Source organism: Streptomyces sp. 142MFCol3.1 (assembly GCF_000424945.1).
GTDB lineage: Bacteria > Actinomycetota > Actinomycetes > Streptomycetales > Streptomycetaceae > Streptomyces > Streptomyces siamensis.
In genome coordinates this window covers 1-56,593 of the sequence record NZ_AUKV01000042.1, presented here as the reverse complement: position 1 = coordinate 56,593, position 56,593 = coordinate 1, and the positions used below count along the sequence as shown (strand labels likewise).

Sequence of the window (56,593 nt, the reverse complement as noted above, 5' to 3'; positions counted from 1 at the left end):
AACGTCATTTGGCTCGTCCTGAGCGGCTTCTGGCTGTTCCTCGGCTACCTCGCCGCGGGGGTGATCCTGTGCATCACCATCATCGGCATCCCGTTCGGCATAGCGGCCTTCCGCATCGGCATCTACGCGCTGTGGCCGTTCGGCTATACGACGGTGGAGCGCCGCGACGCGGGTGCCCCCTCCTGCATCGGCAACGTCCTGTGGCTGGTCCTGGCGGGCTGGTGGCTCGCCCTGGCCCACATCGTCACGGGTGTGCTGCTGTGCATCACGATCATCGGCATCCCGTTCGGCATCGCCAACTTCAAGCTCATCCCGGTCTCGCTGCTCCCCCTGGGACGCGAAATCGTGCGCACGGACCAGCCGTTCGCGTCGCGCTAGCTGTACTCAGCCACCACGTTGGTGACGCGCAGCCGTCGGTAGTTGATCAAGACCCGTCTGAGGGTTTTCCACAGGCTGCCCGATTGTCAGTGGCGCGCTGCATCATGAACCCATGACCGACATCGAGCAATTGCTGGCACGGGTCTCCTCCGAGGCCCGCAACACGCGGCCGTGGGGCTGGCCTTCACTCCCCGCTCCCGTGGACCGGGCCGCGGTCGCCCGCGCCGAGGCCACCCTGGGCTTCCCGCTGCCGCCTCTGCTCGCCGCGCTCTATCTGCGGATAGGAGACGGCGGATTCGGTCCTTCCTACGGCCTGTTGCCCCTGCTCGACGGCCCTCCGTCGGGCGAACCGGCAGTCGTCCCGCAGTACCTCGCCAACCGCAAGAGCGCCCGCAAGGACCCCGACTGGCCCTGGCCGGAGGGCATCCTGCCGATATCCCACTGGGGCTGCGGCATGTACGCGTGCGTGGACTGCCACGACCCCAGGGGCCCGGTCCTGCTCTTCGAGCCGAATGGCGACACGGCCGAAGCGGCCTGGTTCGTCGACGCACCCGACCTCACGACCTGGCTGCGCATCTGGCTCGACGGCACGGGCTGGTACGAGGAGGCCAACGACGGCGCGGACCTGGACCTTTGGCCCGACTTCCGTATACGCACCACGACGGCCCAGGCCTCCTAGCCCGCGCCACCGAGGCACAAAGCCGCGGGACCAGCCCCCGGCGCTGTCGTCCGATCGCGGGTCGCCGTCAGGACACCGGGACGCCGCCCGCTGCCAAGCCGACCGCATGCCGCCGTCACGACGACCGCGACGTCACCCACCACCGCACGCCGTACGCCACCGCGCCCGCCCCCACCACAGCCGCGCCCACCACCACCGACACCGCGGGCAGGGCGAACGCGAGCGTCGCACACCCGATCGCACCCACCGCCGGCACGACCCGCTGCAAGGGGGCCGAACTCAGCGTCCACGCGGACGCATTGGCCACCGCGTAGTAAACCAGCACACCGAAGGAGGAGAACCCGATCGCGCCCCGCACGTCCACCGTCGCGGCCAGCGCGGCCACCACCGCGCCCACGGCCAGTTCCGCCCGGTGCGGCACCTGGAAGCGTGGATGTACGGCGGCCAGAGCACTCGGCAGATGACGGTCGCGGGCCATCGCCAGCGTCGTCCGCGACACCCCCAGGATCAGGGCGAGCAGCGACCCCATCGCCGCCACGGCGGCCCCCACCCGCACCACCGGCACGAACCCGGGCGCACCGGCCGCGCGGACCGCGTCGGCGAGCGGTGCCGAAGCACGGCCGAGCCCGGCCGGCCCCAGCACGGAAAGGACGGCCACCGCCACCATCACGTACACCACCAGCGCGATCCCCAGCGCCAGGGGAATCGCCCGCGGGATGGTGCGCGCCGGATCCCGCACCTCCTCGCCGAGGGTCGCGATCCGCGCGTACCCGGCGAACGCGAAGAACAGTAGCCCGGCCGCCTGGAGTACCCCGCCCGCTCCTGTCGAGACACCGACGTCCAGCCGCCCGGTGTCCGAGGCGTTTGAGCCCAGACAGACGACCACCACACAAGCGAGGACCGCCAGCACCACCGCCACGATCACCCGCGTCAGCCAGGCCGACTTCTGAACGCCGCCGTAGTTCACCGCGGTCAGCGCCACCACGGCCGCGACCGCCACCGCGTGCGCCTGCTCCGGCCAGGCGTACGCCCCCACGGTGAGCGCCATTGCCGCACAGGAGGCCGTCTTGCCGACGACGAACGACCAGCCCGCCAGATACCCCCAGAAGTCACCGAGCCGCTCGCGCCCGTAGACGTACGTGCCGCCCGAGGCGGGGTACAGGGCGGCGAGGCGTGCCGAGGACATCGCGTTGCAGTAGGCCACCACGGCGGCGACCGCGAGTCCGAGCAGGAGCCCGGTCCCGGCCGCACGCGCCGCGGGGCCCAGTGCGGCGAAGATCCCGGCGCCGACCATGGAGCCCAGCCCGATGACCACGGCGTCGCCGACGCCCAGAGTGCGCCGAAGTTCGGTATCGGACTGAGTCATGCGCCGCACCTTACTGATCAGCGCAACCGACCGGAGCCGCGTTGACGTCTTGTTCATCGAGGCGCCATCGAAGAACGGCGCCGGACGACAGCACCGACACACGCGCGGCCCGCGCCGGACACGAACAGTGACGGCACACCCCGGTCCGCCCGGAATCACAGGTCCGGGACAGCGTGGACACAGCGCGGAAGGGCAGGTTCAGGACATGGGCATCATCGGATGGATCATTCTGGGGCTGCTGGCCGGCGCCATCGCCAAGTTCCTGCTGCCGGGTCGCGACCCGGGCGGCTTCGTCGGGACGACCGTCATCGGCATCGCCGGCGCGTTCATCGGCGGCTGGATCTCGGCCCGCTGGCTCGACCACCCCATCACCAAGCACTTCTACGACGGAGCGACCTGGGCGGCGGCGATCGGCGGCTCGCTGGTCCTGCTGGTCCTCTACCGCATCCTGTTCGGCGACTCGCGACGCTGACGACGCGCGCCGCTGAGTACCCAACCCGAGACCGCGGCCAGCAGGCGAGAAGGGTGGGCACCCCTGGTGCCCACCCTTCCTCGTAGCCGTAGCCGTAGCCGTAGCCGCAACGGACCGGCCGGTGGGACCGGTTGACGCAAGCGACCGCTGCCGGTCGGCGACTGCTACCGGTAGTTCACGAACTGCAGCGCGAAGTCGAAGTCCTTGCCCTTGAGGAGGGCCTGAACGGCCTGCAGGTCGTCACGGCTCTTCGAGCTGACACGCAGCTCGTCGCCCTGAACCTGAGCCTTCACGCCCTTGGGGCCCTCGTCGCGAATGATCTTCGCCACCTTCTTGGCGTTCTCCTGGGAGATGCCCTCCTCGATGGAGGCGAAGATCTTGTACTCCTTGCCGGAGAGCTGCGGCTCACCGGCGTCCAGCGCCTTCAGCGAGATGCCCCGCTTGATCAGCTTGGTCTCGAACACATCGAGGATGGCCTTCACCCGCTCCTCGGAGTTCGCCTCCATCAGGATCTTCTCGCCGGACCACGAGATGGAGGCGCCGACGTTCTTGAAGTCGTAGCGCTGCGAGATCTCCTTGGCGGCCTGGTTGAGGGCGTTGTCGACCTCCTGCCGCTCGACCTTCGAGACGATGTCGAAACTGGAGTCGGCCATGTCCTGTGGCTCCTTGTATCGGGGTGCGTAGGGGCGGCCGTCGAGCCCGGCGTCGGTCCCCGGCCGCATCCGCATAAGCCTAGCCACCCCCCTCCCTCCGAGCGTCGATCAATTGGGTGGCGAAGCATCCCCGGGCATCAGGTATCGTTTACGTCGTTGCCAGGGAGCACCGCCGAAAAGCGGAGCTCACAGCATCAAACCCGGCGGTGTGCCCGAGCGGCCAAAGGGAGCAGACTGTAAATCTGCCGGCTCAGCCTTCCCAGGTTCGAATCCTGGCGCCGCCACACGGGAACAAGGGGCCCGTGACCTGCGAATTTCGCAGGTCACGGGCCCCTTGTCGTGTCTCCCCGATGACCCGCTGGCCGTCTCGCACTGTCTCGCGTTCGAACGGATGTCCAGGGGTGCCTGGACGGGGCGTGGACGGGATTCGTGGCACGTCACCCGTCCTGGCCCGGCCGGGCGGAGATCGTAGCGTCGGCGGCCTCGTCTCCGTCCTTCAGGAACGTGGCGTACACCCGCAAGAGGACCGCCACACTGTGGCCGGCGCGCTCTGCGACCAGCTGAGTCTGCCGCCGCACCTCTCCTCAGCCGTCGCCGACAGCCGGCGAGACGCGTGAGAGCCCGGGTGCATACGACGCCGTCCCGGGCTCTTGTGGTGGGCCGGTCACCGGCCTTACCAGTGGTTCGCCGAATGGCTGAGCCTGCTGCGACTGCCCGGCACCGGGCAGTCGCAGCAGGCCGTCGAGCAAATGCCGGATGGCGCGCTCTGGAATTCCAGCTGCCTCACACGTGGTGCAGTTCGTGCCGATGGCAGTTTGGGTCGCGGTGGCGCGATCTGGCGAAGCGGCGGAGTGAGGGCTCTCGGATGCCTCACCCCGCCGATGGAGCGCTGCGGTCTGTGGGTGGGGCTCAGTGCAGCGGGGTTCCGGGTACGGGGTCGAATCCGGGAGCGCACAGCGTCGCGATGTTCGCCGCGGTGATGGGGTTGCCCTCTTGGGTGACGCACGCGGCGCGGTGGACGTAGCCGTTGTCGTCGAGGAGCGTGATGAAGAGGTGGCCGGGGTCCTCCTCGGTGACGGCCAGGGAGGTTTCGGTGACGCAGCGCGGGGCGCCGGGGACGACGGAGAGGTCGACCCAGCCGCCAGGGTTGCGGCTGTCGTTGAGGAACGCGTGTCCGGCACGGTTGGTCGCCGCGCGGAACTCCGTCTCGAACAGGTCACTGCCCGAGTAGTCGACGACGGCGGAGCTGACATCCCGCTCGGTCCGGCAGCCGCCTGCGCCGTTGACGGGGGGGTGCGAGGCGGCAAACGGCGCGGTGTGGGGGGCCGCGGTCGCCGTAGGCCCTGCGAGCACTCCGGCCAGCAGGGCGCCGGTTACTGCCGCAAGAGCCTTCGCCGTGCGAGCGATCTTCGTCATTCCTGTGGTCCTCTCAGACAATCGTGGATGGCTGACGCGGCGCCGCATCCGATGGAGGGGCTTGGGTGTGATGGCCACATGATCACGGCGCTGCGATCCGAGCCGGAGTCTCACAGCGTCGTGTGCGGGAAGGAATGAGGCTGTCCGCCCGGTCACCCGGACGGGGCGCGCAGTAGGCCCAACGGTTCACAAACCGCACCCGGCGCCGGCCCACCGGGCGTAGCTGGCCACCCTGCGGGAAACCTCCTTGGAACTGCGAAGAAGCAGTTCGGAGGGGGTTTCTTCGGATACGTGGGCGGCCGGCTCCCGTCTTACGCCGTGGCGTGTTCGAACACCCCCTCCCGACGGGCGGACGGGTGCCGAGGACGCGATACCCGGCCCCTCGCCACCGCTCACCCGGAGCCCCTCGACGCCACGTGGCCTCCGTCACCGGGGAGGGGCGAGGAGCCCCGCTCCGCCGACGGCCACGGCGACCGTGCGGCGGCCCCGCCGGACGTCGTGACGCGGGTGGCGGAGCCGCCCACGCCGTCAGGAGGCTCTGTTGGTCCACCTGGCCGCACATGGCCGCGCGGATCACGGATCCGCGCCGTCGTGCGTGTTTCCATCACAGCCAGGAGGCATATGACATGGCTGACGATCGACGGCAGGACACCCACTCCCGGCCCACCACGTCGCGGCGTCGTGTGTTGGCCGTGGCGGCCCTCGCACCCGTGCTGGCCGGGGCCCCGAGCGAAGCCCACGCCCTCTCCACCCGAAACGGGCGGGCAATGGCCGAGCCGGTGCTGACAAAACTGGCCGACTGGGCGGACGTGGGCAAGGCCCTCGGCCGGCCCGGCGACATGAAGCGGTTCCTGTACCACACGGGCATGCCGCGCAAGGACCTCACGGTCTTCTCCCGCGGAGTCCGGATCAACCCCACCCTCGCTCTGGGCACGCACGTGTCCTTCGTGCGGTACACCGACCACAGCACGCTCCTCATGGGCGACGCCGTGGTCACCGAGTGCGAACTGCAGCACTTCATCGACGTACTGCAGGACCACGGGATCATGCAGACCGCCATCCACAAGCACCTGCTCGCTCACGAGCCGGACGTCTGGTGGGTCCATCTGCACGCCCATGGCGACGATCCGGTCGCCGTCGCCCGCGGCCTGCGCGCCGCGTTCGCCTGCACCGGCACCCCGCCCGCCGAACCCACCGTCACCTCGCCGCCCATCGACCTGGACACCGCCGCGATCGACGCCGCGCTGGGAGTCAAGGGCTACGCGGACGAGGAGATCTACAAGAGCGTCTTCGCCCGCCGCGAGACCATCGCCGACGGCCACCTGATCCTTCCCCCGGGACTGGGCGCCACCACGTCCGTCAACTTCCAAGCACTGGGCGGCGGGCGGGCGGCGATCAGCGGTGACCTGGTGATGACCGCCGAGGAGGTCCAACCCGCACTCGTCGCCCTGCGGCGCAACGGCGTCGAACTCGTCGAGGTGCACCACCACAACCTGACCGACGAACCACGCCTGTTCTTCGTCCACTACTGGGCCGTCGGTGACGCCGTGAAGCTCGCCGTCGGCCTTCGTCACGCAGTGGACACCACCAACGTCGTACCTATGCCCGGAGGAGCCGGCTGATGACCGGTGACAAAGAGACGCCCACCTGCCCGTTCGACTTCAGCGAAGCACTCGACTTCGACCCGGTGCTCGCGAATCTGATGCACCGTGACACCCCGGCCCGCATCCGGCTGCCCTACGGCGAGGCCGACGCCTGGCTGGTCACCGGCTTCGACGCCGTCAAGCGCGTGACCACCGACCAGCGTCTGAGCCGGGCCGCCATCATCGGCCACGACTACCCCCGGCTCACGGCGGAGCCCATCGTCTCGCCCGAGTCGATCAACGTGATGGATCCGCCGCACAGCAGCCGCGTACGCCAGCTGGCGTCGCAGGCCTTCACCCAGCAGCGGGTCGACGGCATGCGGCACCGGATCGTCCGGCTCGCCGACCTCCTGCTCGACGAGATGGAGGAGAAGGGTCCGCCGACGGACCTGGCCAAGCACCTCTCCACCACGCTTCCCCAGCACACCGTCCTCGACCTCCTCGGCGTCAAACGGGAGGACTGGCCCCGGATGCAGGAGAACGTGCTCCGGCTGCTGGTCGTAGACGCGCACAACAAGGACGCGGCCGCGAAGGCCAAGGCCGATCTGACGGCCTACTTCGCCGAACTCGTCGAGCAGCGCCGCCATTCACCCGGCGACGACCTCATCAGCCTGATGGCCGAGGCGCGGGACGGCGAGGACCACCTCGACGACAACGAACTGGCGGTCATGGCGCTGACCCTGGCGCTCAGCGGCCAGGACACCGCGACCTGCGAGATCAGCAACATCGTGTACCTGCTCCTGACCCACCCCGAGCTGGAGGACCACATCAGGCGCCGGCCCGAGACGCTCACCGACGTCCTGCACGAGATGCTCCGCTACATCCCGTTCCGCAAGGGGGTCGGCATCCCCCGGGTGGCTCTGGAGGACGTGGAGCTGGACGGCGCACAGATCCGGGCGGGAGACTTCGTCCACGTCTCGTACCTGGCGGCCAACCGCGACCCGAAGCGCTACCCGAAGCCGGACGTCATCGACGTCGACCGCCCGAACCGTCCGCACATGACGTTCGGTTGGGGCGGGCACCGCTGCATCGCCGTCCCGCTGGCCATGGCTGAGCTCGAGGTGGCCGTCGGGCGCCTCCTGCAGCGCTTCCCCGGGCTGAAGCTCGCCGTTCCGCCGGACGAAGTGCGGTGGGACCGGCAGACGATCCGGCGCTTCCCGTTGGAGCTGCCGGTCACCTGGTAGGACCACCTGCCGACGCCGTCGGCCCTTCGCTCGGGCCCCCGCCGGACCGCGAGAACGCGGTCCGGCGGGGGTGCTTCGTACACCCGTGGAGCGCGGGCCGTGCCTGCGCGCCGTCCGGCCGGGGCAGACTGGACCCATGTCGTCGCTTCGCAGGAACTGCCCCGAGTGCCGCCGGGAGATCGCCGTCGTCGCGGGCCGGTTCGCGCGGCACGATCCGCCGGGTCCGCGGGGGAGCGGAGCGCTGGTCTCGTGCCCCGGCTCACGCCGGCAGGCCCAGACGGGCACGGCCCAGCCGACACTGGACGGGTACACGGTCCCCGACTTCCCTGGACAGCTCCCGCTGTTCTGACGTACGCCCGGACCGAGCCGGCCGAGCATCCGGGGCCCACCCGACGATCACCGCGGCCCACCCGACCAGCACCCGGAGTATGTCCGGCGAGAACCCCGAGCACGCCCGGGGAGCGCCCCGGGCCCGCCCGTCGAGCACCCGGAGTACGCATGGCGAGCACCCGGAGTGCGTCTGACGAGTACCTGGGGCACCCGGGACGAACACCGGGAGGGTGCCGCCCCCCGCGCACAGAAAAAACCAGGCCTAGGAGCAGGGCGTCCCGCGGCCGCGATACGCCGCTGTCTAGTTCCCCGCCACCGACTTGACCGCCACCGAGACCGGCGTCGAGCCGCTGATCAGTTCCAGGGTCAGCCCGGCCGTCGCCGAGGTGTCCACCAGCTCTGCGAGCACCGCGGCGACGTCGTCGCGCGGGATCATGCCGCGGCCGGTGTGCGCCTCCAGACGTACGAGACCGGTGCCGGCGTCGTCGATCAGGCCCCCGGGCCGCAGGATCGTCCAGTCCAGGCCCGGACGACTGCGCACGTACGCGTCGGCCTCGCCCTTGGCGCGCAGATAGGCGTCGAACACGTCGTCCCCCTCGTGCGCGGGATCCGCGCCCATCGACGACACGACCACATGACGGCGCACGCCCGCGCGCTCCGCCGCGTCCGCGAACAGGATCGCGGCCCCCTTGTCCACGGTCTCCTTGCGGGCGGCCCCGCTGCCCGGACCCGCGCCCGCCGCGAAGACGGCGGCGTCGGCGCCCTGCAGGTGCGCGGCCACCTCCTCCACCGAAGCCGACTCCAGATCGCACAGCACCGGCTCGGCGCCGGCTTCCCGCAGGTCGTCGCCCTGCTCGGGGCGCCGGATGATACCCGCGACCTCGTCGCCGCGCGCGGAGAGCAGCCGCTCCAGCCGCAGCGCGATCTGACCATGACCTCCAGCGATGACAATGCGCATGTTTCCGACCGTACGCCCGGACGGACGCGTTCGCCGCACAACTTTGTGGGCGGCTCATGTGTCACATGTGTGATCACTGAGAACGAGGATTCGAGGGGACGTCGCGCGGACGCGCGCGGCGTCACAGAGGAGAGCATCATCACTGCCATACGCAAGACCGTCACCGCGGCCGGCTGCGCCGCCGCCCTCCTCGCCACTGCGGCCGCCTGCGGCACGGTCAAGAACCTCACCGCCGGACAGAAGGTCGACCACGCCGTCGAGCAGCTCGGCGAAAAGAAGTCCCTCGCCTTCCAGTTGGACCTCGACGCCACTCCCGACGCGATCACCTCGCTGGCGAACTCGTCCGGCGACGCCGACGACGCCATGCCGCCGGAGTTCGGGAAGCTCGTCAGCGGCCTGCGCGTGGATGTAGCCGTCAAGTCCCGTAAGCCGCTCCAGGATTCGGGCGAGAAGGACCTGATCGGCACGAGTCTCAAGATCTCGGGGGCCGACGGCGTCCTCGCCGAGTACCGGGTCGTCGGCGACTTCACGTACTACCGCTCCGACATGAAGGCCATCGGCAAGGCCATGGGTGTCCCCATGCCGACGGCCGACCAGATCCCGGACTCCGAGAAGGAGTTCAAGAAGGTCCTGGAGGGCGACTGGGTGAAGGTCGACACCCGCGAGCTGGCAGAGGCCCAGAAGTCGCACAAGCGCGGCGCGAAGGGACCGGCCGGCGACGTCGACGCCAAGACCCAGCGGAAGATCCTCAAGGCCGTCCGCGGTGTCATCGCCCGTGACGTCACCTTCAGCACCAAGAGCGGCAGCGACGGAACCGAACACGTCGTGGCCAAGGCCAACTTCCGTGAGCTGATCCGCGAGGTCTTCGACAAGCTCCGCCCGCTGGAGGGCGACCTTCCGCCCGGTACGGAACTCCCCACGGACAAGGAGTTCAAGGACGCCCCGAACAAGAAGGTCGCGGTCGACTTCACGCTGAAGAACGGCGACCTGACCCAGGTCAAGATCGACCTCGGCGTCCTCGCCGACGCCCCGAAGCCCGCGAAGTTGCCGCTGGTCCTGAAGTTCTCCGAGGCGGACGACGTCAACGCACCGGCGGGGGCCACGGAGATCCCCGTGGACAAGGTCCCCGGCGGCAGCCCGCTCGGCGGCGGACTGTTCGGCGGCGGACTCTAGAGGGCGGCGAACCCTGGAGCTTCAGGACTCCCGCCCCGGGGCGGCTCCGGGCACCGGGGCCGGGAGCGGGCCGGGGCGTCGGCCCCGGCCTTCGAGGGCGCGCGTGGAGGCAGCACGAGAACACTCCACGCGCGCGGGTCCGAGGGAGCGCCCTGCTCCGGGCGGACGGCTCCCAGGCGTGCCCCGCTTCGGGCGACTGGCTCCCACTCGGGTCCTGCTCGGGCAGGGCCGCCACGTGGCGCGCCCTGCTCCGAGGCGAGCCCCGCTCCGTACAGGCGGCTCCGAGGCTTGTCCCGCTCCGAGGCGAGCCCCGCTCCGTACAGGCCGCTACGTGGCGCGCCCTGCTCCGAGGCGAGCCCCGCTCCGTACAGGCGGCTCCGAGGCTTGTCCCGCTCCACGGGAGCGGCTCCCGGGCACGCACGCCGCACGGTGGGCCGGCGCGGCGCAAGGAGCGCGGCCCGGCGTGCCTCACGACGATTCCGCCCGCCCCTGCCGCGGCAGGTCCATTCCGGCCACGGTCGCCGAGTTGCAGTACTCCCGCACCGCGCTGGTCCGCGCCACGACCCGCCCGCGGTGCACCACGATCCGGCTGTACGCCAACGACAGCGCGCCCGCGAGCCCTTCGCCCCGTACCGCGAGCAACTCGGCCGGGAAACCCGCCTCCACGCGCACCTCGGGCAGTCCCAGCGCGGCCCGCGCAGCGCCCGCCACGGCGTCGTAGGCCTCCTCCGGGCGCAGCCCCCATCGCGAGGCCAGCAGGTACGCGGCCTCCAACGGGTCCCCCCGCCCGACAGGGTTCGACAGGTCGCGCAGGGCACCGCTGCCCGCCGCCACGCGTACGCCCGCCGCGCGCAGCACCCGTACCGGCGCGACTCCCCGGGCGTCCACCGACGCGCAGCCGCCCTGCGGCAGGCACACCACCGTGATCCCCGCCGTGGCGAGCCGGTCGGCCGCGCGTGAGGCCGCCTCGGTGGGCAGCCGCCCGAGACCGGAGCACGGGCCGAGCGTCACGCCGGCCCGCAGCCCGCCCGCCATCGCCGTGAGCCGGGCGAGTCGGGCCGGGTCGGCGCCGTCCGTGTGCAGGTCGACCGGGCAGCCGAGCTCCTCGGCCATTTCCAGGACCGCCTCCACGTACCCCGTCGGATCGGGATCGGTGTCCGGGCAGCCGCCCACCACGGTGGCGCCCATCTTCACGGCGTCCCGCAGCATCGCCAGACCGTCCGCCCCGGCGACCCCGGTCAGCACCCGCGGCATCGCCACCGCCGTCAGCTCGGCGAGCCCGCGCAGCGACCGCCGGGCCTGGAGCACCGCCGCCAGCGCGTCCAGCCCCTGTACGTCGCCGACACGTACGTGAGAGCGCAGCGCCGTGGCGCCGTGCCCGAGTTGCAGCAGCGCCGCCTCGGTGGCGCGGCGCTGGACCTCCGGGGAGTTGTACTCGAGGGGCCCCTCGCCGTCGGCCGTCAGCGCGGTGTCGACGTGGGCGTGCGGCTCGGCGGGGGCGGGCAGGAGCAGGTAGCCGTCGAGGTCCACCTTCGAGGCGAGGGTGCCGGCGACCCCTGCCGCCAGGCTTCCCGCGGTGCCGACCGCCTCGATGCGCCCGCCGCCCAGCCGCACGTCCACGGTCCGGCCGTCGGTGAGCCGCGCCCCGCACAGCAGCAGGGTGGCCGTGTCGGCCTGGCCCGACGAGGAGTGGGGCGGCTGCGGCTGGCTGTCGGGCATCGCGCTCCTGGGGCTCGGGTGCGGGACGGGCGCCCGCGAGGAGCGGGACTCAAGATCACTCAGCGTGAGTCGAGCCTAGGGTGGCAACCCGCCCGCGTCGGGGAGGAGCGCAATAGTCGTACCGGTGTGGCCTGCCGGTTCAGGAGCGCGCGGCCCCGTGGCGATCCCTGGTGATCAGAGATGCGTGAGTGGCTGCGGAAGGCCCGTGGGAACGCTCGCGGAAGCGGACGGGAACAGGCTGGGGCGGGTGCCGCGAAACGGATTTGGGCGATCGGCGGCCTACCGTGTAATGTCTTCATCGCTCGCCCCAATAGCTCAGTCGGCAGAGCGTCTCCATGGTAAGGAGAAGGTCTACGGTTCGATTCCGTATTGGGGCTCTGGTGTGAGAGGTTCCCGTCGCAAGACGGGGTCCGATCGCATCGCAGCGGTGTAGCTCAGTCGGTAGAGCAAGCGGCTCATAATCGCTGTGTCACCGGTTCAAGTCCGGTCACCGCTACTGACAGTAGCCGATTGTGGGGTCGGTCCTTCGATCGGCTACTCTTCTATGCGTTAATCGTCCCATCCGTTCGTCAAGGAGCACTCCTGTGGCTGCCACCGACGTCCGCCCGAAGATCACGCTGGCCTGCGTGGAGTGCAAGGAGCGGAACTACATCACCAAGAAGAACCGGCGTAACAACCCGGACCGACTGGAGATGAAGAAGCACTGCCCGCGTTGCAACGCGCACACCGCGCACCGCGAAACGCGATAAATCAGGCTCGTACACGAGGCCGTCCCCTTCGCGGGGGGCGGCCTCGCGTCGTTGTGGACCCGCGGCGCCCCAGGGCGCGGCGGGTCCGGACGAGTGCCGCGTCGCCGCAGCGCGCCGCGTCGTTATAGAGCGAAGACAGCCCGCCCGGCTATGACGGGAGCGACGACCCGTCCCGGCCAGGGCGGGAAGGCAATCCGTTCCGGTCCGGACGGGACGACATTCCGCCGGCCGGGACGCCGAGGCCGGCGAAGACAACCAGGAGGTGCCGAGCCCATGGCGCTCGACCAGTCCTTCGTGGGGCGGTCCTACCCGCCCACCGACCCCTACGAGGTCGGCCGGGAGAAGATCCGCGAGTTCGCGGAGGCCGTCGGGGACCTCAACCCCGCGTACACGGACCCGGAGGCCGCCAAGGCGCTCGGGCACGCCGACGTGATCGCCCCGCCGACCTTCGTGTTCGCGATCACATTCAAGGCCGCCGGCCAGGTCGTCCAGGACCCGCAACTGGGTCTCGACTACAGCCGAGTGGTGCACGGCGACCAGAAGTTCGCCTACACCCGCCCGGTGCGCGCGGGCGACCGGCTCACGGTCACCTCGACGATCGAGTCGATCAAGTCCCTCGCGGGCAACGACATCCTGGACATCCGTGGCGAGGTCCACGACGAGTCGGGCGAGCACGTCGTGACGGCCGTCACCAAGCTGGTCTCGCGCGCGGCGGAGGAGGGCTGACATGACGGCGAAGATCACCTACGCGGACGTCGAGGTCGGCACCGAACTGCCGGCCCAGACCTTCCCTGTCACCCGGGCCACCCTGGTCCAGTACGCGGGCGCCTCCGGGGACTTCAACCCCATCCACTGGAACGAGAAGTTCGCGGTCGAGGTCGGCCTCCCCGACGTCATCGCGCACGGCATGTTCACCATGGCCGAGGCGATCCGCGTCGTCACCGACTGGGCAGGCGACCCGGGCGCGGTCGTCGAGTACGGCGTCCGCTTCACCAAGCCCGTCGTCGTCCCGAACGACGACAAGGGCGCCACGATCGAGGTCAGCGCCAAGATCGGCGCCAAGCTCGACGACAACACCGTCCGCGTCGACCTCACCGCGACCAGCGCGGGCCAGAAGGTCCTGGGCATGTCACGAGCGGTCGTACGGCTGGCCTGAGGGGCCGGAGCGGGCCGCGAGGGCACGACGGAAGGGCCGTGAAGGCACGACGGAAGTGTCGCGAGCGTGTAGCGAAGTAAGGGGCGTTCTCCACCGTGGGGCGCCCCTTACATGCGTGAGGACCCCTACCGGCCCCAACGCGCCGCGAGGGCAGGGCGTTCCGTCGCCACGCTCCGGGCAGGGTCCCCGTCGCCCGGCTCCGAATCCCGACACCCACCTCCTTGACGCAGTTAGTGATTGAGTACTAACTTACTCGCATGGTCAGGATGAGCGCAGAGGAGAGGCGCGAGAGCGTCATCCGCGCGGCGATGAGCGAGTTCGCCCGTGGCGGCTATTACGGCACGTCCACCGAGGCGATCGCCAAGCGCGTCGGCGTCTCGCAGCCGTATCTCTTCCGCCTCTTCCCGGGCAAGAAGGCGATCTTCCTCGCGGCGGCCGAGTACTGCATGGAGCTCACTCGGCGCACCTTCGAGGAGGCCTCCGAGGGGCTGCAGGGCGAAGACGCCCTGCATGCCATGGCGAACGCGTACGTCAGGGTCATCGCCGAGCAACCCGAGCGGCTGCTCATGCAGATGCAGATGTACGTCGCCGTGGCCGCGGCCGAAGAGGCCGGTGACCGTGAACTCGGCGAGGCGGTGCGGGCCGGCTGGATGCGGCTCTGGGACGTGGTCCACGTACCGCTGGGTGCGGACGTGGACGAGACCGCGACCTTCATGGCGTACGGAATGCTCGTCAACTGCCTGGTGTCCATGGGCTTCCCGCCCGAGCACCGGGTCTGGGAAGGGCTCTATCCGTCGGCGAGGATCACGGGCCGGCTGGAGAAGTAGGCGCGACGGGTCCGGCGGGCCCTACGGGCCATTCCGGCCTGACGGGTTCGACGGGCTGAGGCCTGGGATGGGCAGGCTGAAGCCCGAGACGGATGGGCTGAGGCCTGGGATAGGCAGGCTGAGGCCTGAGGCAGACGCAGGGACCGCAGGTCCGGAGTCGGGGGATTCGAGCCCTCTCCATGCCCGCGAAAGTTAGTCAGCAATAACTAACCATTGATTGCCATCACGCTCTGGGGGAGCGATGTCACAGGGAACCGCACAGTCCGCACCGGCGGGGCGCACGGAACCGGCCGCACGTCGCGGGGGAGCAGTCTGGGCCCTCGTCATCACCAGCGTCGCCGGATTCATGGCGGCCCTCGACAACCTCGTCGTCACCACCGCCCTGCCCTCGATCCGCAAGGACCTCGGGGGAGCGCTCGACGACCTGGAATGGACCGTGAGCGCCTACACGCTCACCTTCGCCGTCCTGCTGATGTTCGGCGCGGCACTCGGTGACCGCTTCGGACGCCGACGGCTCTTCCTCGTCGGGTTGAGCGTCTTCACCGGCGCCTCCGCCGCCGCGGCCATGGCGCCCGGCATCGACTCCCTGATCGCCGCCCGGGCGGTCCAGGGCGTGGGCGCGGCGATCATGATGCCGCTGACTCTGACCCTGCTGACCGCGGCGGTTGCGCCCGCCAGGCGCGGGATGGCGTACGGGATCTGGGGTGCCGTCAACGGACTCGCGGTCGCCTCCGGTCCGCTCATCGGCGGCAGCCTCACCGAACACGTGTCCTGGCACTGGATCTTCTGGCTGAACGTGCCGCTCGGCCTGGCCCTGCTGCCGCTCGCCCGGCTGCGCCTCTCCGAGTCGCACGGCACCGGCGCGCGGCTCGACGTTCCCGGCACCCTGCTCGCCAGCGGCGGCCTCTTCGGGATCGTCTACAGCCTGGTCCGCGGACCCGCCGACGGCTGGACCAGCCCGCTCGTGCTGACGGGCCTGTTCGCGGGCACCGCGCTGCTCGCCGGATTCGTCCTGCACGGCAGCCGCGCCGAGAACCCGATGCTGCCGATGCGGCTCTTCCGCTCCCGCGCCTTCGCCGGGATCAACGCCGCGAGCCTGCTGATGTTCCTCGGGATGTTCGGCTCGATCTTCCTGCTCAGCCAGTACATGCAGGGCGTCCTGGGCTACTCGCCGACCGAGGCGGGACTGCGCATGCTCCCCTGGACCGGCATGCCGATGCTCGTCGCGCCGATCGCCGGGTACCTCTCCGACCGCATCGGCGGGCGCCCGGTGGTCGCCACCGGCCTCTTCCTCCAGGCCGCGGGCCTCGCGTACTACGCCATTGTGATCGCCGCCGACGCCTCGTACCTCTCCCAGCTGCCCGCGCTGATCGTCAGCGGCATCGGGATGTCCCTGTACTTCGCGCCCGCCTCCAACCTGGTCATGTCCAGCGTCGGCGCCACCGAGCAGGGCATCGCCTCCGGAGCCAACAACGCGCTGCGCGAAGTGGGCGGTGCGCTCGGCATCGCGGTGATGTCCTCGATCTTCTCCGCGCAGGGCGGCTACGAGTCCGCGCAGAGCTTCGTCGACGGACTGCGGCCCGCCCTCGTGGTCGGTTCCTCGGTCGTCGCCCTGGCGGGCATCGCGGCCCTGGTCATCCCGACCGCACGCCGCGACGCAACGACGCCCGTCGCGTCTTTCGCGCCGGCCCCCGCCCTCGAGACCGCCACCCACTGAAGCCCGGAAGGAGTCCGGACATGCCCACTCTTCCCTGGACCGTGCCGAACACGCCACCGCAGGACACCGAGGTGCACGTGATGGCATCCCGGTTCGAGACCCGCACCCTTTGGGGAGCGCTCCGGTTCTTCGCGCGGACGCCGGGCGTGTGGCGGCAGGTCGGCAAGGCTCCCGGTGCGTACGGCGCCTCACTGAAGGCGGCGCCCCTGCGGCGCACCTTCTGGACCGTGTCCGCCTGGGAGTCACCCGCCGCCCTCAAGGAGTTCGCCCGCTCCGGCCCGCACGCCCCGGCCGCGGGAGGCCTGCGGCGCCAGATGAAGGACGCGAGGTTCCTCACCTGGAAGACGTCCGCCGACGAGCTGCCCCTCGACTGGGCACAGGTGCTGCAACGCTTCGACTGACCGCATGTGACACGGCTGTGGCCCCGCCCGACGGCGGGGCCACAGCCGTGTCCGCGCCGCCGCGGAGGGCGTACGCCGTCGCGCCCGCCGCCACCGGTGGCCGGACGCCCTCGGCCCTTCTCGTAGTCTTGGGCGCGTGCAGGAACTCCACGACGCCCCGCTCGCCCCGCTGACCACCTTCCGGCTCGGGGGCCCGGCCGCCCGGCTGATCACCGCCACGACCGACGCCGAGGTCGTCGCCGCCGTGCGCGAGGCCGACGACACCGGTACGCCGCTGCTGCTCATCGGCGGCGGATCGAACCTGGTCATCGGCGACAAGGGCTTCGACGGCACGGCCCTGCGCATCGCGACGACCGGCTTCGCGCTCGACGGTACGCGGCTGGAGCTGGCGGCCGGCGAGGTGTGGACCGACGCGGTCGCCCGCACCGTCGAGGCCGGACTCGCCGGCATCGAGTGCCTGGCCGGCATCCCCGGCTCCGCGGGCGCCACCCCGATCCAGAACGTGGGCGCGTACGGTCAGGAAGTGTCGTCCACGATCACCGAAGTGGTCGCCTACGACCGCACGGCGCGCGAGACGGTCACACTGACGAACGCGGAGTGCGCCTTCTCGTACCGGCACAGCCGCTTCAAGGCCGACCCCGACCGTTACGTCGTGCTCCGCGTCCGCTTCCGGCTGGAGGACGCGGAGGGGCTGTCGGCGCCGATCAGGTACGCGGAGACGGCCCGCGAGCTCGGCGTGGAACCCGGCGACCGGGTGCCGCTGACGGCCGCCCGCGAGACGGTGCTGAGGCTGCGCTCCGGCAAGGGCATGGTCCTGGACCCCGAGGACCACGACACCTGGTCCGCCGGGTCGTTCTTCACGAACCCGATCCTCAGCGACGAGGAGTTCGCCGCGTTCCACGCGCGCGTGAAGGACCGGCTCGGCGCCGGGACCGTGCCGCCCGCGTACCCGGCGGGCGACGGCCACACCAAGACCTCCGCGGCCTGGCTGATCGACAAGTCCGGCTTCACCAAGGGCTACGGCAGCGGGCCCGCCCGGATCTCCACCAAGCACACGCTCGCCCTCACCAACCGGGGCGAGGCCACCACCGAGGACCTCCTCGCGCTGGCCCGCGAGGTCGTCGCCGGCGTCCACGAGGCCTTCGGGATCACCTTGGTCAACGAGCCCGTCACGGTCGGCGTACGCCTCTAGGGAACCCAGGCGCCGTCCGCCCGGCCCCGGAGGCCCTCACCCCGGCACCGGCCCGCACGGCGCGCGCGGGCGCAGGCGCGGCACAGCCTCACGCCCTGCACGCTGCCGCCCGCGCCCGCCCCGGACGGCCGCGTGCTGCCCCTCAGGACGTCAGCCAGTCGTCGACCCCCGCCAGCAGCTTCGCCCGCACGTCCTCCGGGGCCGCCGAACCGCGGATGGACTGGCGCGCCAGCTCGGCCAGCTCCGCGTCCGTGAAGGAGTGGTGGCGGCGGGCGAAGTCGTACTGGGCGGCCAGGCGGGAACCGAAGAGCAGCGGATCGTCGGCGCCGAGCGCCATCGGGACACCCGCCTCGAACAAAGTGCGCAGGGGGACGTCCTCGGGCTTCTCGTAGACGCCCAGGGCGACGTTCGAGGCCGGACACACCTCACAGGTGACCTGGCGGTCCGCGAGGCGCTTCAGCAGCCGCGGGTCCTCCGCGGCCCGCACCCCGTGGCCGATCCGGGAGGCGTGCAGGTCGTCCAGGCAGTCACGCACCGAAGCCGGGCCGGTCAGCTCCCCGCCGTGCGGGGCGGACAGCAGCCCGCCGTCGCGCGCGATGGCGAAGGCCCGGTCGAAGTCCCGCGCCATGCCGCGCCGTTCGTCGTTGGAGAGCCCGAAACCGACGATGCCCCGGTCCGCGTACCGCACCGCGAGACGGGCCAGCGTACGGGCGTCCAGCGGGTGCTTTATCCGGTTCGCCGCCACCAGGACCCGCATCCCGAGACCGGTGTCCCGCACCGCCGAGTCCACCGCGTCCAGGATCACCTCCAGCGCCGGGATGAGCCCGCCCAGACGCGGGGCGTACGACGTCGGGTCGACCTGGATCTCCAGCCAGCCCGAGCCGTCCCGCAGGTCCTCCTCGGCGGCCTCACGGACCAGCCGCTGGATGTCCTCGGGCTTCCTGAGGCACGAGCGGGCCGCGTCGTACAGGCGCTGGAAGCGGAACCAGCCGCGCTCGTCGGTCGCCCGCAGTCTCGGCGGCTCCCCGCTGGTCAGCGCGTCGGTCAGCGCCTCCGGCAGCCGGACACCGTATTTGTCGGCCAGCTCCAGCAGGGTGGTCGACCGCATCGAACCGGTGAAGTGCAGGTGCAGATGGGCTTTCGGCAGCTCAGAGACATCACGTACACGCTCCATCCCAGGATCCTGCCGCACCTCCCCGCCCTCCCGGTAGCCGTTTCCTCTTTAGTGGCCTTGATCGCACGGACGAACGGGCCGGCTCCCCGCTGCCGCCACGGCACCCGACCGGGCGGGCTGGGCCCCACCGCGGGCCGGCCGGGGCGCCCGAAGCGGACGGGCCGCTCCCCCGAAGGGAAACGGCCCGCACACGCGCGTGCAGCGCGACATCGAGAACGACGCCCCCGAGGGCGTACGAGAACGTCAGTCCCGCGCCTCGGCCAGCAGCTTCTGGATCCGTGAGACGCCCTCGACGAGGTCCTCGTCACCGAGGGCGTACGACAGACGCAGGTAGCCCGGCGTGCCGAAGGCCTCGCCCGGGACGACCGCGACCTCGGCCTCCTCCAGGATCAGCGCGGCCAGCTCGACGGTGTCCTGCGGGCGCTTACCGCGGATCTCCTTGCCGAGCAGGCCCTTGACCGACGGGTACGCGTAGAAGGCGCCTTCGGGCTCCGGGCAGAGCACACCGTCGATCTCGTTCAGCATGCGCACGATGGTCTTGCGGCGGCGGTCGAAGGCCTCGCGCATCTCGGCGACGGCCTCCAGGCCGCCCGAGACGGCGGCGAGCGCGGCGACCTGCGCCACGTTGGAGACGTTGGACGTGGCGTGCGACTGGAGGTTCGTCGCGGCCTTGACGACGTCCTTCGGGCCGATGACCCAGCCCACGCGCCAGCCGGTCATCGCGTACGTCTTGGCGACGCCGTTGACCACGATGCACTTGTCGCGCAGCTCGGGCACGACCACCGGCAGGGAGTGGAACTCGGCGTCCCCGTAGACCAGGTGCTCGTAGATCTCGTCGGTCAGGACCCACAGGCCCTTCTCGGCGGCCCAGCGGCCGATCTCCTCGATCTGCTCACGGGTGTAGACCGCGCCGGTCGGGTTCGAGGGGGAGACGAACAGCAGCACCTTCGTGTTCTCGGTGCGGGCCTCCTCCAGCTGCTCGACCGAGACGCGGTAGCCGGTGGTCTCGTCGGCGACGGCCTCCACCGGCACACCGCCGGCGAGACGGATCGACTCCGGGTACGTCGTCCAGTACGGCGCCGGGACGATGACCTCGTCGCCCGGGTCGAGGATCGCGGCGAAGGCCTCGTAGATGGCCTGCTTGCCGCCGTTGGTGACCAGGACCTGGGCGGCCTCCACCTCGTAGCCGGAGTCGCGCAGGGTCTTCGCCGCGATGGCGGACTTCAGCTCGGGCAGACCGCCGGCCGGCGTGTAGCGGTGGTACTTCGGGTTCTTGCACGCCTCGATGGCGGCCTCGACGATGTAGCCCGGGGTCGGGAAGTCGGGCTCACCGGCGCCGAAGCCGATCACCGGACGCCCGGCGGCCTTGAGGGCCTTGGCCTTGGCGTCCACGGCGAGGGTGGCGGACTCGGAGATCGCGCCGACTCGGGCGGAGACCCGGCGCTCGGTGGGAGGGGTTGCAGCGCTCATGCACCCATCGTTTCAGACCCGAAACGCCCCCGGCACGCGGGTTTCACGGACTGAACATCCACAGAACATCCGTCCGGATCCGGACGGCTCACCAGTGGATCTTCGTCATGGGAGGCCCGTGCGGACACTTTCTGTTCGACGCCCGCCCCGGGAGCACGTACACTCTCACCTCGTTGGCCTTCACCGGCCGCACTCACCGGGTGCACAACGAGCACCCGGGCGAATGCGGTACGTTGGGGGAAATCAAAGGGTCGTAGCTCAATTGGTAGAGCACTGGTCTCCAAAACCAGCGGTTGGGGGTTCAAGTCCCTCCGGCCCTGCTACACACTCCTTCGCCAGGATGTGTGCGCATGTACGTACTGCAATGCACCGCCGTGCGGCTCAACCGGGCGCGGCACGGCCACGACCCGGAATCAGGTGAGGACGAGTGACGGACGCCGTGGGCTCCATCGACATGCCTGATGCCGAGGCGCCCGAGTCCAAGAAGAAGCCCCGCAAGGGCGGTAAGCGTGCCAAGCAGGGCCCGCTGAAGCGCCTTGCCACCTTCTACCGCCAGATCATCGCGGAGCTCCGCAAGGTCGTCTGGCCGACTCGCAACCAGCTGACGACGTACACCACAGTGGTGATTGTCTTCGTCGTCATCATGATCGCCTTGGTGACCGTGATTGACTATGGACTCAACCACGCCGCCAAGTACGTCTTCGGCTGAGCCGAGAGCGAAGGGCGCCGTCACCGGCGCCCCTTTCGCGTGTTCCACCCCCATGCATCCAGGAAGAAGCAGCCACCGTGTCTGACCCGAACCTGAACGACGCCTCCGAGTCGGTCGAGTCCGTCGAGGACGAGCTCGACATCGTGGAGGGCGCGGACACCGAGGACCCGGACGAGGTCGACGCTGCCGACGCCGAAGCCGGCGAGCCCGCCGAAGAGGCCGCCCTCCACGTCGAGGACGAGTCCGGTGAGGACGTCGAGGACGAAGAGGTCTCCGAGGACGAAGAGGTCTCCGAGGAAGCCCTCGACGAGGAAGAGGCCGAAGAAGAGGCCGAGCCCGTCGACCCCGTCACCGCGCTGCGCGAGGAACTGCGCACTCTCCCCGGCGAGTGGTACGTCATCCACACCTACGCCGGTTACGAGAACCGCGTGAAGACCAACCTCGAACAGCGCGCCGTCTCGCTGAACGTCGAGGACTTCATCTTCCAGGCCGAGGTGCCGCAGGAAGAGGTCGCGCAGATCAAGAACGGCGAGCGCAAGACGATCAAGCAGAACAAGCTCCCGGGCTACGTCCTGGTCCGCATGGACCTGACGAACGAGTCCTGGGGTGTCGTCCGCAACACTCCCGGCGTCACCGGCTTCGTGGGCAACGCCTACGACCCGTACCCGCTGACCCTGGACGAGATCGTCAAGATGCTCGCCCCCGAGGCCGAGGAGAAGGCCGCACGCGAGGCCGCCGAGGCCGAGGGCAAGCCCGCCCCGCAGCGCAAGGTCGAGGTCCAGGTGCTGGACTTCGAGGTCGGCGACTCGGTCACCGTCACCGACGGCCCCTTCGCCACGCTGCAGGCGACCATCAACGAGATCAACGCCGACTCGAAGAAGGTCAAGGGCCTCGTCGAGATCTTCGGCCGCGAGACCCCGGTCGAGCTCTCCTTCGACCAGATCCAGAAGAACTGACGTTCTTTCGGATCCACTGCTTCCGAACAGGTCAGACGGGCTCTCACTGGGGGCACCTCCCGCTTGCGGGAGACCGTCTGACCTGCTCGGTTTTTGGCCGCGCGAGGATACCCGTTATCGTTGTGCGGTATGCCTCCATCCGGATGAACCGGACGGAAGCTGAAAACTCTCACTAGGACCCGGAGAGAGCACATGCCTCCCAAGAAGAAGAAGGTCACGGGGCTCATCAAGCTCCAGATCCAGGCCGGCGCCGCCAACCCGGCTCCGCCGGTCGGCCCGGCGCTGGGTCAGCACGGCGTCAACATCATGGAGTTCTGCAAGGCCTACAACGCCGCGACCGAGTCGCAGCGCGGTTGGGTCATCCCGGTGGAGATCACGGTCTACGAGGACCGTTCCTTCACCTTCATCACCAAGACGCCGCCGGCCGCCAAGATGATCCTCAAGGCCGCGGGTGTCGAGAAGGGCTCCGGCGAGCCGCACAAGACCAAGGTCGCCAAGATCACCGAGGCGCAGGTCCGCGAGATCGCCACCACCAAGATGCCCGACCTCAACGCCAACGACCTGGACGCCGCCGCGAAGATCATCGCCGGCACCGCCCGTTCCATGGGCATCACGGTCGAGGGCTGACACCCACCTTCAGGACAACCGTGGAAGGGCCTGCTCGGCCCGCACCACGACTCCTCAGAACACATCAGGAGCAGTAGTGAGCAAGCGCAGCAAGTCTCTCCGCGCTGCGGACGCCAAGGTCGACCGGGACAAGCTCTACGCCCCGCTCGAGGCCGTCCGTCTGGCCAAGGAGACCTCCACGACCAAGTTCGACGGCACCGTCGAGGTCGCCTTCCGTCTGGGTGTCGACCCGCGCAAGGCCGACCAGATGGTCCGTGGCACCGTGAACCTCCCGCACGGCACCGGCAAGACCGCCCGGGTCCTGGTCTTCGCGACCGGTGAGCGTGCCGAGGCCGCGACTGCCGCGGGCGCCGACATCGTCGGCTCCGACGAGCTGATCGACGAGGTGGCGAAGGGCCGTCTGGACTTCGACGCCGTCGTCGCCACCCCGGACCTCATGGGCAAGGTCGGTCGCCTCGGCCGCGTCCTCGGTCCCCGTGGTCTCATGCCGAACCCCAAGACCGGCACCGTGACCCCGGACGTCGCGAAGGCTGTCACCGAGATCAAGGGTGGCAAGATCGAGTTCCGCGTCGACAAGCACTCGAACCTGCACTTCATCATCGGCAAGGTGTCCTTCGACGACACCAAGCTGGTGGAGAACTACGGCGCCGCGCTCGAAGAGATCCTTCGTCTGAAGCCGTCGGCCGCCAAGGGTCGCTACATCAAGAAGGCCGCGATCAGCACCACGATCGGCCCCGGCGTTCCGGTCGACCCGAACCGCACCCGCAACCTCCTCGTCGAGGAGGACCCGGCCGCCGTCTGAGCCTTGAGCTCACCCCGGTGACCGCGTCGCGCACGCGTTCTTGACACGGGCCCCGCAACCTTTCGAGGTGCGGGGCCCGTCCCTGTCTGCGGACGAAGAATCCGGATACGGGTGTCAGTGGGCTGCGCTAGCGTGCAGGACACAGATTTCGCATAGGGGTGGGACGAATGAAGAGCACGACCGTGCGTCGCGTGACCCTCTCGATCGCGCTGGCCGGCGCACTGACAGGGGTGGCCGCCTGCAGTTCCTCGGAGTCCTCGGGAGGCTCGGGCAAGGACGACAAGGCGGTGCACAAGGGCACCACGCACGTGAGTCCCGTCGCCGCCCTGCGCTCCGCGGAGAAGTCCACCGACTCCGCCGACTCCGCCAAGGTCGAGTCGACGACGACCATGGGCACGCTGATGTCCATGAAGGCCGACGGAGCCATGGGCTGGGCCGACGGCCTCACCGGCAACCTGACCATCACGTACACCGGCGGCACGATGGCCGACACGATGCGTCAGACGGGCAGCACGTCGATGCAGGCCCGCTATCTGCCCGACGCCTACTACGCGCGGATGAGCGACAAGTTCGCCGAACAGGCGGGCGGCAAGCACTGGATCCGGTACGGGTACGACGACCTCGCCAAGCTCGGCGGTGGCTCCGGCGCGTATCTGAAGGACCAGATGCAGAACACCACGCCGAACCAGTCCGTGAAGCTCCTGCTGGCCTCCGGCGACGTCCGCAAGGTCGGCGAGGAGACGGTGCGCGGCGAGCAGGCCACGCACTACTCCGGCACCGTGGACGTCGCGGACCTCGCCGGCAAGAGCTCCAACCTCAGCGCCGGCCAGCTGGCCGACCTGAAGAAGCAGCTCACCCAGGCGGGCGTCAGCACGGAACAGATCGACATCTGGGTCAATGGCGACGACCTGCTGGTCAAGAAGGTCGAGAAGGGCGAGCTGTCCACCGGCACCATGTCCTCCACGGCCTACTACAGCGACTACGGCGTGAAGGTCTCTGCCGAGGAGCCGCCGGCCGGTGACACCGCCGACTTCAAGGACCTCATGCAGCGGCAGGGCGCGACCGGCGGCACCAGCTCCTGAGAACCGGCGTGCGGCGGATGCGGCGAGCGCGCCGCACCCGCCCGGCCCGGAACAAGCGAGGCCCCGATTGCCCCGAGCCCGCCTGGACCGGCTCCCACCCGCCCCGTCCGCCCCACGGGAAATGGAAAGGACCACCCGCACCCCTTGGGATACGCTCACGGCCAGTCTGTGTATCACTCAAGTGTTTCCTGGGGGGAACCATGGGGATTTCTGTTCGCGCCACCGTGCGACGCGGGGCGACCGGAGCGGCGCTTGCCGCGCTGGTCCTCGGCGGCGGCGCCGTCGGCTGCGCCAAGTCGAAGGCCGAGGACGAGCCGAAGATGGCGCCCGCCGCGGCCGTCGCCAGAGCGGCCAAGAACAGCGAGGACATCACGTCCCTGCGCTACCGGATGAGCGGCACGGTCCCGGAGTCGGGCCGGGTCAAGGCCACCGCGGCGATGAACATGGAGCCGCTGGCCATGAGCATGAAGATCACGGCGGCCGGCCAGGACGGCGGTACGACGGAGCTGCGGATCGTCGACAAGGTCATGTATCTGGGCGGGGGCGAGGACGCCGCCAAGGAACTCGACGGCAAGCACTGGATGAAGTTCGACATGTCCGGGATGGCCGAGCGCGGGGACGGCTCGCCGGGATTCGACGCGAGCAAGCTCTCCGACCAGGCCGACCAGAACCCCGCCCAGGAGTCCACCTTCCTGTCCGGCTCCAAGGACGTGAAGAAGGTCGGCGCCGAGAAGGTCGACGGCGTCGAGACCACCCACTACAAGGGCACGGTCACCCTCGACGCCCTGCGCGCGAGCCTCGAGGACGAGAAGAAGTCGACCCGCGAGCGCCGCGAGAAGAGCCTCAAGCAGTACGAGGACCTGGGCATCGACAAGCTCGCGATGGACATGTGGATCGACGGCGACGACCACACCAAGCAGTTCCGCACCCGCGCCGACGCCGACAAGGGCCCGTTCGACGTGACCATCACCTTCCTCGACTTCAACAAGCCGGTGTCGATCAAGGCCCCGGCCGCCGGCGACACCGTCGACCTCGCCGAGATGCTGAAGGGCGCACAGGGCTGACGCGCCGCGGGCCGGCGGGGCCCGTCGGGGGCCGGCCCCGGCCCGTCCGCCCCGGACCCGGCCCACCGCGTTCCGGGGCCGGTGAGTGCCGGCCCGTGGGGCCCGGGGGCCTGTCCCTTGACGGATTTGCTCGGTGGCGCCCCCTTCACGTACTGTTCTCCAGAAGCCAAAGACCGCTGGTCGTTGCCGTGTGCTCGCAAGAGGACGTGGTGGCCGAAGGATCCGCTGAACTGCGGACGACCCGCGCAGGTGACTGTGGATGTGCTCCCGGAGTCCGCTTGCCCAGCAAGCGAACATACCGGTCGAGCTACGCCCCGAGCGCCTGCGCCGGGGCGTTTCGTTTTGCCCAGCCCCTTCCGAGCGGTCCTCATCACCCGGAAGGAGGCCACGCTCTATGGCAAGGCCCGACAAGGCTGCCGCGGTAGCCGAGCTCGCGGACCAGTTCCGCAGCTCGAATGCCGCCGTGCTGACCGAGTACCGGGGTCTCACCGTGGCGCAGCTCAAGACGCTGCGCCGTTCGCTCGGTGACGACGCCCAGTACGCCGTGGTGAAGAACACGCTGACCAAGATTGCGGCCAACGAGGCCGGGATCTCCACGCTCGACGACCTGTTCAACGGTCCGACGGCGGTCGCCTTCATCACCGGTGACCCGGTGGTGTCGGCGAAGGGTCTTCGTGACTTCGCCAAGGACAACCCGAACCTCGTCATCAAGGGCGGTGTCCTTGACGGCAAGGCGCTGTCCGCCGACGAGATCAAAAAGCTTGCGGACCTTGAGTCCCGCGAGGTTCTGCTCGCCAAGCTGGCGGGTGCCTTCAAGGGCAAGCAGACGCAGACTGCGCAGCTCTTCCAGGCGCTTCCCTCGAAGCTCGTCCGCACCGTGGACGCTCTTCGTGCCAAGCAGGACGAGCAGGGCGGTGCCGAGTAATTCGGCTCGCACGTTGACCGACGCCGCCTGAGGCGACGGTCGAAGCGGGCCGAAAGTACGCCCGCCGACATGTACATCCGGCACCAGCCGAATTAGTGGAAGGATCGCCCATCATGGCGAAGCTCAGCCAGGAAGACCTGCTCGCTCAGTTCGAGGAGATGACCCTCATCGAGCTCTCCGAGTTCGTGAAGGCCTTCGAGGAGAAGTTCGACGTCACCGCCGCCGCGGCCGTCGCCGTCGCCGGTGGCCCGGTTGCCGGTGCCCCGGTCGAGGCCGCCGAGGAGAAGGACGAGTTCGACGTCATCCTCACCGGTGCCGGCGACAAGAAGATCCAGGTCATCAAGGTCGTGCGCGAGCTGACCTCCCTGGGTCTGAAGGAGGCCAAGGACCTCGTCGACGGCACCCCGAAGCCGGTCCTGGAGAAGGTCAACAAGGAGGCCGCGGACAAGGCTGCCGAGGCCCTCAAGGGCGCCGGCGCGGCCGTCGAGGTCAAGTAACACCTCACGGTCCCCGCGGACCGTACCGCGAGCTGAAACAGCCCTCTCCGGAGGCGCCGCGAGGCGTTCCGGCGGCGCTGTAACGCTGACGCACTGAAGAGCGATCACCCAACTGGGTGGTCGCTCTTCGGCGTTCCAGGGGGTCGCCGCGGCGGCTGCCTTGCGCTGTCGGTGGCGACGAGTATGGTGATCTTCGTTGTGCCTCCGCCCGCCCTGTGACGGGCTGCAAGACGGGTTGCAAGAGGTGCCGCACGTGACGATCGCGGCACTTGCTTGGGGCATGGGGGGCCTTGACGAACCGCACGCAGCGCGCAATTCTCAGGACGCGTCGTCACAACGATCCGAATCCGAGGCATGGATCGACGACGAAGAGGGCAGTATCGATGTGCATTGAGGGCGTGGCTTGCCGCAGGTGTTGAGAACAACGAGGGTCTCAAAAACCGGGACTGGACATCAGTGGGCCGAGTGGCTACACTGACCCTTTGCGCTGCCTGTTAGCTGCCTCCTGCCCGTCACCAGGGGCATGCCCGTGCATGAGCACCGACGATTGAATCGTCCCCGACCTGGCCTTATCCGGCTGATTCGGGAACGGCCTCTCTCTGTGTCCAGCATGGGACCGGTACGCGCGTAGTGAGTCCGAGCCCTCGGAAGGACCCCCTCTTGGCCGCCTCGCGCACTGCCTCGACCGCGAATACGAACAACGGCGCCAGCACCGCCCCGCTGCGCATCTCCTTTGCAAAGATCAAGGAGCCCCTTGAGGTTCCGAACCTTCTTGCGTTGCAAACCGAGAGCTTCGACTGGCTGCTCGGCAACGACGCGTGGAAGGCTCGTGTCGAGGCGGCTCTGGACAACGGACAGGACGTCCCCACGAAGTCCGGTCTGGAGGAGATCTTCGAGGAGATCTCCCCGATCGAGGACTTCTCCGGGTCGATGTCGCTGACGTTCCGCGACCACCGCTTCGAGCCCCCGAAGAACTCCATCGACGAGTGCAAGGAGCGCGACTTCACGTACGCGGCCCCGCTCTTCGTCACCGCCGAGTTCACCAACAACGAGACCGGCGAGATCAAGTCCCAGACGGTCTTCATGGGCGACTTCCCGCTCATGACCAACAAGGGCACCTTCGTCATCAACGGCACCGAGCGTGTCGTGGTGTCGCAGCTCGTCCGCTCGCCGGGCGTCTACTTCGACTCCTCCATCGACAAGACGTCCGACAAGGACATCTTCTCGGCCAAGGTCATCCCGTCCCGGGGCGCCTGGCTGGAGATGGAGATCGACAAGCGCGACATGGTCGGTGTGCGCATCGACCGCAAGCGCAAGCAGTCCGTGACCGTCCTGCTCAAGGCTCTCGGTTGGACGACCGAGCAGATCCTCGAGGAGTTCGGCGAGTACGAGTCCATGCGCGCCACCCTGGAGAAGGACCACACCCAGGGCCAGGACGACGCGCTGCTCGACATCTACCGCAAGCTGCGTCCGGGCGAGCCCCCCACGCGTGAGGCCGCGCAGACGCTGCTCGAGAACCTCTACTTCAACCCGAAGCGCTACGACCTCGCGAAGGTCGGCCGCTACAAGGTCAACAAGAAGCTGGGCGGCGACGCCCCGCTCGACGCCGGCATCCTGACCGTCGAGGACATCATCTCGTCGATCAAGTACCTGGTGAAGCTGCACGCTGGTGAGACCGAGACCGTCGGTGACAACGGCACGTCGATCGTCGTCGAGACCGACGACATCGACCACTTCGGCAACCGTCGTCTGCGCAACGTCGGCGAGCTCATCCAGAACCAGGTCCGCACGGGTCTGGCTCGTATGGAGCGCGTCGTCCGCGAGCGCATGACGACCCAGGACGTCGAGGCGATCACGCCGCAGACCCTGATCAACATCCGGCCGGTCGTCGCCTCCATCAAGGAGTTCTTCGGCACCAGCCAGCTGTCGCAGTTCATGGACCAGAACAACCCGCTGTCCGGGCTGACGCACAAGCGTCGTCTGTCCGCGCTCGGCCCGGGTGGTCTGTCCCGTGAGCGGGCCGGCTTCGAGGTCCGCGACGTGCACCCCTCGCACTACGGCCGCATGTGCCCGATCGAGACGCCCGAAGGCCCGAACATCGGTCTGATCGGCTCGCTCGCCTCCTACGGTCGCGTCAACGCGTTCGGCTTCGTCGAGACGCCGTACCGCAAGGTCGTCGAGGGTGTCGTCACCGACGAGGTCGACTACCTGACCGCCGACGAGGAGGACCGCTTCGTCATCGCGCAGGCCAACGCGCCGCTGACGGACGAGTTCCGCTTCGAGGAGTCCCGCGTCCTGGTCCGCCGTCGTGGCGGCGAGGTCGACTACGTCCCCGGTGACGACGTCGACTACATGGACGTCTCGCCGCGCCAGATGGTGTCGGTCGCGACCGCCATGATCCCGTTCCTCGAGCACGACGACGCCAACCGTGCCCTCATGGGCGCGAACATGATGCGTCAGGCCGTGCCGCTGATTAAGTCCGAGGCGCCGCTCGTCGGCACCGGCATGGAGTACCGCTGCGCCGTCGACGCCGGCGACGTGCTCAAGTCGGAGAAGGACGGTGTGGTCCAGGAGGTCTCCGCGGACTACATCACCACCGCCAACGACGACGGCACGTACACCACGTACCGCCTCGCGAAGTTCTCCCGCTCCAACCAGGGCACGTCCGTCAACCAGAAGGTTGTCGTGGACGAGGGCGCCCGGGTCATCGCCGGCCAGGTCCTGGCCGACGGCCCGGCGACCGAGAACGGCGAGATGGCGCTCGGCAAGAACCTGCTCGTGGCGTTCATGCCGTGGGAGGGTCACAACTACGAGGACGCGATCATCCTGTCGCAGCGCCTCGTGCAGGACGACGTCCTCTCCTCGATCCACATCGAGGAGCACGAGGTCGACGCCCGTGACACCAAGCTCGGCCCCGAGGAGATCACCCGGGACATCCCGAACGTCTCCGAGGAGGTCCTCGCCGACCTCGACGAGCGCGGCATCATCCGCATCGGCGCCGAGGTCATCGCCGGTGACATCCTCGTCGGCAAGGTGACCCCCAAGGGTGAGACCGAGCTGACCCCGGAGGAGCGCCTGCTCCGCGCGATCTTCGGTGAGAAGGCCCGCGAGGTCCGCGACACCTCCCTGAAGGTGCCGCACGGCGAGACCGGCAAGGTCATCGGCGTCCGCGTCTTCGACCGTGAGGAGGGCGACGAGCTGCCGCCGGGCGTGAACCAGCTGGTTCGTGTCTACGTGGCGCAGAAGCGCAAGATCACGGACGGTGACAAGCTCGCCGGCCGTCACGGCAACAAGGGTGTCATCTCCAAGATCCTCCCGATCGAGGACATGCCGTTCCTCGAGGACGGCACCCCGGTCGACATCATCCTCAACCCCCTCGGTGTGCCGTCCCGAATGAACCCGGGACAGGTCCTGGAGATCCACCTCGGCTGGCTCGCCAGCCGCGGCTGGGACGTCTCCGGCCTGGCCGACGAGTGGGCGCAGCGCCTGCAGGCCATCGGTGCCGACCAGGTCGCCCCGCGCACCAACGTCGCCACCCCGGTCTTCGACGGTGCGCGTGAGGACGAGCTCGCGGGCCTGCTGCAGCACACCATCCCGAACCGCGACGGCGAGCGCATGGTGCTCCCGACCGGTAAGGCGAGGCTGTTCGACGGCCGCTCCGGCGAGCCGTTCCCGGACCCGATCTCCGTCGGGTACATGTACATCCTCAAGCTGCACCACCTGGTCGACGACAAGCTGCACGCCCGTTCGACCGGTCCGTACTCGATGATCACCCAGCAGCCGCTGGGTGGTAAGGCCCAGTTCGGTGGCCAGCGCTTCGGTGAGATGGAGGTGTGGGCGCTTGAGGCTTACGGCGCCGCGTACGCCCTCCAGGAGCTGCTGACCATCAAGTCCGACGACGTCACCGGCCGCGTGAAGGTCTACGAGGCCATCGTCAAGGGCGAGAACATCCCCGAGCCCGGCATCCCCGAGTCCTTCAAGGTGCTCATCAAGGAGATGCAGTCTCTCTGCCTCAACGTGGAGGTGCTGTCCAGCGACGGTATGTCCATCGAAATGCGTGACACCGACGAGGACGTCTTCCGCGCGGCGGAGGAGCTCGGCATCGACCTGTCCCGGCGCGAGCCGAGCAGCGTCGAAGAGGTCTGACGGGAGTCCGGCCGGGTTCGACAAGAGCCCGGCCGGCCCCAGGACCCCCGTATCAGACCCCAAGACTTACGACCCTGAGAGGGATTGACGCATAGTGCTCGACGTCAACTTCTTCGACGAGCTCCGGATCGGCCTGGCCACCGCTGACGACATCCGTCAGTGGAGCCACGGCGAGGTCAAGAAGCCCGAGACCATCAACTACCGCACCCTCAAGCCCGAAAAGGACGGACTCTTCTGCGAGAAGATCTTCGGTCCGACCCGGGACTGGGAGTGCTACTGCGGTAAGTACAAGCGTGTCCGCTTCAAGGGCATCATCTGTGAGCGCTGTGGCGTCGAGGTCACTCGCGCCAAGGTGCGCCGTGAGCGGATGGGCCACATCGAACTGGCCGCGCCCGTCACCCACATCTGGTACTTCAAGGGCGTTCCGTCGCGCCTCGGCTACCTGCTCGACCTCGCCCCGAAGGACCTGGAGAAGGTCATCTACTTCGCGGCGTACATGATCACGTACGTCGACGAGGAGCGCCGCACCCGCGACCTGCCCTCGCTGGAGGCCCACGTCTCCGTCGAGCGTCAGCAGATCGAGAACCGCCGCGACGCCGACCTCGAGGCCCGCGCCAAGAAGCTCGAGACCGACCTGGCCGAGCTCGAGGCCGAGGGTGCCAAGGCCGACGTGCGCCGCAAGGTGCGTGAGGGTGCCGAGCGCGAGATGAAGCAGCTGCGCGACCGTGCGCAGCGCGAGATCGACCGTCTCGACGAGGTGTGGACCCGCTTCAAGAACCTCAAGGTCCAGGACCTGGAGGGCGACGAGCTCCTCTACCGCGAGCTGCGTGACCGCTTCGGCACGTACTTCGACGGTTCGATGGGTGCCGCGGCGCTGCAGAAGCGCCTGGAGTCCTTCGACCTGGAGGAGGAGGCCGAGCGCCTCCGCGAGATCATCCGTACCGGCAAGGGCCAGAAGAAGACCCGTGCGCTCAAGCGCCTCAAGGTCGTCTCCGCGTTCCTGCAGACCAGCAACAGCCCCAAGGGCATGGTGCTCGACTGCGTGCCGGTCATCCCGCCGGACCTGCGTCCGATGGTGCAGCTGGACGGTGGCCGCTTCGCGACCTCCGACCTGAACGACCTGTACCGCCGTGTCATCAACCGCAACAACCGCCTGAAGCGGCTTCTCGACCTCGGCGCGCCCGAGATCATCGTGAACAACGAGAAGCGCATGCTCCAGGAGGCGGTCGACGCCCTCTTCGACAACGGCCGTCGTGGTCGCCCGGTGACGGGCCCCGGCAACCGTCCGCTGAAGTCCCTCAGCGACATGCTGAAGGGTAAGCAGGGTCGATTCCGTCAGAACCTGCTCGGTAAGCGTGTGGACTACTCCGCGCGTTCCGTGATCGTCGTCGGTCCGCAGCTGAAGCTGCACCAGTGCGGTCTGCCGAAGGCCATGGCGCTGGAGCTCTTCAAGCCGTTCGTGATGAAGCGCCTGGTCGACCTGAACCACGCGCAGAACATCAAGAGCGCCAAGCGGATGGTCGAGCGCGGCCGCACGGTCGTGTACGACGTCCTCGAAGAGGTCATCGCCGAGCACCCGGTTCTGCTGAACCGTGCGCCCACGCTGCACCGCCTCGGCATCCAGGCCTTCGAGCCCCAGCTGGTCGAGGGCAAGGCCATCCAGATCCACCCGCTCGTCTGCACCGCGTTCAACGCGGACTTCGACGGTGACCAGATGGCCGTGCACCTGCCGCTGTCCGCGGAGGCGCAGGCCGAGGCCCGCATCCTGATGCTGTCCTCGAACAACATCCTCAAGCCCGCCGACGGCCGCCCGGTCACGATGCCGACCCAGGACATGGTCCTCGGTCTGTTCTTCCTGACCACCGACGGCGCGCTGCGCAACGTCAAGGGCGAGGACCGGTCCTTCGGCTCCGCGGCCGAGGCGATCATGGCGTTCGACGCCGGCGAGCTCTCGCTGCAGTCGCGCGTGGACATCCGCTTCCCGGTGGGCACCATCCCGCCGCGCGGCTGGACCCCGCCGGCGCAGGAGGAGGGCGAGCCGGAGTGGCAGCAGGGTGACACCTTCCGCCTGAAGACCACGCTGGGCCGCGCGCTCTTCAACGAGCTGCTGCCCGAGGACTACCCGTTCGTCGACTACGAGGTCGGCAAGAAGCAGCTCTCCGAGATCGTCAACGACCTCGCCGAGCGCTACCCCAAGGTCATCGTGGCGGCGACGCTCGACAACCTGAAGGCGGCGGGCTTCTACTGGGCGACCCGCTCCGGCGTCACCGTGGCCATCTCCGACATCGTCGTTCCCGAGGCGAAGAAGGAGATCGTCAAGGGCTACGAGGCGCAGGACGAGAAGGTCCAGAAGCAGTACGAGCGCGGTCTGATCACCAAGGACGAGCGCACGCAGGAGCTCATCGCGATCTGGACCAAGGCGACCAACGAGGTCGCCGAGGCGATGAACGCGAACTTCCCGAAGACGAACCCCATCTTCATGATGGTTGACTCGGGTGCCCGAGGAAACATGATGCAGATGCGTCAGATCGCCGGTATGCGTGGTCTGGTGTCCAACGCCAAGAACGAGACGATCCCGCGTCCGATCAAGGCGTCCTTCCGTGAGGGCCTGTCCGTTCTGGAGTACTTCATCTCCACGCACGGTGCCCGTAAGGGTCTGGCGGACACCGCTCTGCGTACCGCCGACTCGGGTTACCTCACCCGTCGTCTGGTCGACGTCTCCCAGGACGTCATCATCCGCGAGGAGGACTGCGGCACCGACCGTGGCCTCAAGCTGCACATCGCGGAGCGCGGCGCGGACGGTGTCCTGCGCAAGGCGGACAACGTCGAGACCAGCGTGTACGCACGTGCGCTGGCCGAGGACATCGTCGTCGACGGCGTGGTGCTGGCCCCGGCCAACACCGACCTGGGCGACGTCCTCATCGACGAGCTGGTCAAGCACGGCATCGAGGAGGTCAAGACCCGCTCGGTCCTGACCTGCGAGTCCGCCGTCGGCACCTGCGCCATGTGCTACGGCCGTTCGCTGGCCACCGGCAAGCTGGTCGACATCGGTGAGGCGGTCGGCATCATCGCCGCCCAGTCCATCGGTGAGCCCGGCACCCAGCTGACGATGCGTACCTTCCACACCGGTGGTGTGGCCGGTGACGACATCACCCAGGGTCTGCCCCGTGTCGTCGAGCTCTTCGAGGCCCGTACCCCGAAGGGTGTCGCCCCGATCTCCGAGGCCTCCGGCCGCGTGCGGATCGAGGAGACCGAGAAGACCAAGAAGCTCGTCGTCACCCCGGACGACGGCAGCGACGAGACGGCGTTCCCGATCTCGAAGCGCGCCCGACTCCTGGTCAGCGAGGGCGAGCACGTCGAGGTGGGCCAGAAGCTCACCGTGGGTGCCACCAACCCGCACGACGTGCTGCGCATCCTGGGTCAGCGTGCCGTCCAGGTTCACCTGGTCGGCGAGGTCCAGAAGGTCTACAACTCGCAGGGTGTGTCGATCCACGACAAGCACATCGAGATCATCATCCGGCAGATGCTGCGCCGTGTGACGATCATCGAGTCGGGCGACGCGGAGCTGCTGCCCGGCGAGCTGGTCGAGCGCTCGAAGTTCGAGACCGAGAACCGTCGTGTGGTCCAGGAGGGTGGTCACCCGGCTTCGGGTCGTCCGCAGCTCATGGGTATCACCAAGGCCTCGCTGGCGACGGAGTCCTGGCTGTCGGCCGCCTCCTTCCAGGAGACGACCCGAGTTCTGACGGACGCGGCGATCAACGCCAAGTCCGACAGCCTCATCGGCCTCAAGGAGAACGTCATCATCGGTAAGCTCATCCCGGCCGGTACGGGTCTGTCCCGCTACCGCAACATCCGGGTCGAGCCGACCGAGGAGGCCAAGGCCGCGATGTACTCGGCCGTCGGCTACGACGACATCGACTACTCGCCGTTCGGCACGGGCTCCGGTCAGGCCGTTCCGCTGGAGGACTACGACTACGGTCCGTACAACCAGTAAGCGGGCAGTCCGAAGGGCGGCCACTCCCTCGCGGGGTGGCCGCCCTTCGGCGTGTCCGGGTCCGCTCCCGTCGGTCCGCGCTAGCGCGAGGGGTACAGGTACGGCTCCAGGGCCCGCAGGCGTGTGTGGTTGTCGGGGTGGGTGGACAGCAGTCTCGCCAGTCCGCCGGGCTCCTTGAGCTTGCGGCCCTGGGCCGCGGCGTGCGCCTTCGCCGCGTCCTCCTCGGCCTGGAAGTGGTACAGGACCTCCGCCATCTCGCGGGCGAAGCCCAGGGCGGCGGCCTGCTGGTCCGCACGGAGCTCGCCCAGCCGGCCCGCGTAGGCGAGGAGGTAGGGCGCGATGACGAGGGGGATCGTGATGTACCAGGCGACGACGAATCCGGCGACCACGAACATCCCCATGAACAGGACCAGGAGTCCCGTCGCGGCGAGTGAGAAGACGCCGGCGACGGCGAGCGCGATCCTGGCGATCCCCCGGGTCAGCGCCCAGGCGATCCGCCCGGGCAGCGAGTACCAGTAGCCGAGGAGTCCGGCCCAGGCGTGGCCGCCGGTGTGGTGGCCGAGCTCGTGGGCGAGCACCGCGGCGAGGTTGCTGCTCGGGATCCGGTTCAGCGCGTAGGTGGTGACGCCGACGACATGGCCGGCGGCCGCGACGGCGTTGAGGTCGTCGCTGTTCTCCACCATCAGCTCGTACGTGTGCGCCTCGATGCCCGCGCGGGCGGTGACCTCGCGCCAGACGGGTTCCAGGCGGGCCCGCTCCTCGGCCAGCGGAGCCCGCAGCTTGAGCGCGCGCCGGGCGAACAACAGCTCGGTGGGCCGGTGGAACACGAGGGCTCCCGAGGCCAGCCAGGCCAGTACGACCAGCCAGCCCAGCGCCGTGCCGAACAGCGGTACGGCGATCGCGGCGACCACGGCGAGGCTCACCAGGAAACCCGGGATCTGGGTCGCCAGCTGTCCTATGGCGGTGGCGTCGGCGCCCCGCTGATGAGCCGCCACATGGACGCGGGAACCCTGGTGGCGGTAGTCGAGATCGTCGGGCCCGGTGGCGGGCCGTGGCACGAAGGGGGCGGGCCCCGGGACGTGAGCGGGGTACCCGGCGGCCGGGGGCGGTGTCCCCTGCTGGTGCGGCGCGGGGGTCGCCTGCGGGTACGCCCACTGCGGCGGCGCGGCCTGGGGGTGCGGGGCTTGCGGGTACGAGGCCTCAGGGTGAGGGCCCTGGGGATACGCGGGCGGGGGCGCGGCGGCTCCCGGGTACTGCGGTGGGGGCGCGGCCGTTCCTGGGTACTGGGGCGGGGGAGCGGCGGCTCCCGGGTACTGCGGTGGGGGCGCGGCCGTTCCGGGGTACTGGGGTGGCGGAGTGGCCGCGCCGGGATACCGGGGCTCCGGCGCCGTCGGGCCCGGGGGTGGCTGGGTCATGCGGGGCTCCTTCGAGTGCGGGGACGTCAGCCGACGAGCAGCGCGGTGGGCAGCAGTGCGGTACCGGCGCAGAAGGCGATCAGGCCCGTGCGGATCCACTGGTGCTTGCGGGCGGCGATGCGGCTGGTCTCGACGAGGGCCGCCGAGAGTCCGGCGGTCGGGTCACGGTCGGTGTCGGCCAAGGCGGTGGCCAACCGGCCCTCACGTGCGGCCTGTTGGATGTCGCCGAAGTAGCACAGGGGCCGGCCGGGGGCCCACGAGCCGCCGCGGTAACGGGGCAGGACGGCGAGCAGCAGTGCGAACAGGGAGAGCGCCAGCGCCGCGGCCCCGGCCCACCACAGAGCGGCGCCGGCGCCGGACAGGGCCCTCGGTGTCCAGTCGCGCCCGGCCAGCAGCGCGCTGAACACTCCGGCCGTCATGCCGAGGGCCGCGACCAGCACGGACGCCTTGCTGTCGGCTCGGGCGATCTCGCCGCGCAGCTCGGTGAGCAGCCGTTCGGCGGTACGGGCGCCGAGCGCGGGCGTGGTGCCCGGAAGGGTGCCGGGACCGGTCACGCGGGCTCACCCCGCGGCACGTCGTTCGGCGGAGCGACGGGAGCGGGCGCGCCCGCCGGGCCGGGCGGCGGCGGGACCGCGGGGGCCGGTCCGGCCGCGGCATGGGGCGAAGCGCCGTACGGGGCGGCCACGGGCGCCTGGGCACCGGACGGCGGCTCGGTCGCGTACCGCGGCACAGGCGGCGGGCCCTGCGGCGCGGCACCGTACTGCTGCACGGGAGGCGGCGGGGCCTGACCGGGATACGGCGCCTGACCGGCAGGCACGTGACCGCCGGCGTACGGAGGCTGCCCGGCGTACGGAGGCTGGTCCGCGTACGGCTGCTGGGGGACCTGCTGCGGCGCCGCTCCCGGGTACGGCGGCTGCGGGGGGACGTAGGGCTGCCCGGGAGACGCGCCCGGGGGCAGCGCCCCCTGTCCGTCCCGCGGCTCCGGCGGCGACTGCTGCTGCTCGATCAGGTCGTCGACGGCCCGCAGCGTCGAACGCGCCGACTCCGCCTTCTGGTAGTCCTCCAGGCTGTCCCCGGCGATGAGTTCCAGCTGCGTCCTGATGATGGACAGCTGGTCCTTCTGGATGGAGCCGACGACCAGCTGGGTGTCCTCGGGGTGCTGGGCGAGGTGCAGCGCCCAGGCGCCGACTCCACCGTGCTGGAGGTGGTACTGGTAGAAGTTGATCTTCTCGGCCACGAGCTGGTGGTTCTGCTGCTGGCGCAGCACGTCCAGCTCGTGCTGGAGCCGGGCCTGACGGAGCCGGAACTCGTGCTCGGGGTCCAGCATCTCCGACTCGTAGCGCAGGCTCCGCTGCCGCCGCCGGTGCGCGATCGCCTCGTCGTCCAGCCGCAGCCGTACGACACACGTCACCGCGAGACCGGTGCCCGCCGCGAAGCCGCCCGCCGCGACCGCCTGTTGGACGGCCCGCTCGGCGGACGGACTGTCCTCGACGGCGAAGCCGCGGCTGACCGGCCGGGCGAGCCGGTGCAGCTCACGCGTCAGCCGTGTGGGCACATCGCGCTCACCGCTCGCCACGTACGCGACCGGGTCCGAGACCCGCCAGGTCAGATCGGCCGTCGCGCCGAAGGAGAACGCGTCGTCGCCGCTGGGCAGTTCCAGCTCCAGCTGCACGGGATGGCTGCCCATGTCCACCTCGTACACCGAGGTGTAGCGGCGGGCCGCCGCGTCCGAACGGCTCGGCCGGTGCGGCGGGACGAACACGTCGTAGGCGCCCTTGGCGGTCACGAAGACCAGGGCGTGGTCGATCGCGGTGACCGGCCTGCGGGCGGTGTAGTCGAAACGCGCGATCGGACGGACGGTGAGCACCGGGTCGATCAGCGTCGTGTGCCGGTCGGCGTCCTGCTGCCACTCCGGCTGACGGCGGAACTCCGCCATGGTTCAGCTCCTCGATGGATCCGTAGGGGAGGGGACGAGTACGCCGAGCAGCCGGTCGGCGATCGGTGGGCGCGGGCCGCCGTCGGGGGCACGCAGGGCGAGCAGTTCGTGGCTCAGACGCCGGTGGTCGTCGGCGGTCACCACCAGCGCGGGCAGCAGGAACTCCAGCGCCTGGGCCGCGTCCGTCCGTCGCTCTGCGACGTGCACCCAGGTGTGCAGCGCGTTCAGGGCGGCCCGGGTGTGGGCGCGGTCGCCGAGTGCGGTGCGCCAGAGGGTGGCCAGGTCGCGGGCTGAGTCGGCCTCGTACATACCGGTGTCGGCGTACCACTCGACGAGTGCGCCCTCCTCGCCGTTGTCGCAGGCGCGGACGAAGGCGCCCAGCGCGAGCGCGCGGACCGACGGCGTGTCGTGGTGCAGCAGCCGCACCAGCTCGGAGAGCATCTCTCCGCGACGCGCGCCCACCGAGAGCAGCAGGGCGGTGGACTCGACGAGGTTGTTCTCCTCCGCACGACTGCTGTTCCCGGCACGGGCGCGGGCGGCGAGCGCGCTGAGCGCGGGCCCCGCGAGGTCCGGACGCAACGGGGTGAGCAGGCCGAAGGCACGGATCGCGGTCCAGCGGCGGGCCCAGTGGGAATCCGTGCACCACCGGGTGAGCAGACGGAGGACGACGGGCGCGTCGAGGAGCTGGGCGAGCGTGAGTGCGTTCGCGGCGGTGACGCGGGGGCCGAAGGACTTCGAGACGGCCCAGCCGTCGATCAGCAGCGCCACCGCCGACGGCAGGTCCGCGTGCGCGAGCAGTGCGGTGGCCGCCGCGGCCCTCGTCCGCACGACCGGACGGGCGTCGCGGGCCAGCTCCTTCAGCCAGGCCACCAGCGCGGGCCGGGCCGAGGGGTGGCCCGTCCACACCTCGGTGAGCAGCACGCGCGGTGTGTCCTCCTTGCGGAAGTACGCGGTGTACTGCGGGACCGAGCCCCATTCGGTCGCTTCGGCGCGCAGCTCGCCCGTGGCTCGCGCCCGCTCCAGGCGGGCCTCGGCGGAGAGCCCGAACAGCGGGATCTCCGGGGGCTGTTCGGGATGCTGCAAGCGCTGGAAGTGGACGTACAGCCGGTCCGCGAGTTCCGCCGCCAGGACGTACGGCGCCTGGTCGAAGACGGCCAGCGAGATCAGGAAGGCCTTGTCCCGCAGGGTGGTCTCCGGGTCGCTCAGCCATTCCCGGCACTGCTCCTCCACCGCGGCCTGACCGAAGTCGGCGAGCCGCGCCACGGCCTCCTCGCTTCCGTCGTAGCCGGCCACTTCCACGGCGAACCGGGCGGCCTCCGCGGGACGGTGGGCGTCCCGGGACAGGAAGTCCCGTACGGGGCCGAGGTCCAGGAGGGCCTCCACCTCGGCGACGGACCGGCCGGTGCCCCCGGCGCGCGGGCCGGACAGATGGGCGCGCAGTACTGCGGCCGGCTCGGGCGGTTCCCAGGGCAAGGGCGCGGCCCCGAGCAGGAACGGGGAGTTCTCGACGGTCACCACGAGGTACCCGTCGACCTTCCTGAGCTGGTCGCGGGCCGCGTACAACTGGGCCTCCCGCAGCGGCCGGTTGCGGCTGAGCGGCAGGTCGCGCAGGACGTGGCCGCCGAGCGAGAAGAGCCGGCCGCCCAGCGCCGCCGGGCTCGTCTCGGAGGACAGCGCGTGCACGGCGGGGACGCCGAGGCGGTGCAGGAGCATGAGCGCCGCGGCGTTGCGTCCGGTCGAGTGGGCGCCCGACAGCACGAGGACGCGTTCCTCACGCAGGCGTGCCAGGGCGGCGGCGAAGACAGGGCCCTCGGCGAAGACCTCGGCGAGCGTGTCGAGCCGCTGCCGGGGGATCTCGCCCGAGGCGTACACCGCCGTGGCGGCCGGGCCGTGATGATGGATCTCCGTCTTGCCGCCCATGAACACGTCGCGGGCGGACCCGCCCGCGGACACCCCGTGCTGCGCACCGCCGACCAGGCTGCCGCCGAAGGAGGCGGCCTCGCTGAAGATGAAGTCCGGGGTGTGCGCGACGAGTTCGCGCTGGGCGGCCCGCGCTTCCTGGGTACGTTCCTCGGGCTCGCCGAGCTCGTGGCGGTCGGGCACCGGGTCCGGCCCCGCGGGTCCTTCAGGGCCCGGCGCTCCGTCGGGTCCCTCCGGTCCGGTCGGACCGCTCGGCCCGGTCCGTGCTCTCGGCTGTCGTGGGTCCGCCGGTGGTCCGTCGTCGGGGGCCGGCGCCGGGGGTGGGGGCACCGTCACGCGGGCTCACCCCCGGACCCGCCCTGGTGCACGTCCCCGGTGACCTGGCCGCCGGAGACGCCGTGCTGGTCCCCGGTGACGAGGCTGCCGCCGAAGCGGGGGGCGCCGCCGTTGAAGTTGAGGACGACGCCTCCGGGGGCCAAAGCCGCGGGGCCCGGAGGCGCGGGGGCTGCCTGCGATGCGGGGGTCCCGGTTCCGGGAGTTCCGGTCGCGGGGGTTCCGGTCGCGGGTGACGCCGCGCCCGGCGCCGGGCTCTCCCCCGAGCCGCCCGGCGCCGGGACTCCCCCCTTCTCACTGTGGTCGTGGTCGCCGGCCGCTTGCGGAACGGGCCCGTGCAGCCAGGCCCGCAGCGGGCCGTTCTTGCTGTCCACCGTCACCGGGTGGAAGTCCTGCGCCGGGATGCCGTGATGGCCGTGGCGCACGATCCCCTGGTGCACGCCCTCCGACACGCACAGCGCGAAGTCGTCCGGCCTTTCCCGCAGGGCGGCGCGCAGCAGCCGGGCGTCGAGGAGACGGCAGGCGTGGTTCAGGTCGGAGCCGACCCAGCCGTCGTGGTCGTCGACGGCGACGTATCCGGTGGCGACGACACCGCGCAGACGGATCTGCGCGGAGCTCGACGCCATCCGGTTGACGGAGCGGAGCTGGGCGGGGACCTCGGTGAGCAGGGCGCGCAGCAGTGCGGTGACCGAGGCGTTGGCGTCGATCAGCTCCATCACCGAGTCGCCGCGGTCCGCGCGCAGGCGGAGTCTTTCGTCGATGCCGGCGCTCTCCAGGACACGGTCGGTGATGTCGTAGAGCATGCGCCGCAAGTAGGCCTGCTCGACGTCGTCCCGGTCGCTGTACTTCTCGATGTCGAGCAGGACGATCGTCCGGCTCACGGGGTCGGTCATGGTCGCCTTCCGGTGGGTCGCATCGCCAGGCATGCAGCGTGGCGGTGCGGCCGGGGCGGGTGTGAGGACGGATTGCCCAGTCGAACTGTGACCGTGTGCACAGAAGGGGGCTGGTGGCCCGGGGGCGAGGCCACCGGCGCCCAGTTCCGGCCGTCCGGCGTTTCGAGGACGAGGCCGTCCCGGGCCGATACGGAGGTCTGGGGGCGGCAGCCCCCAGGACCACGGGACGGGCAGGGGTGGAGGGGTCGACACACCCCGCTCACACGCTCGCCGGGCCCCTGTACCCGACCGAAGCCGCACGCGCCGGGTATCAGCCCCCGCAGGGGCTGCCACGCGCCGGGTACCGGCACCCGTACGGGCTGCCACGCGCCGGGTTACCCGGCCCCCGCACGAGCCGCACGAGCCGCACGAGCCGCAGGAGCCGCACGAGCCGCACGAGCCGCATGAGCCGCATGAGCCGCACGAGCCGCATGAGCCGCACGAGCCGGGGGGAGCGCCGGCGGCCTCGCCCCCGAGGCCGGACGGGCCGGAGGCCGGGGCAGCCCCTGGTCAGCGGCCGGCGATGCGGCGGAGTACGTCCATGCGGATGATGACCATGGCGCGGCGGCCGGTCACCACCGCTCCCCGTTCGCGGAGCTCCTTGAGCAGGCGCTGGACCATCTCTCGGGAGGCCCCCACGGAGCCGGCGAGCTCCTGCTTGCTGAGGGGGACCGAGAGTTCGATGCCCTCCTCGGTGCGGTGGCCGTTGGTGCGGGCCAGGTCGAGGAGAAGGGCCGCGAAGCGTTCGCGGACGCTCATGGAGGCGAACTCCAGGCGGCGGCGGTCGGCCGCGCGGGTGCGGTCGGAAGTGAGGCCGAGGAGCGCGAAGGAGACGGCGGGCGAGCGGGCGAGGAACTCCGTGAAGTGTTCACGGACGACGGCGACGGTGCGCACCGGCTCCAGCGCGGTGACCGTGGCCGACCGGGGACGCCCGGTCAGCGCGGCGGACTCGCCGATGATGTCGCCGGGCCCGCGCAGCGCGAGCAGCGCCTCGTACCCGTTGGCGGCGGCAGCGGTGACCTTCGTCCAGCCGTGCGTCACGATCAGCACGTGCGAGGACGGCTCGCTCTGGTGCAGCAGAACCGTCCGGGGAACGAAGGAGAGCTCGTGGCCGAGGGCCAGCAGCGCGGAGCGGTCCTCGCCCTCCAGCCGCGCCAGGAACGGCACCCGGTCGTCCAGGCCCTCGTCGCCGGGTAAGTGCGCAGTCGTCATGAATCCCCCGTCCCCCGATCGGCTGCTCGGCCGATGCACAGCAACCGACCAACGTACTCATCCGATGCATGGCGGGTGCAGCGAATCGGGGACATTCACCGGGGGTGACGCCATACGTCAGGGAGAAGCCCGAGCACAAGCGGGAGAAGTCCGGCGTGTCGGGCCCCAGGGCATTTGTTTTGACCGAAGTCCATGAGGTAGGTACGCTCAGACCTTGTGCCTGGGGTGTGCCCTGGCCCTCGTGCGTGCCTTCAACCGCAAGGGGTGCCGTGAGCGGCCACCGTAATCTGCGCCGTTTTCGCCTCACGGCGGAAGTCAGCAGCTTCGACACACCCGACCGCGTGGGTCGGCGATGTTCCAGGTTAGCTTCACCATTCGGCACACAGAAACCGGAGAAGTAGTGCCTACGATCCAGCAGCTGGTCCGTAAGGGCCGGCAGGACAAGGTCGAGAAGAACAAGACGCCCGCACTCGAGGGTTCCCCTCAGCGTCGTGGCGTCTGCACGCGTGTGTTCACGACCACCCCGAAGAAGCCGAACTCGGCCCTGCGTAAGGTCGCGCGTGTGCGTCTGACCAGCGGGATCGAGGTCACCGCTTACATTCCGGGTGAGGGACACAACCTGCAGGAGCACTCCATCGTGCTCGTGCGCGGCGGCCGTGTGAAGGACCTGCCGGGTGTTCGCTACAAGATCATCCGTGGTTCGCTCGACACCCAGGGTGTCAAGAACCGCAAGCAGGCCCGCAGCCGCTACGGCGCCAAGAAGGAGAAGTAAGAATGCCTCGTAAGGGCCCCGCCCCGAAGCGCCCGGTCATCATCGACCCGGTCTATGGTTCTCCTCTTGTCACCTCCCTGATCAACAAGGTGCTGCTGAACGGCAAGCGCTCCACCGCCGAGCGCATCGTCTACGGCGCCATGGAGGGCCTGCGCGAGAAGACCGGCAACGACCCGGTCATCACGCTGAAGCGCGCTCTTGAGAACATCAAGCCGACCCTCGAGGTCAAGTCCCGCCGTGTCGGTGGCGCCACCTACCAGGTGCCGGTCGAGGTCAAGCCCGGCCGCGCCAACACCCTGGCGCTGCGCTGGCTGGTCGGCTACTCCCGCGCCCGTCGCGAGAAGACCATGACCGAGCGTCTGCTCAACGAGCTTCTCGACGCCTCGAACGGCCTCGGTGCGGCCGTGAAGAAGCGTGAGGACACCCACAAGATGGCCGAGTCCAACAAGGCCTTCGCGCACTACCGCTGGTAGTCGCTACCCACATCGAGACCGAGAGAAGACTGAAGCCTTATGGCTACCACTTCACTTGACCTGGCCAGGGTCCGAAACATCGGGATCATGGCCCACATCGACGCGGGCAAGACGACCACCACCGAGCGGATCCTCTTCTACACCGGCGTCAGCTACAAGATCGGTGAGGTCCACGACGGCGCTGCCACCATGGACTGGATGGAGCAGGAGCAGGAGCGTGGCATCACGATCACCTCTGCTGCCACCACCTGTCACTGGCCGCTTGAGGACAACGACTACACGATCAACATCATCGACACCCCGGGCCACGTCGACTTCACGGTCGAGGTGGAGCGCTCGCTGCGCGTCCTCGACGGTGCCGTCACGGTGTTCGACGGTGTCGCCGGTGTCGAGCCGCAGTCCGAGACGGTGTGGCGTCAGGCCGACCGTTACGGCGTGCCGCGTATCTGCTTCGTGAACAAGCTGGACCGCACCGGCGCCGAGTTCCACCGCTGCGTGGACATGATCTCGGACCGCCTGGGCGCCCAGCCGCTCGTCATGCAGCTTCCGATCGGCGCCGAGGCCGACTTCAAGGGCGTCGTGGACCTGGTCCGCATGAAGGCGCTCGTGTGGTCCGCCGAGGCGGCGAAGGGCGAGATGTACGACGTCGTCGACATCCCGGCCACGCACACCGAGGCTGCCGAGGAGTGGCGCGGCAAGCTGGTCGAGGCCGTCGCGGAGAACGACGAAGAGATCATGGAGCTGTTCCTGGAGGGCCAGGAGCCCACCGAGGAGCAGCTGTACGCCGCGATCCGTCGCATCACCATCGCGTCCGGCAAGTCCAACGACACCACGGTCACCCCGGTGTTCTGTGGCACCGCGTTCAAGAACAAGGGCGTTCAGCCCCTGCTCGACGCGGTCGTGCGCTACCTGCCGACTCCGCTTGACGTCGAGGCCATCGAGGGCCACGACGTGAAGGACCCGGAGCTGGTCGTCAAGCGCAAGCCGTCCGACGACGAGCCGCTCTCCGCCCTCGCGTTCAAGATCATGAGCGACCCGCACCTGGGCAAGCTCACCTTCGTCCGGGTGTACTCGGGCCGCCTGGAGTCCGGCACCGCCGTGCTGAACTCCGTCAAGGGCAAGAAGGAGCGCATCGGCAAGATCTACCGCATGCACGCGAACAAGCGTGAGGAGATCGAGTCGGTGGGCGCCGGCGACATCGTCGCCGTCATGGGCCTGAAGCAGACCACCACCGGTGAGACGCTGTCCGACGACAAGAGCCCGGTGATCCTGGAGTCCATGGACTTCCCGGCGCCGGTCATCCAGGTCGCCATCGAGCCCAAGTCCAAGGGTGACCAGGAGAAGCTGGGTGTCGCCATCCAGCGTCTCGCGGAGGAGGACCCCTCCTTCCAGGTTCACTCGGACGAGGAGACCGGCCAGACCATCATCGGCGGTATGGGCGAGCTGCACCTCGAGGTGCTGGTCGACCGCATGCGCCGTGAGTTCAAGGTCGAGGCCAACGTCGGCAAGCCGCAGGTCGCGTACCGCGAGACGATCCGCAAGGCCGTCGAGCGCGTGGACTACACCCACAAGAAGCAGACCGGTGGTACCGGTCAGTTCGCCAAGGTGCAGATCGCGATCGAGCCCATCGAGGGCGGCGACGCCTCGTACGAGTTCGTGAACAAGGTGACCGGTGGTCGCATCCCGAAGGAGTACATCCCTTCGGTCGACGCCGGTGCGCAGGAGGCCATGCAGTTCGGCATCCTCGCCGGCTACGAGATGACGGGCGTCCGCGTCACGCTTCTCGACGGTGCTTACCACGAGGTCGACTCCTCCGAGCTCGCGTTCAAGATCGCCGGCTCGCAGGCCTTCAAGGAGGCCGCGCGCAAGGCGTCCCCCGTGCTCCTTGAGCCGATGATGGCCGTCGAGGTCACCACGCCCGAGGACTACATGGGTGAGGTCATCGGCGACATCAACTCCCGCCGTGGTCAGATCCAGGCCATGGAGGAGCGGGCCGGTGCCCGCGTCGTGAAGGGCCTCGTGCCCCTCTCGGAGATGTTCGGCTACGTCGGAGACCTCCGCAGCAAGACGTCGGGTCGCGCAAGCTACTCGATGCAGTTCGACTCCTACGCCGAGGTTCCGCGGAACGTCGCCGAGGAGATCATCGCGAAGGCCAAGGGCGAGTAACGCACCCCGTTTACACGCTTTAGGCTTGACACCGAACGCCGGGGTTCCGACCCCAAGGAAGAACCCCGGCGGGCGGCACCCCAGCAAAGATCACCCTGGCGCCGATGAGTAAGGCGTACAGAACCACTCCACAGGAGGACCCCAGTGGCGAAGGCGAAGTTCGAGCGGACTAAGCCGCACGTCAACATCGGCACCATCGGTCACATCGACCACGGTAAGACGACCCTCACGGCCGCCATTACCAAGGTGCTGCACGACGCGTACCCGGACCTGAACGAGGCCTCGGCCTTCGACCAGATCGACAAGGCTCCTGAGGAGCGCCAGCGCGGTATCACCATCTCCATCGCGCACGTCGAGTACCAGACCGAGACGCGTCACTACGCCCACGTCGACTGCCCCGGTCACGCGGACTACATCAAGAACATGATCACGGGTGCGGCGCAGATGGACGGCGCCATCCTCGTGGTCGCCGCCACCGACGGCCCGATGCCGCAGACCAAGGAGCACGTGCTCCTGGCCCGCCAGGTCGGCGTTCCGTACATCGTCGTCGCCCTGAACAAGGCCGACATGGTGGACGACGAGGAGATCCTGGAGCTCGTCGAGCTCGAGGTTCGTGAGCTCCTCTCCGAGTACGAGTTCCCGGGCGACGACCTGCCGGTCGTCAAGGTCTCGGCGCTCAAGGCCCTTGAGGGCGACAAGGAGTGGGGCCAGTCCGTCCTCGACCTGATGAAGGCCGTCGACGAGAACATCCCGCAGCCCGAGCGTGACGTCGACAAGCCGTTCCTGATGCCGATCGAGGACGTCTTCACGATCACCGGTCGCGGTACGGTCGTCACCGGCCGTATCGAGCGTGGTGTCCTCAAGGTCAACGAGACCGTCGACATCGTGGGCATCAAGCCGGAGAAGACCACCACCACGGTCACCGGCATCGAGATGTTCCGCAAGCTGCTCGACGAGGGCCAGGCCGGTGAGAACGTCGGTCTGCTGCTTCGCGGCATCAAGCGCGAGGACGTCGAGCGCGGCCAGGTCATCATCAAGCCGGGCTCGGTCACCCCGCACACCGAGTTCGAGGCCCAGGCCTACATCCTGTCCAAGGACGAGGGTGGCCGCCACACGCCGTTCTTCAACAACTACCGTCCGCAGTTCTACTTCCGTACGACTGACGTGACCGGTGTTGTGACCCTCCCCGAGGGCACGGAGATGGTCATGCCGGGCGACAACACTGAGATGAAGGTCGAGCTCATCCAGCCCGTCGCCATGGAGGAGGGCCTCAAGTTCGCCATCCGTGAGGGTGGCCGGACCGTCGGCGCCGGCCAGGTCACCAAGATCAACAAGTAAGTTGATCCGACCTGGCAGCTCCTGACAGAGCTCCTGGAAGGGCCCGTACGACTTCGGTCGTACGGGCCCTTCCGCTGTTTCCCGGCTCCGCCTACCGGGCTTCCCGGCTCCGCCTACCAGGCGATCGGCAGGGCCTGCGGGCCGCGGATCATCGTGCGGCGCCGGAACGGGACCTCGTCCGGGGGCACGGCGAGCCGCAGTCCGGGCAGGCGCTCCAGCAGGGTGTCGAGCAGCAGTTCGATCTGCATACGGGAGAAGACGGCGCCCGTGCAGTAGTGCGGGCCGTTGCCGAACGCCATGTGCGCGCCGGCGTCCCGGTCGACGTCGATGAGGTCCGGATCCGGGAAGACCCCGGGATCGCGGTTGGCGGCCAGGTAGGACACGTAGACCGGGTCGCCCTTGCCGACGCGGACGCCCCCGATCTCGATGTCCTCCAGGGCGATGCGGGGGAGGCCCACCGCGGTGCGGTGCGGGATGTAGCGCAGCAGTTCCTCGACGGCGGCCGGGCGCGACGCGGGGTCCTCGCGCACGCGCTCCAGCAGATCGGGCCGGGTCAGCAGCAGGAAGAACATCTGGCCGCTGTTGCTGGTGAGCGCCTCACCGCCGATCTGCAGCGGGCCGGCGACGCTGACCGCCTCCTCGTGCCGCAGCTCACCGCTCTTCACCGCCGCACCGAGCAGCGACAGCACGTCCTGGCCGTCACTGTCGCCGCGGTCGCGGACGGCCTGCGCGATCCAGCCGAACAGGCCCTCCTTGGCGCGCTCGGAGGCCTCGGCACCGCCCGCGGTGGAGATGATCTCCCGCGTCCAGTCGTGCACCTTGCGGCGTTCGTCGGCGGGGACGCCCATGACCTCGCACACCACGGAGATCGGGAAGGGTTCGAGCACCCGCCCGACCAGGTCGGCGGGCGGCCCGTCCTGCACCATCGCGTCGACCAGCTCGTCGAGCATCTCCTGGGCACGGGGGCGCAGCCGCCGTACCGCGCTCACCGTGTAGGCGGTCGAGGCGGCGCGACGGAGCCGGTTGTGGTCCGGCTGGTCGGCCCAGGCCAGCGCGCCGGGCCGGGGCGCGAAGTGCGGCGCCAGCCGCGTGAACTGCCGTACGGACGCCTCCGCACGGCTGAACCGCGCGTCGTTCGTGATCATCTTGACGTCGTCGTAGCGCGTCGCCAGCCACGCCCAGTCCTCCTCCCCGTGCGGCAGCCGGATCCGGGTCAGTGGCCCCTCGCGCATCAGCTCCGCGAGCACCGGATCGAAGTCCGTCGCGCTCGTCCCGACGTCCGGCCAGTCCCGCACGGGAGGAAGCGACCCCTCGTCGGGCGGGCCGGCCAGGGTGGTGGTGTCTTCTGCCATGGGTCCACGATCGAGTGCCCTGCGGCGCGCTGTCGCGGGGGAGTGCTCCAGACGGATTTCCTACTCCGGGCCTCAGCCCTCCGGGTAGCGCGGCAGGTCCTCGGCCGAGATCGTCCAGTCGGCGATGGTGACGTCCTCGCCGTACACGAAGTCCTTGCGGGTGGCGTAGCGAGGGCCGATCGGTGTCTCGTGGATGTCGGAGAGCACCGCGCCCGAGCCCGTGCGTGGATCGAAGATCACGTACAGCGGAATACCCAGCAGGGGGTAGTCCCGTACTTTGCCTACCCAGTCGTTGTCCGGACTGGAGCAGGAGACGACTTCGACGGCGGCGATGAGCGTGCGGGGGTCGAAGGAGCCGTCCCCCTCCATGTCGGCCTCGGCGATCAGTATCACGTCGGGGTGACGCATGATGCCCTCGGGTACGTCCTCCACGTCCGGTGTGCCCGTGTGAGCCACGAGGTCCTCCGGAATGACCTTTTCGAGGCGTTTCCGGAGGCGCAGCGCGGTGAGTTCGTGCTGCTTCACGGGCGACGCCATGTCGTGGACGATCCCTTCCTTGGTGATCTCGAACTTGCCGGGAAGGGTGTCGTCCATCGACTGAACGAACTCCCGCATCGTCCGGTACAGGTGGTGGGTGTCCCGCCGCGCGTCGTCCGGGGCGATGCTCATGGCGTGCGCTCCTCGTCGTCTCTGCCCAGGGGCAAGGGTCGTCACTTTCAGGCTAGGCGGCCTCCATGACGTCGCGGTCGGTGCGACAGCCGCGGCAGTGGCCCGGTTCGGGGGCTCTGAAAGCGCGGTCGCAGGTGTCGCAGGTCTGGAAGGGCTGCGGGCGGGCCGGGGCTGGACGGCAGGGGGGCGGGAGCAGCTCTGTCAGGCGGTGGGCCAGGAGCGCGGCCGGGTGGCGGAGCGGTTCATGGGGGAGACCCGCGGTCAGCGTGCGCTGCACGGCTTCCGGGGCGGCGCCGCGTTCCAGCCAGGCGGCGACGGCCGGGGCAAGGCGGCGCACGTCGCGCTCGGCGAGCAGCAGGCGGGAGTCGTGGCGGTGCAGGTCGCCCAGAAGGGCGGTGGCGGTGCGGTGGCGGGGAAGGTCTTGGCTGCGGGGTTCGGGGAGTGGGGGCTTGGGACGGCGGGGCTCGGGAGGCGTGGGAGCGGGCGGGGGCGGCGCTTCCGGTGGGGCTTTGGGAGCCGGGAGTACAGGGGCGGGCCCCGCTGGGGGAGCCGGCGCGGGTGTGGGTGCGGGCTCTGGGACCCCTGGGACGGGTAAGCCCTTCGGCTGGTTGTACGACACCGTGTGCGTCACGACCCGGCCGCTGGGCAGACGCTCGCGGCTCCTGGCCAGGTAGCCGTACGCCTCCAGCTCCCGCAGGGCCGCCGCGATCCGGGTCTCGCCCTCGGGAAAACGGTCGGCGAGCGCCTTGATGCCGACGCGGGCACCGGCCGGCAGCGACTGGATGTGGGCGGCGAGGCCGATCGCCGTGAGGGACAGCTCGCGGTGCTGAGCGAGGTGGTTGCCGATGACCGTGTAGCGGGTGGTGTGGCGGACGTTGACGTGCGTCACGCCAGAGCTGGGGCCGGTGCCGGCGGCTGCCGGGCGGCCGGTCACGGTCGGGTCAATCACCCCGGGAACGGGGGACTGGGCGCGCGAGGGCGCGCTAGGGTTTTGCCTGTCCATCGGGAAGCTGCTTTTCCTCGGTGGTCAGGCCCTCGATCGGGATGCCAGTCCCGGCCGGGGGCCGTCGCATGTCTGCGATGTGCAGAGCGATGTGCGGTTGTCGCGGCGAGCATATGCCCGACAACCGGCGCTGAATCCAGCCGAGTTGGTGATCGCCACTCGTACGGGTGACGGGCGGCGACGGGGAGGTCGGTGGGGTTGGGCGGGGGGTTTCCCTCGGGGATTTGAAGACTTGATGTCGCGCCCCGCCGCGTCCCCGTTCACCGTGACGCGATGGACCGCGACCCGGCCGGTACGAGGGTCAGCTCGGCCCAGACGGTCTTGCGCGGGGCGGGCCCGGGCGTCGTGCCCCAACGGTCGGCGAGCGCGTCCACGAGGAGCAGACCTCGGCCGGACTCGGCGTCGGGCGCTGCCGTGCCGACCCGGGGGACTCGGTCGCCCCGGGTGTCGGTCACCTCGATGCGGAGGGTGTCGCCGACGACGTACAGCGTGAGCCGGAAGTCCCGGCCGGGCACGCGCCCATGGGCCGCCGCGTTGGCCGCCAGCTCGGCCACGATGTGCTCCGCCGGTTGCAACGGGAGTTCCCAGGCGCGGAGTTGCTCGGTGGCGAGCAGCCGGGCCAGGCGGGCGCCGCGTGGCGTGGTGGACAGCAGCAGGCTGAAGTTGCGGACGGGTTCGACGAGTTGGGCGGCAGGCCCGGCGGTTTCCTGATTCACGTCACTCAGCGTGGCGGAGCGTGCCTAGTCTGAGCTGCTGTGACGCCTGTGCGTACAGGGATTGTCCGGTGGTTGTCCTGGTCTGTCCTGGCTGTCCTGAGTGCCGTACGGGTACGCGTGGGCGTTGGAGGTGGGTGGGTGTGAGCAGCGAGGGTGTGGACGAGCCCGGGTGGGATGTCAGCCCGGAGGACGAGATCGCTCCGGTGGTGGAGGCGACGGGGCGGCAGATCAGGCTCCGGCGAGAGGCCGCGGGGATGCGCGTCATCGACTTCGGGCAGGCCATCGGGTACGGCGAGGACCTGGTCCGGAAGGTGGAGCGCGGGGCGCGGATTCCGCGGGCGGAGTTCCTGGACAGGGCGGACGAGGTCCTGAACGCGGGCGGGCTCATCAGGGCGTTCAAGGAGGACATGGAGAAGGCTCGGTATCCGAAGAAGGTGCGCGAGCTGAAAATGTTGGAGGACCGGTCGGTCGAGCTGCTGCTGTACAGCAACCACAACATCCATGGGTTGTTGCAGACACCGGCTTACGCGCAGGCGCTGTTTGAGACGCGCCAGCCTGCGTACCCGCAGGACGTGGTGGAGCGTGAAACCGCCGCGCGTATGGGGCGGAAGGCGATCTTCGAGCGGTCCCCGGCTCCCGCGCTCAGCTTCATTCAGGAAGAGGTGACGCTGCGACGCCCGATCGGGGGGAAAATGGTGCTGCGCCGTCAGCTCGAACACCTGCTGGAGGTCGGTCAGTTGCGAAACGTCTCACTTCAGGTCATGCCGACCGACCGAGAGGACCATGCCGGAATGCAGGGGCTGATCGAGGTGCTGAAGTTCGGTGATGGCACGGCGATCGGGCGTTCTGATGGCGCGTTCAACGGCCGCCCGGTCTCGGAGCCGAAGGACCTGCGGATCCTTGAACTGCGGTATGGCATGATCCGGGCCCAGGCTCTCACCCCGAGAGAATCGCTGGCCTTCATCGCGCAAGTGCTGGGAGAGACATGATCCACGGGACCTCGGTCGAGAGCGCTTCCGAGCTGAAGTGGTTCAAGAGCAGCTACAGCAGCAGCAGCGAGGCCGGCGACTGCGTCGAGATAGCCCCCACCCCCACCACCATCCACGTCCGCGACTCCAAGGACCCCCAGGGTCCCCGCCTGGCCCTCGCCCCCACCGCGTGGGCGGACTTCGTGACCTTCGCCTCGGGGAACTGATCACCTGTCCTTCCGCGAACCGGGGCGTCTGATGAGTCAGACGCTGACAGGCTCGCAGAACCGCAGTGTTCAGTGCCGCACGTACACGTACCGTGCCGGTGGCCATGTCACCGCCGTCGACGACCAGCTGGCCGGTTCCCGCCGCTACGAGCTGGACTCGGTCGGCCGCGTGACCGCGGTGCATGCCGCGGATTGGACAGAACGGTATGCCTGTGACGAGATGGGCAACCAAGCGAAGGCGTCCTGGCCGGAGAAACCATCCGGGCGGGGAAGCCACCGGTGACCGCACATAAGCAGGCACTCGCATCACGCGGGCGGGCCGCGTCCGTTATGAACACGACGCACTCGGCCGCATTATCCTGCGCCAGAAGTCTCGGCTGTCTCGCAAGCCGGAGACGTGGGGTTACGAATGGGACGTGGAAGACCGCCTTATCGCTGTCACCACCCCGGACGGGACTCGGTGGCGCTACACATACGATCCGCTGGGGCGGCGTACTGCCAAACTCCGTCCGGCGGAGGACGGCGAAGGAGTTGTCGAGCGCGTCGACTTCACCTGGGACGGCAGGAAAATGTGCGAACAGACGACAGCGGCAATGGCACGATGGGGCGATATCGGGCGTTGGACAAGCTCGGTGGAGACCATCACTTCTTCTATAAGAAGTAACTTCCAGTGGGGTAGGAAGGATGGATGCGGAAATCACATCCCGCTTCCAGAGTGCAGGCCTGGAGGTGATCGGCGGGTGTTCGGGAGGTCGGGGGCCGTCGGTCGCGGAGGCGTTCCGCAGGGTGGTGCATATTGATGCCGAGCCCGTCGATCGAATTCAACGGAATGAAAGCGGTGCTGCTCGGCGGGTTGACGAATTCTGGAAGGATCGCGCACGTAACGGTAGGGTCGTGGCCGACGACGGTTCCTTCCTGGCTGCGGCTGGCATAGATTATGGCTGGGTGCATGTCAGGCTGACGGAGAACACTGATATTTCAGCCATGGAAGACCCAGAGGGAGGGCTTCTCTTCATCGCTCGTTCCATGAGTGGCCACAATGTGTGCGCCGCCAGCACTGAAGAGGGTGAGTATTGGATTCTCGAACTGGAGTTCCCCGAGTTCTCGTAGTCGAACGAGCGCATATCGTGATCGAACTCGGCGACCCTCGTTCCGCGGGTAATTTCTCCCTGGACATCTCGAGGACGCGAAGCAGGCGGGCACGCCGAATGCCGGAGTGTATCTGTCGGACGACTTCAACAGGGTGGCGACGTCGTACGGCCGGGGCGGACACGTGGTGCGGGTCAAGGTGCCGAAGGAGTTCGCTGAATCCGTCTTCCAGCTGGGCGGACCGCGGGACAATCAGCCGGAGTTCTTCGTCAACACCCCCGAAGGGGCACAGATAATGAACGACGGGATCACGGAGATCCTGCCCACCGCAGAAGCGACGATGAAGCATTTCGCGGGCTTGTTCTGAGGTATTCGAGGCTATTTCCATGACGGAAAATCACGCGCCGATCTCGGAGACGGGGCTCGGCTACGACGTGTTCGCGCCGCTGTGGGGGATCCTGGAACTGGGTGTGGTGGCGGAGTCGGGGGCACAGGCCCTGCGGGGCCTCGCGCTCGCCGGCTTCGTGGCGGCTCACCGGAAGGACATCGACGGGCTCCTGGCGATGATCCGGGATCTCGGTGACTTCTCTTCCGAGACGATGGCCATCTTCGAGGAGCAGGGCGGATGGAACGACGGCCGTCAGGTGACGTCCGAATACCTGACGATGTACTCGGGCTGCATCGAGGGATACCCGCCGGAGACCGGCGACCCCGTCGTGCTGCGGCGCATCGTCCGCATGGGGAGCGACCTCCAGCTGGCCACCTTCATGGACGCCCTCGTGGGAACGGCCACGGCGCGAGGTCCGGGCCTCGGCGTCTCGGTGCCGCTCGTCGCCGACGCCGTGCGCATGGCGGGGGCCCTGCTGGGTTTCCACGACGAGCGAGTGGTGCGGGACACCTTCCGGATGTGGCGCGTCAAGTTCCTGCCGGACGTCCTGCGACCCGACTCCCCCTCGGGGGAGTCGGTCAAGGCCGATCTGCGGCTGTACGCCCGCGCGTTGGAAGAACTGGTCGATGAACGGAGCTGATCGCGCAGACGGTGAATCGAGGCTCCGGTGGTCCGCCTGGACGGATCGCGTCTTGAGGGAGGCCGGTCGGCATCCGTCCGGTCGGCGACCATCGCCGCGGGGGAGAGCATCCTCCGCGAGCGGGGCGGCTTTGAGGCGCGTGAGGGCCCCGGAGGTCTCTCGCCGAGTTCGGCGGGCTGGAGAGTATCGGCAGGGATGACGTCACGCTGCCAGCGGAAAGCGCGGACCGGGTGCTGGAGAAGCTGGTCGAGGGAATCGGCACGCCGAGCGAGCTCGTCGGGCAGGACAGCGCGCTGGAGAGCCGGTGGCTGCGGTCCCGGGAAACCGTCGAAGAGGCCTTGCAAGCCCTGCGCGGGCGCCGCTCCTGAGCGGGTGACCGTCGGCACACGGTCAGTGTCCGGGGGCCGGAGAAGCGGGCGACGGCGCGGACGTGATTCGGGTGCGGCCCCCGGGGCCCGGCACCGAACCCGGCAGCCACCATCCACATCCGCGACTCCAAGAACCCCAGGGGCCCCGCCTGGCACTCGCCCCCACCGCGTGGGCGGACTTCGTGACCTTCGCCTCGGGGAACTGATCACCTGTCCTGCCGCGTCCTCAGGCCTGTAAATTCGCTGATGCGTACGACAGTTGGCGATGCGGGCGTGACGGGGGTTGCGGTATGGCGGGGAATCGGCCGGGGGACTGGCATGTCCTGGATCTGGACAAGGACCCGACTCCCGGTGATCCGGATCGCGTGCGCCATCTGGCGAAGAGCCTGCACGACTTCGCGGACGATGTCGGGGAGGCGTTGCGGTCGATCAAGGGGATGGCGGACGAGGATGCGGTCCTGAAGTGGGCGGGGAAGTCTGCGAAGGCGTTCGGGGACGAGTTCTCGGGTGTGCCGAAGCAGTTGAAGAAGCTGAAGAAGTCGTACGAGATGGCCGGGGATGCGCTGGCCGTGTACTGGCCGGTGCTGGAGCGTGCGCAGGCCCTGGCCGACAAGGCTCTCGCCAAGGGCCGTGAGGCGCAGTCCGACCTGTCTTCCGCCAAGTCGCGTCTTTCGTCGGCGGATTCGTGGGTGACGCGGGCGAACAAGGAAGCCGACAAGTACAAGGACGATCCGACCGGCAGCAAGGACAAGGAGAAGCCGGACGAGGCGAAGGTGCGTGCGGCGACGCGGGATGCGCAGCATGCGAAGTCGGCGCAGACGTCGGCGCGGTCGGACGTGACGAGTGCGAACGGTGCGTTGGACGCGGCGAAGAAGATGGCCGAGGACGCGCGGAAGATGCGCGAGGAGGCCGCCCGTACGGCGAAGACGAAGATCGACGAGGCGTCGGACGCGGGGATCCACAACCGCAAGTGGTGGGAGGAGGTCGGGGACTGGTTCTCCGACAACTGGGACACCATCGTCGCGGTGTGCAAGGTCGTCGTCGCGGTGGTCGGGATCATCGCGATGATCATCGGCGGGCCGATCCTCGGCGCGATCGTCCTCGTGGCCGCCCTCGTCGTCCTCGCTGACACGCTCAACAAGTACGCGAAGGGCCAGGCCTCCCTATGGGATGTCGGCTTCGCTGCGCTGGACTGCATACCGGGTATGAAGGGCCTC

Annotated in this window: 52 protein-coding genes, 4 tRNA genes and 2 pseudogenes (1 of these 58 cut by a window edge); 41 read left to right on the top strand and 17 right to left on the bottom strand. The window is 69.4% G+C overall.

The genetic code is table 11. The features are described from left to right. A protein-coding gene (locus H305_RS0138465; protein ID WP_028805136.1) for a YccF domain-containing protein crosses the window boundary here: on the top strand, positions 1 to 378 show its 3' portion. 15 nt of this gene lie to the left of the window's left edge; 378 of the gene's 393 nt are visible here — the last part of the coding sequence; its start codon lies off the left edge, out of view; the stop codon is at positions 376 to 378. 112 nt (positions 379 to 490) lie between these two features. After that, positions 491 to 1,057, top strand: coding sequence for an SMI1/KNR4 family protein (locus H305_RS0138460; RefSeq protein WP_028805135.1), 567 nt, complete (start codon positions 491 to 493; stop codon positions 1,055 to 1,057). A 115-nt stretch (positions 1,058 to 1,172) separates the two neighbouring features. Here the strand turns inward: H305_RS0138460 and H305_RS0138455 are convergent, their stop codons facing one another. Next, a complete protein-coding gene (locus H305_RS0138455; RefSeq protein WP_028805134.1) occupies positions 1,173 to 2,423 on the bottom strand; it encodes an APC family permease in 1,251 nt (416 codons plus the stop codon). A gap of 205 nt (positions 2,424 to 2,628) precedes the next feature. Between H305_RS0138455 and H305_RS0138450 the strand changes: the two genes are divergently transcribed. Further along, positions 2,629 to 2,895 carry a GlsB/YeaQ/YmgE family stress response membrane protein gene (locus tag H305_RS0138450; RefSeq protein ID WP_028805133.1) on the top strand — a complete coding sequence of 89 codons (267 nt, stop codon included), beginning with the start codon at positions 2,629 to 2,631 and terminating at the stop codon, positions 2,893 to 2,895. Positions 2,896 to 3,059: 164 nt separating this feature from the next. Here H305_RS0138450 and H305_RS0138445 read toward each other — a convergent pair whose 3' ends face one another. Further along, the gene (locus tag H305_RS0138445; protein WP_028805132.1) at positions 3,060 to 3,548 is read right to left on the bottom strand and encodes a YajQ family cyclic di-GMP-binding protein; all 489 of its coding nucleotides are present in this window, start codon (positions 3,546 to 3,548) and stop codon (positions 3,060 to 3,062) included. 202 nt (positions 3,549 to 3,750) lie between these two features. On the opposite strand from H305_RS0138445, the gene H305_RS0138440 reads away from it, so the two are divergent. Further along, positions 3,751 to 3,832: transfer RNA gene (locus H305_RS0138440), tRNA-Tyr, on the top strand. Between the two features lie 625 nt (positions 3,833 to 4,457). On the opposite strand, the gene H305_RS0138430 is transcribed toward H305_RS0138440, so the two are convergent. Next, positions 4,458 to 4,964, bottom strand: a complete 507-nt coding sequence (locus tag H305_RS0138430) for a hypothetical protein (RefSeq protein WP_028805131.1) — start codon at positions 4,962 to 4,964, stop codon at positions 4,458 to 4,460. Between the two features lie 626 nt (positions 4,965 to 5,590). On the opposite strand from H305_RS0138430, the gene H305_RS0138425 reads away from it, so the two are divergent. From H305_RS0138425 to H305_RS51570, 3 genes are all read left to right on the top strand, one after another. Further along, positions 5,591 to 6,586: a DUF1259 domain-containing protein gene (locus tag H305_RS0138425; RefSeq protein WP_028805130.1), complete on the top strand. Its 996-nt coding sequence runs from the start codon at positions 5,591 to 5,593 to the stop codon at positions 6,584 to 6,586. Beyond that, the gene (locus tag H305_RS0138420) at positions 6,586 to 7,791 is read left to right on the top strand and encodes a cytochrome P450 (RefSeq protein WP_028805129.1); all 1,206 of its coding nucleotides are present in this window, start codon (positions 6,586 to 6,588) and stop codon (positions 7,789 to 7,791) included. The genes H305_RS0138425 and H305_RS0138420 overlap by 1 nt, the downstream gene beginning before the upstream one ends. A gap of 136 nt (positions 7,792 to 7,927) precedes the next feature. Then, positions 7,928 to 8,140 carry a hypothetical protein gene (locus H305_RS51570; protein WP_078629454.1) on the top strand — a complete coding sequence of 71 codons (213 nt, stop codon included), beginning with the start codon at positions 7,928 to 7,930 and terminating at the stop codon, positions 8,138 to 8,140. Positions 8,141 to 8,422: 282 nt separating this feature from the next. Here H305_RS51570 and H305_RS0138415 read toward each other — a convergent pair whose 3' ends face one another. Next, on the bottom strand, positions 8,423 to 9,079 hold the full coding sequence (locus H305_RS0138415; protein WP_028805128.1) for an SDR family oxidoreductase: 657 nt from the start codon (positions 9,077 to 9,079) through the stop codon (positions 8,423 to 8,425). Between the two features lie 69 nt (positions 9,080 to 9,148). Between H305_RS0138415 and H305_RS0138410 the strand changes: the two genes are divergently transcribed. Then, entirely contained in the window at positions 9,149 to 10,252 is a 1,104-nt protein-coding gene (locus tag H305_RS0138410) for a hypothetical protein (protein ID WP_234021387.1), read from the top strand. Between the two features lie 468 nt (positions 10,253 to 10,720). On the opposite strand, the gene H305_RS0138405 is transcribed toward H305_RS0138410, so the two are convergent. Next, the gene (locus tag H305_RS0138405; RefSeq protein ID WP_028805126.1) at positions 10,721 to 11,971 is read right to left on the bottom strand and encodes an amidohydrolase family protein; all 1,251 of its coding nucleotides are present in this window, start codon (positions 11,969 to 11,971) and stop codon (positions 10,721 to 10,723) included. A gap of 304 nt (positions 11,972 to 12,275) precedes the next feature. Between H305_RS0138405 and H305_RS0138400 the strand changes: the two genes are divergently transcribed. From H305_RS0138400 to H305_RS0138360, 9 genes are all read left to right on the top strand, one after another. Next, positions 12,276 to 12,348, top strand: a tRNA-Thr gene (locus H305_RS0138400). Positions 12,349 to 12,394: 46 nt separating this feature from the next. Next, positions 12,395 to 12,467: transfer RNA gene (locus H305_RS0138395), tRNA-Met, on the top strand. 88 nt (positions 12,468 to 12,555) lie between these two features. Beyond that, on the top strand, positions 12,556 to 12,720 hold the full coding sequence (gene rpmG / locus H305_RS0138390; protein WP_003948671.1) for a 50S ribosomal protein L33: 165 nt from the start codon (positions 12,556 to 12,558) through the stop codon (positions 12,718 to 12,720). Between the two features lie 273 nt (positions 12,721 to 12,993). Further along, complete coding sequence (locus tag H305_RS0138385; protein ID WP_028805125.1) at positions 12,994 to 13,446, top strand: MaoC family dehydratase N-terminal domain-containing protein; 453 nt, start codon at positions 12,994 to 12,996, stop codon at positions 13,444 to 13,446. A gap of 1 nt (position 13,447) precedes the next feature. Next, complete coding sequence (locus tag H305_RS0138380) at positions 13,448 to 13,876, top strand: MaoC family dehydratase (protein ID WP_028805124.1); 429 nt, start codon at positions 13,448 to 13,450, stop codon at positions 13,874 to 13,876. Positions 13,877 to 14,133: 257 nt separating this feature from the next. Further along, complete coding sequence (locus tag H305_RS0138375; protein ID WP_028805123.1) at positions 14,134 to 14,703, top strand: TetR/AcrR family transcriptional regulator; 570 nt, start codon at positions 14,134 to 14,136, stop codon at positions 14,701 to 14,703. Between the two features lie 241 nt (positions 14,704 to 14,944). Further along, positions 14,945 to 16,420, top strand: a complete 1,476-nt coding sequence (locus H305_RS48310; protein WP_051371442.1) for a DHA2 family efflux MFS transporter permease subunit — start codon at positions 14,945 to 14,947, stop codon at positions 16,418 to 16,420. 20 nt (positions 16,421 to 16,440) lie between these two features. After that, the gene (locus H305_RS0138365; RefSeq protein ID WP_028805122.1) at positions 16,441 to 16,821 is read left to right on the top strand and encodes a hypothetical protein; all 381 of its coding nucleotides are present in this window, start codon (positions 16,441 to 16,443) and stop codon (positions 16,819 to 16,821) included. Positions 16,822 to 16,957: 136 nt separating this feature from the next. Continuing rightward, entirely contained in the window at positions 16,958 to 18,013 is a 1,056-nt protein-coding gene (locus H305_RS0138360) for a UDP-N-acetylmuramate dehydrogenase (protein WP_028805121.1), read from the top strand. 142 nt (positions 18,014 to 18,155) lie between these two features. On the opposite strand, the gene H305_RS0138355 is transcribed toward H305_RS0138360, so the two are convergent. Both H305_RS0138355 and H305_RS0138350 read right to left on the bottom strand, forming a co-directional pair. Then, positions 18,156 to 19,187 carry an adenosine deaminase gene (locus tag H305_RS0138355; protein ID WP_028805120.1) on the bottom strand — a complete coding sequence of 344 codons (1,032 nt, stop codon included), beginning with the start codon at positions 19,185 to 19,187 and terminating at the stop codon, positions 18,156 to 18,158. Between the two features lie 243 nt (positions 19,188 to 19,430). Beyond that, positions 19,431 to 20,657: a pyridoxal phosphate-dependent aminotransferase gene (locus H305_RS0138350; protein ID WP_028805119.1), complete on the bottom strand. Its 1,227-nt coding sequence runs from the start codon at positions 20,655 to 20,657 to the stop codon at positions 19,431 to 19,433. A 247-nt stretch (positions 20,658 to 20,904) separates the two neighbouring features. Between H305_RS0138350 and H305_RS0138345 the strand changes: the two genes are divergently transcribed. The 11 genes from H305_RS0138345 (at position 20,905) to H305_RS0138290 (ending at position 35,459) form a co-directional block, all read left to right on the top strand. Next, a tRNA-Trp gene (locus H305_RS0138345) sits at positions 20,905 to 20,977 on the top strand. Positions 20,978 to 21,084: 107 nt separating this feature from the next. Continuing rightward, entirely contained in the window at positions 21,085 to 21,366 is a 282-nt protein-coding gene (gene secE / locus H305_RS0138335) for a preprotein translocase subunit SecE (protein ID WP_028805118.1), read from the top strand. Between the two features lie 77 nt (positions 21,367 to 21,443). Further along, entirely contained in the window at positions 21,444 to 22,322 is an 879-nt protein-coding gene (gene nusG / locus H305_RS0138330; protein WP_028805117.1) for a transcription termination/antitermination protein NusG, read from the top strand. Between the two features lie 192 nt (positions 22,323 to 22,514). After that, positions 22,515 to 22,949, top strand: a complete 435-nt coding sequence (gene rplK / locus H305_RS0138325; protein ID WP_028805116.1) for a 50S ribosomal protein L11 — start codon at positions 22,515 to 22,517, stop codon at positions 22,947 to 22,949. Positions 22,950 to 23,025: 76 nt separating this feature from the next. Further along, entirely contained in the window at positions 23,026 to 23,751 is a 726-nt protein-coding gene (rplA, locus tag H305_RS0138320; RefSeq protein ID WP_028805115.1) for a 50S ribosomal protein L1, read from the top strand. A 167-nt stretch (positions 23,752 to 23,918) separates the two neighbouring features. Continuing rightward, complete coding sequence (locus tag H305_RS0138315) at positions 23,919 to 24,833, top strand: hypothetical protein (protein ID WP_028805114.1); 915 nt, start codon at positions 23,919 to 23,921, stop codon at positions 24,831 to 24,833. Between the two features lie 200 nt (positions 24,834 to 25,033). Continuing rightward, the gene (locus tag H305_RS0138310) at positions 25,034 to 25,897 is read left to right on the top strand and encodes a hypothetical protein (RefSeq protein ID WP_028805113.1); all 864 of its coding nucleotides are present in this window, start codon (positions 25,034 to 25,036) and stop codon (positions 25,895 to 25,897) included. A gap of 394 nt (positions 25,898 to 26,291) precedes the next feature. Continuing rightward, complete coding sequence (gene rplJ, locus H305_RS0138305) at positions 26,292 to 26,822, top strand: 50S ribosomal protein L10 (protein WP_028805112.1); 531 nt, start codon at positions 26,292 to 26,294, stop codon at positions 26,820 to 26,822. 113 nt (positions 26,823 to 26,935) lie between these two features. Then, entirely contained in the window at positions 26,936 to 27,319 is a 384-nt protein-coding gene (gene rplL / locus H305_RS0138300; RefSeq protein ID WP_028805111.1) for a 50S ribosomal protein L7/L12, read from the top strand. A 660-nt stretch (positions 27,320 to 27,979) separates the two neighbouring features. Beyond that, positions 27,980 to 31,465, top strand: coding sequence for a DNA-directed RNA polymerase subunit beta (gene rpoB / locus H305_RS0138295; protein ID WP_028805110.1), 3,486 nt, complete (start codon positions 27,980 to 27,982; stop codon positions 31,463 to 31,465). Between the two features lie 94 nt (positions 31,466 to 31,559). Then, the gene (locus tag H305_RS0138290; RefSeq protein ID WP_028805109.1) at positions 31,560 to 35,459 is read left to right on the top strand and encodes a DNA-directed RNA polymerase subunit beta'; all 3,900 of its coding nucleotides are present in this window, start codon (positions 31,560 to 31,562) and stop codon (positions 35,457 to 35,459) included. A gap of 80 nt (positions 35,460 to 35,539) precedes the next feature. Here H305_RS0138290 and H305_RS55900 read toward each other — a convergent pair whose 3' ends face one another. From H305_RS55900 to H305_RS0138255, 6 genes are all read right to left on the bottom strand, one after another. Further along, positions 35,540 to 36,874, bottom strand: a complete 1,335-nt coding sequence (locus tag H305_RS55900; protein WP_028805108.1) for a M48 family metalloprotease — start codon at positions 36,872 to 36,874, stop codon at positions 35,540 to 35,542. A gap of 26 nt (positions 36,875 to 36,900) precedes the next feature. Further along, positions 36,901 to 37,428: a Pycsar system effector family protein gene (locus H305_RS0138280; RefSeq protein ID WP_028805107.1), complete on the bottom strand. Its 528-nt coding sequence runs from the start codon at positions 37,426 to 37,428 to the stop codon at positions 36,901 to 36,903. Continuing rightward, on the bottom strand, positions 37,425 to 38,810 hold the full coding sequence (locus H305_RS48305; protein ID WP_051371439.1) for a hypothetical protein: 1,386 nt from the start codon (positions 38,808 to 38,810) through the stop codon (positions 37,425 to 37,427). The genes H305_RS0138280 and H305_RS48305 overlap by 4 nt, the downstream gene beginning before the upstream one ends. Positions 38,811 to 38,813: 3 nt before the next feature. Beyond that, the gene (locus tag H305_RS0138270; RefSeq protein WP_051371438.1) at positions 38,814 to 40,913 is read right to left on the bottom strand and encodes a hypothetical protein; all 2,100 of its coding nucleotides are present in this window, start codon (positions 40,911 to 40,913) and stop codon (positions 38,814 to 38,816) included. A gap of 149 nt (positions 40,914 to 41,062) precedes the next feature. Next, the gene (locus H305_RS0138265) at positions 41,063 to 41,956 is read right to left on the bottom strand and encodes a hypothetical protein (protein ID WP_028805105.1); all 894 of its coding nucleotides are present in this window, start codon (positions 41,954 to 41,956) and stop codon (positions 41,063 to 41,065) included. 549 nt (positions 41,957 to 42,505) lie between these two features. Further along, entirely contained in the window at positions 42,506 to 43,207 is a 702-nt protein-coding gene (locus H305_RS0138255; RefSeq protein ID WP_028805104.1) for a Crp/Fnr family transcriptional regulator, read from the bottom strand. Positions 43,208 to 43,607: 400 nt separating this feature from the next. On the opposite strand from H305_RS0138255, the gene rpsL reads away from it, so the two are divergent. The 4 genes from rpsL (at position 43,608) to tuf (ending at position 47,956) form a co-directional block, all read left to right on the top strand. Then, positions 43,608 to 43,979: a 30S ribosomal protein S12 gene (rpsL, locus tag H305_RS0138250; protein ID WP_003948652.1), complete on the top strand. Its 372-nt coding sequence runs from the start codon at positions 43,608 to 43,610 to the stop codon at positions 43,977 to 43,979. A 2-nt stretch (positions 43,980 to 43,981) separates the two neighbouring features. After that, the gene (gene rpsG, locus H305_RS0138245; RefSeq protein ID WP_003998848.1) at positions 43,982 to 44,452 is read left to right on the top strand and encodes a 30S ribosomal protein S7; all 471 of its coding nucleotides are present in this window, start codon (positions 43,982 to 43,984) and stop codon (positions 44,450 to 44,452) included. Positions 44,453 to 44,491: 39 nt separating this feature from the next. Continuing rightward, positions 44,492 to 46,618, top strand: a complete 2,127-nt coding sequence (fusA, locus tag H305_RS0138240) for an elongation factor G (RefSeq protein WP_028805103.1) — start codon at positions 44,492 to 44,494, stop codon at positions 46,616 to 46,618. Positions 46,619 to 46,762: 144 nt separating this feature from the next. Continuing rightward, complete coding sequence (tuf, locus tag H305_RS0138235) at positions 46,763 to 47,956, top strand: elongation factor Tu (RefSeq protein WP_028805102.1); 1,194 nt, start codon at positions 46,763 to 46,765, stop codon at positions 47,954 to 47,956. 113 nt (positions 47,957 to 48,069) lie between these two features. On the opposite strand, the gene H305_RS0138230 is transcribed toward tuf, so the two are convergent. The 4 genes from H305_RS0138230 to H305_RS0138215 all read right to left on the bottom strand — a co-directional run bounded on the left by H305_RS0138230 (position 48,070) and on the right by H305_RS0138215 (position 51,696). Then, positions 48,070 to 49,308 carry a cytochrome P450 gene (locus tag H305_RS0138230; RefSeq protein ID WP_028805101.1) on the bottom strand — a complete coding sequence of 413 codons (1,239 nt, stop codon included), beginning with the start codon at positions 49,306 to 49,308 and terminating at the stop codon, positions 48,070 to 48,072. Positions 49,309 to 49,380: 72 nt separating this feature from the next. Next, positions 49,381 to 49,977, bottom strand: coding sequence for a Uma2 family endonuclease (locus H305_RS0138225; RefSeq protein ID WP_028805100.1), 597 nt, complete (start codon positions 49,975 to 49,977; stop codon positions 49,381 to 49,383). A 52-nt stretch (positions 49,978 to 50,029) separates the two neighbouring features. Then, the gene (locus H305_RS0138220) at positions 50,030 to 50,980 is read right to left on the bottom strand and encodes a DNA-binding protein (RefSeq protein ID WP_028805099.1); all 951 of its coding nucleotides are present in this window, start codon (positions 50,978 to 50,980) and stop codon (positions 50,030 to 50,032) included. 260 nt (positions 50,981 to 51,240) lie between these two features. Then, on the bottom strand, positions 51,241 to 51,696 hold the full coding sequence (locus H305_RS0138215; protein ID WP_028805098.1) for an ATP-binding protein: 456 nt from the start codon (positions 51,694 to 51,696) through the stop codon (positions 51,241 to 51,243). 140 nt (positions 51,697 to 51,836) lie between these two features. Between H305_RS0138215 and H305_RS0138210 the strand changes: the two genes are divergently transcribed. From H305_RS0138210 to H305_RS0138175, 9 genes and pseudogenes are all read left to right on the top strand, one after another. Next, on the top strand, positions 51,837 to 52,685 hold the full coding sequence (locus H305_RS0138210) for a helix-turn-helix domain-containing protein (RefSeq protein ID WP_420708200.1): 849 nt from the start codon (positions 51,837 to 51,839) through the stop codon (positions 52,683 to 52,685). Next, a complete protein-coding gene (locus tag H305_RS0138205; RefSeq protein WP_028805096.1) occupies positions 52,682 to 52,891 on the top strand; it encodes a DUF397 domain-containing protein in 210 nt (69 codons plus the stop codon). Before H305_RS0138210 ends, H305_RS0138205 begins: the two co-directional genes overlap by 4 nt. Positions 52,892 to 52,898: 7 nt before the next feature. Continuing rightward, a pseudogene (locus H305_RS51555) lies at positions 52,899 to 53,478 on the top strand (type IV secretion protein Rhs); the annotation flags it as partial. Positions 53,479 to 53,575: 97 nt separating this feature from the next. After that, the gene (locus H305_RS54175; RefSeq protein WP_199791519.1) at positions 53,576 to 54,001 is read left to right on the top strand and encodes a hypothetical protein; all 426 of its coding nucleotides are present in this window, start codon (positions 53,576 to 53,578) and stop codon (positions 53,999 to 54,001) included. A gap of 106 nt (positions 54,002 to 54,107) precedes the next feature. After that, positions 54,108 to 54,347 (top strand): hypothetical protein, encoded by a 240-nt coding sequence (locus tag H305_RS0138190; RefSeq protein WP_028805094.1) that lies wholly within the window; start codon positions 54,108 to 54,110, stop codon positions 54,345 to 54,347. Positions 54,348 to 54,366: 19 nt separating this feature from the next. Further along, entirely contained in the window at positions 54,367 to 55,008 is a 642-nt protein-coding gene (locus H305_RS0138185; RefSeq protein ID WP_028805093.1) for a hypothetical protein, read from the top strand. A 230-nt stretch (positions 55,009 to 55,238) separates the two neighbouring features. Continuing rightward, positions 55,239 to 55,376, top strand: a complete 138-nt coding sequence (locus H305_RS53685; protein WP_158690653.1) for a hypothetical protein — start codon at positions 55,239 to 55,241, stop codon at positions 55,374 to 55,376. Positions 55,377 to 55,481: 105 nt separating this feature from the next. Next, a pseudogene (locus H305_RS56520) lies at positions 55,482 to 55,582 on the top strand (DUF397 domain-containing protein); the annotation flags it as partial. Between the two features lie 84 nt (positions 55,583 to 55,666). Further along, on the top strand, positions 55,667 to 56,593 hold a 927-nt coding region (locus H305_RS0138175), incomplete at its 3' end, for a putative T7SS-secreted protein (protein ID WP_028805092.1).

Bases quoted from the DNA above. Each gene is read 5' to 3' on its own strand.
- H305_RS0138375 (WP_028805123.1), top strand. From the start codon at position 14,134: ATGGTCAGGATGAGCGCAGAGGAGAGGCGCGAGAGCGTCATCCGCGCG.
- fusA (WP_028805103.1), top strand. From the start codon at position 44,492: ATGGCTACCACTTCACTTGACCTGGCCAGGGTCCGAAACATCGGGATC.
- H305_RS0138310 (WP_028805113.1), top strand. From the start codon at position 25,034: ATGGGGATTTCTGTTCGCGCCACCGTGCGACGCGGGGCGACCGGAGCG.
- H305_RS0138420 (WP_028805129.1), top strand. From the start codon at position 6,586: ATGACCGGTGACAAAGAGACGCCCACCTGCCCGTTCGACTTCAGCGAA.
- H305_RS0138415 (WP_028805128.1), bottom strand. From the start codon at position 9,079: ATGCGCATTGTCATCGCTGGAGGTCATGGTCAGATCGCGCTGCGGCTG.
- H305_RS0138315 (WP_028805114.1), top strand. From the start codon at position 23,919: ATGAAGAGCACGACCGTGCGTCGCGTGACCCTCTCGATCGCGCTGGCC.
- rplK (WP_028805116.1), top strand. From the start codon at position 22,515: ATGCCTCCCAAGAAGAAGAAGGTCACGGGGCTCATCAAGCTCCAGATC.
- H305_RS0138355 (WP_028805120.1), bottom strand. From the start codon at position 19,187: ATGGAGCGTGTACGTGATGTCTCTGAGCTGCCGAAAGCCCATCTGCAC.
- H305_RS0138450 (WP_028805133.1), top strand. From the start codon at position 2,629: ATGGGCATCATCGGATGGATCATTCTGGGGCTGCTGGCCGGCGCCATC.
- H305_RS55900 (WP_028805108.1), bottom strand. From the start codon at position 36,874: ATGACCCAGCCACCCCCGGGCCCGACGGCGCCGGAGCCCCGGTATCCC.
- H305_RS0138230 (WP_028805101.1), bottom strand. From the start codon at position 49,308: ATGGCAGAAGACACCACCACCCTGGCCGGCCCGCCCGACGAGGGGTCG.
- H305_RS0138385 (WP_028805125.1), top strand. From the start codon at position 12,994: ATGGCGCTCGACCAGTCCTTCGTGGGGCGGTCCTACCCGCCCACCGAC.
- H305_RS0138255 (WP_028805104.1), bottom strand. From the start codon at position 43,207: ATGACGACTGCGCACTTACCCGGCGACGAGGGCCTGGACGACCGGGTG.
- H305_RS48310 (WP_051371442.1), top strand. From the start codon at position 14,945: ATGTCACAGGGAACCGCACAGTCCGCACCGGCGGGGCGCACGGAACCG.
- H305_RS0138405 (WP_028805126.1), bottom strand. From the start codon at position 11,971: ATGCCCGACAGCCAGCCGCAGCCGCCCCACTCCTCGTCGGGCCAGGCC.
- H305_RS0138185 (WP_028805093.1), top strand. From the start codon at position 54,367: ATGACGGAAAATCACGCGCCGATCTCGGAGACGGGGCTCGGCTACGAC.
- H305_RS0138220 (WP_028805099.1), bottom strand. From the start codon at position 50,980: ATGGACAGGCAAAACCCTAGCGCGCCCTCGCGCGCCCAGTCCCCCGTT.
- rplJ (WP_028805112.1), top strand. From the start codon at position 26,292: ATGGCAAGGCCCGACAAGGCTGCCGCGGTAGCCGAGCTCGCGGACCAG.
- H305_RS54175 (WP_199791519.1), top strand. From the start codon at position 53,576: ATGGATGCGGAAATCACATCCCGCTTCCAGAGTGCAGGCCTGGAGGTG.
- H305_RS0138455 (WP_028805134.1), bottom strand. From the start codon at position 2,423: ATGACTCAGTCCGATACCGAACTTCGGCGCACTCTGGGCGTCGGCGAC.
- H305_RS0138460 (WP_028805135.1), top strand. From the start codon at position 491: ATGACCGACATCGAGCAATTGCTGGCACGGGTCTCCTCCGAGGCCCGC.
- H305_RS0138225 (WP_028805100.1), bottom strand. From the start codon at position 49,977: ATGAGCATCGCCCCGGACGACGCGCGGCGGGACACCCACCACCTGTAC.
- H305_RS0138430 (WP_028805131.1), bottom strand. From the start codon at position 4,964: ATGACGAAGATCGCTCGCACGGCGAAGGCTCTTGCGGCAGTAACCGGC.
- H305_RS0138365 (WP_028805122.1), top strand. From the start codon at position 16,441: ATGCCCACTCTTCCCTGGACCGTGCCGAACACGCCACCGCAGGACACC.
- H305_RS0138380 (WP_028805124.1), top strand. From the start codon at position 13,448: ATGACGGCGAAGATCACCTACGCGGACGTCGAGGTCGGCACCGAACTG.
- H305_RS0138425 (WP_028805130.1), top strand. From the start codon at position 5,591: ATGGCTGACGATCGACGGCAGGACACCCACTCCCGGCCCACCACGTCG.
- H305_RS0138265 (WP_028805105.1), bottom strand. From the start codon at position 41,956: ATGACCGACCCCGTGAGCCGGACGATCGTCCTGCTCGACATCGAGAAG.
- rplL (WP_028805111.1), top strand. From the start codon at position 26,936: ATGGCGAAGCTCAGCCAGGAAGACCTGCTCGCTCAGTTCGAGGAGATG.
- H305_RS0138205 (WP_028805096.1), top strand. From the start codon at position 52,682: ATGATCCACGGGACCTCGGTCGAGAGCGCTTCCGAGCTGAAGTGGTTC.
- H305_RS0138445 (WP_028805132.1), bottom strand. From the start codon at position 3,548: ATGGCCGACTCCAGTTTCGACATCGTCTCGAAGGTCGAGCGGCAGGAG.
- rpsG (WP_003998848.1), top strand. From the start codon at position 43,982: ATGCCTCGTAAGGGCCCCGCCCCGAAGCGCCCGGTCATCATCGACCCG.
- H305_RS48305 (WP_051371439.1), bottom strand. From the start codon at position 38,810: ATGGCGGAGTTCCGCCGTCAGCCGGAGTGGCAGCAGGACGCCGACCGG.
- H305_RS51570 (WP_078629454.1), top strand. From the start codon at position 7,928: ATGTCGTCGCTTCGCAGGAACTGCCCCGAGTGCCGCCGGGAGATCGCC.
- H305_RS0138350 (WP_028805119.1), bottom strand. From the start codon at position 20,657: ATGAGCGCTGCAACCCCTCCCACCGAGCGCCGGGTCTCCGCCCGAGTC.